The organism is Micromonospora sp. NPDC005806 (genome assembly GCF_042871425.1).
GTDB lineage: Bacteria > Actinomycetota > Actinomycetes > Mycobacteriales > Micromonosporaceae > Micromonospora.
The window spans coordinates 1-55,014 of sequence record NZ_JBIAIL010000004.1 but is presented as its reverse complement, the minus strand read 5'-3'; the positions used below and the strand labels follow the sequence as shown (position 1 = coordinate 55,014).

The window sequence follows — 55,014 nt, the reverse complement described above, 5'->3', positions numbered from 1 at the left end:
GAGCCCACCCCGCCGCCTCGACCTGATCCTCGACACCACCGCCCTGGCCGGGGTGGTCGAGCACGCCGCCGGGGACCTGATCACCGTGGTCCGGGCCGGCACCCGACTGGACCACCTCGCCGCCGCCCTGGCCGGCGCCGGCCAGCAGCTCGCCCTGGACGCGCCGGTGCCTGGCGGCACCGTCGGCGGGGCCGTCGCCACCAACACCGCCGGGCCCCGTCGCCTGCTCTACGGCACCCCGCGTGACCTGCTCATCGGGGTCACCCTGGTGCGCGCCGACGGGGTGGTGGCGCACGCCGGCGGCAAGGTGGTCAAGAACGTCGCCGGCTACGACCTGGCCAAGCTCGTCGCCGGGGCGTACGGCACGCTGGGGCTGGTCACCGAGGCCGCGTTCCGGCTGCACCCGCTCCCGGCGGCGGTCGGGTACGTCTCCCGGTCGGTCGACGACGTCGCCGGGGCCGCCCGGCTCGCCGCCGCGGTCCGCGCGGCGCAGCTCGTGCCGACCGCGTTGGAGGTGGCCGCCCCGCCCGGCGGGCCGGCCACGGTCACCGTGCTGGTGGAGGGCACCCCGGCCGGGGTGGCCGCCCGGGCCGACGCCGCCCGCCGGCTGCTCGGTGGTGACGCCACCGCCACCGACCACCCGCCCGACGGCTGGGGACGGCTGCCGTGGGAGGCCGGCGACACCGGGCTGAAGCTGACCGGCGCGCTGTCCGGCGTACCCCAAATGCTGGCCGGCGTTCGCGCGGTGGCCGACCATTACGGGCTGCCGCTGGCGCTGCGCGGCTCGGCCGGCGTCGGCGTCCTGTACGCCGGGCTGCCCGGCCCGGCCGACCCGGAGCGGGTCGCCGGCCTGGTCGACGCGGTACGGGCAGCGACCACCGCCGTCGCCGGACACACCGTGGTCCTCACCGCGCCCCCCGCGGTACGCGACCGGGTCGACGTGTGGGGACCGGTCGACGGCCTGGCGCTGATGCGCCGGGTCAAGCAGCGCTTCGATCCGGACGCCCGGCTGGCGCCCGGCCGGTTCGTGGGAGGCATCTGATGTCCGTCCCCCAGCAGCCCGGGCGCAGCCCGATCACCTCGCCCGGCGGCACCCGTCCGGCCAGCGGACCCGTCGACGCGCTCGCCGCGGCCGCCCGCACCCCCGGCGAGGCCGCCTTCGACGCACACCACCCGCCCGCGGCCGAACTGATCGCCGACTGCGTGCACTGCGGCTTCTGCCTGCCCACCTGTCCGACGTACGTGCTGTGGGGCGAGGAGATGGACTCGCCGCGCGGGCGGATCTACCTGATGAAGGAGGGCCTGGAGGGCGAGCCGCTGACCGACTCGATGGCCACCCACTTCGACCGCTGCCTCGGCTGCATGTCCTGCGTGACCGCCTGCCCCTCCGGGGTGCGCTACGACCGGCTCATCGGGGACACCCGGCAGCAGGTGGAACGCCGGCACACCCGGGGCCGGCGGGACCGGGCGCTGCGCGCGGCGATCTTCGCCCTCTTCCCGTACCGGAAGCGGCTGCGGTTGCTACGCGGGCCGCTGCGCGCGTACCAGGCGAGCGGGCTGGGTCGGCTGGTCCGCCGCACCGGGCTGCTGGCCCGGCTGGCGCCCACCCTGGCGGCGCTGGAGTCGCTCGCCCCGCCGCTGCGCCGGCCGCCCCGCCTGCCGACCCGGCTGCCCGCCGTCGGCACCCGCCGGGCCGTGGTCGGCATGCTGACCGGCTGCGTGCAGGGCGCGTTCTTCCCCGAGGTCAACGCCGCCACCGCCCGGGTGCTCGCCGCCGAGGGCTGCGACGTGCTGATCCTGCCCGACCGGCAGGGCTGCTGCGGCGCGTTGAGCGTGCACAACGGACGCGACGAGGAGGCCCGCCGGTTCGCCCGGCGGTTGCTCGACACGTTCGCCGCCGCCGGTGTCGACTTCTTCGTGGTCAACGCGGCCGGCTGCGGTTCCACCCTCAAGGAGTACGGCGACCTGCTCGGCGACGACCCCCGCTACGCCACCCTCGCCGCCGACTTCGCCGCCCGGGTGCGCGACCTGTCCGAGATCCTCGACGAGTTGGGCCCGGTCGCGCCCCGCCACCCGCTGCCGGTGACGGTCGCCTACCACGATGCCTGCCACCTCGGCCACGCCCAGGGCGTCCGCACCCAGCCCCGCCGGCTGCTGCGCGACATCCCCGGACTGGAGCTGCGGGAGATCGCCGACCCGGAGCTGTGCTGCGGCTCGGCGGGCATCTGGAACGTGCTCCACCCCGGGCCGGCCGCCGAACTCGGCGACCGCAAGGCCCGCACCGTACTGGCCACCGGGGCGCGGCTGCTCGTCACCGCCAACCCCGGTTGCCTCATGCAGGTCGCCGCCTCGGTGACCCGCGCCGGCGGCCACATCGCGCTGGCTCACACCGCCCAGGTCCTCGACGCCTCGATCCACCGCCGAGACGTCGAGGAGTTGCTGCAAGGAAGGGCCCCTTCTTAACGCATTCCGTAGAGGAGGGGTCCCCTCTTAACGCCTTCCACCCGTCCCAGAAGCGTTGAGGTGATCCATGTTCGACCAGTTCAAGGTGATCACCGACCCCGTCGGTGACTCCGTCGCGCTCTCGGCCATCTTCGCCGTCCTACCCCTGCTCGCCCTGTTCCTGCTGCTCGGCGTCCTGAAGATGAAGGCCTGGCTGGCCGGGCTGATCTCCCTCGCCGTCGCCCTCGTGGTGGCGGTCGCCGTCTACGCCATGCCGGTCGGGCAGGCGGTCCTGTCCGCCACCGAGGGCGCCGCGTTCGGCTTCTTCCCGATCCTGTGGATCGTCATCAACGCGATCTGGGTCTACAACCTGACCGTCGAGAGCGGACACTTCGACGTGCTGCGCCGCTCCTTCGAGCGGGTCAGCCCGGACATGCGGATCCAGGCCATCATCATCGCGTTCTGCTTCGGCGCGCTGCTGGAGGCCCTGGCCGGGTTCGGCACCCCGGTGGCGATCACCGTGGTGATGCTGATGGCGCTGGGCTTCCGGCCGATCCACGCGGCCTCGGTGGCGCTGCTGGCCAACACCGCTCCGGTGGCCTTCGGCGCCCTCGCGACCCCGATCGTCACCCTGGCCAGCGTCACCAGCGGCGCCAACGACGACGCCCGGCTCACCGTGGACACCCTCGGCGCGATGGTCGGCCGGCAGACCCCGATCCTCGCGGTGGTCGTACCGCTGATGCTGGTGGCCCTGGTCGACGGGCGGCGCGGCATCCGGCAGACCTGGCCGGCCGCGTTGGTCGCCGGGGTGAGCTTCGGCCTCGCGCAGTTCGTCGCGGCGAACTACATCTCGGTGCCGCTGACCGACATCGTGGCCGCGCTGGTCTCGGCCGCCGCCGTGGTGCTGCTGGTCCGGGTCTGGCGCCCGCAGACCCCGGCCGACCTGGGTCGCGAGCCGGCCACCGTACCGGCCGCGCGGGGGCCCGCCGAGGCCGAGCTGGCCGATCCGGGCACGGTCCGCGCCGCCGCTGGCTCCCGCTCCGGTACGACCACCGCCGCGCCCGGCCTGGGCGGCACCGGTGGCGAGACTCCGGCGGGCGACCCCCGGATCGACGAGACGGCTCCGGCCGGCCGGCACCGCTCCGACGGCGTCGAGCCCGGCCCTGCCGACCAGCCACCGCGCACCGCCGGACGGCGACTCGCCGACACCCCCGCCGAAGTGGCCCGGGCGTACGCCCCGTACCTGATCATCATCGCGATCTTCTCGATCGCCAACCTGGGCCCGGTCAAGACGGCCCTGGCGAAGGAGCCGTGGACGGTCAAGTTCGCTTGGCCGGGGCTGGACATCCTCGGCGGCAACGGCAAGCCGCTCTCCTCGACGACGTTCACCCTGAACTGGCTGCCCGCCGCCGGCACGCTGATGATCCTCGCCGGCATCCTCACCGCCCTGGTCCTGCGGCTCTCCGCCGGCCGGGCGCTGCGCGCGTACGGGCGCACCTACGTCGAGCTGCGCTACGCCATCGTCACCGTGATGGCGGTGCTCGCCCTGGCGTACGTGATGAACCAGTCCGGGCAGACCAACACCCTCGGCGCGTTCCTCGCCGCGGCCGGCGGGGCGTTCGTCTTCCTCTCCGCGATCCTCGGCTGGATCGGCGTGGCGGTGACCGGCTCGGACACCTCGGCGAACGCGCTCTTCGGCGCGCTGCAGGTGCAGACCGCGGCCCGGGCCGGCCTCGACCCGGTGCTGCTGGCCGCCGCCAACTCCTCCGGCGGCGTGCTCGGCAAGATGATCAGCCCGCAGAACCTGGCGATCGCCGCTGCCGCGGTCGGCATGGCCGGCCGGGAGGGCGAGATCTTCCGCAAGGTCTTCGGTTGGAGCCTGGTGCTGCTGCTGTTCATGTGCGTGCTGGTCGCGTTGCAGGGCTCGCCGGTGCTCGACTGGATGGTGCCCTGACCGGTACGGGCCCGGGCGCCGGCGACGCCGGCACCCGGGCCCGTCTGCCCGACGTCCCGCCCGACGGTTGGCCGGTTCGGCCGCATGGCCCGGCCGCCCCTCGATAGCGTCAGCTCACGGGGCGGGGCGGTGCCCGCCAGGGCGGTCCGGAGGGGCGGGTGGAGTCGGGTATCGGCCCGCGGGAGCGGACCGGGGCGTTCTGGGCCGGGCCGCTGCCCGAGGCGCTGCGGGCGGTCGGGGCCGCCGAACGGGGACGCACGGACGCCGAGGCCGCCCAGCTGCTGCGCGAGCACGGCCCCAACCAGGTCGAGGTGGGCCGCCGGCGGGGCTGGCGGCTGCTGCTGGCCCAGTTCACCAGCCCGATCATCCTGATCCTGGTCGCCGCGACGGTGCTCTCGATGGCCGTCGGCGACCTCACCGACGGGGCGATCATCCTGGCCATCATCGTGGCCAGCGGCGGGCTGGGCTTCTGGCAGGAACGCGCCGCCGGCCGCGCCGTCGACGCTCTCCAGGCCCGGGTCCGGGTGTGCGCGGAGGTGATCCGGGACGGCCGTGAGCTGTCCGTGCCGGTACCCGAGGTCGTCGTCGGTGACCTGGCGGTGCTGCGCCCCGGGGACGTCGTGCCGGCGGACTGCCGGCTGCTCGACGCGCAGCGGCTACAGGTGGACCAGTCGGCGCTCACCGGGGAGGCGTTCCCGGTGGAGAAGGGACCGGGCGAGACACCCGCGGAAGCGGACCTGGCCGGGCGGACCAATGCCCTCTGGATGGGCACCCACGTGGTCAGCGGGTCGGGCCGGGCCGTGGTGATGCGGACCGGAAGGCACACCTCCTTCGCCCGCGTTGCCGCCCAGGTGGCCGCCCGCCCGGCCGCCACCGGCTTCCAGCGTGGCCTGACCCGATTCGGGCTGCTCCTGGTGCGGATCATGGTGGTCCTGCTCGCCGCGATCTTCGCGGCGAACCTGCTGCTGGGTCGCCCGATCATCGATTCCCTGCTGTTCTCCCTGGCGCTGGCCGTCGGCCTGACCCCACAGATGCTTCCGGCGATCGTCGCGGTGAGCCTGTCCGCCGGGGCACGGATGATGGCCGCCGAGCGGGTCATCGTCAAACGACTCGAGGCCATCGAGGACTTCGGGGCGATGACGGTGCTGCTGACCGACAAGACCGGCACCCTGACCACCGGCACGGTGACCCTGACGGACAGCCTCGACGTCTCCGGGAGGCCGGACGACGAGGTGGGCCGTCTCGCCCGGCTCAACGCCGGCCTCCAACGCGGATTCCACAATCCCATGGACTCCGCGATCATGGCCGGGCAGCCGGCCGCCGACGAGCGGGCCCGGATTGCCGAGGTCCCCTACGACTTCACCCGCAAACGGCTGTCCCTGCTGGTCCAGGACGGGGGCACCCGCACGTTGATCACCAAGGGGGCGCTGTCCGCCGTGCTCGAGGTGTGCGCCACGGCCCGAACGGGCCGCGGGGTGGTGCCGCTGGACGAGGTCCGCGACGCGGTGGAGCGGCGCTTCGCCGACCTCAGCGCCCAGGGGCACCGGGTGCTCGGCGTCGCAGTTCGGGCCCTGCCCGACGCGACCACCGCCACCACGGCGGACGAGACGCGGATGACCCTCGTCGGGCTGCTCACCTTCCAGGACCCGCCGAAGCCGGACGCGGCGCAGGCCATCGGCCGGCTGGCCCGGATGGGCATCTCCGTCCGGTTGATCACGGGCGACAACCGGCACGCCGCCAGCCACGTCGCCGGCGAGGTCGGCCTCATGGGCGAGCCCATGCTCGGCGTCGACATCGCCGCCTGTTCGGACGCCGACCTGGCCGCCCGGGTCGCCGACACCGCCGTCTTCGCCGAGGTCGATCCCACCCAGAAGGAACGCGTCCTGGCGGCGCTGCGGGCCCGCGGCGCCGTCGTCGGGTTCGTCGGCGACGGCATCAACGACTCGCCCGCCCTGCACGCCGCCGACGTCGGCATCTCCGTCGACACCGCCGTCGACGTCGCCAAGCAGGCCGCCGCGATCGTGCTGCTCGAGAAGAGCCTGGACGTCGTGGCCGACGGCGTACGGCTGGGCCGGCGCACGTTCACCAACACCCTGAAGTACATCCGGGTCAACACGAGCGCTTCGTTCGGCAATGTGGTCAGCATGAGCGTCGCGACGCTGCTCCTGCCGTTCCTGCCGCTGCTCCCGCGTCAGGTCCTGCTGCTGAACTTCCTCTCCGACATCCCCTACACCACGATCTCCACCGACCAGGCCGATCCCGAGCAGTTGCAACACCCGCGGACCGTCGACGTCCGCGCGATCCGTCGCTTCATGCTGGTCTACGGCACCATCAGCATCGCCTTCGACCTCGCCGCCCTCGCTCTGCTGCGCTGGTGGTGGCGCGCACCCACCGACGTTTTCCGGGCCGCCTGGTTCATCCAGTTCACCGTCACCGAGATCATCGTGCTGATGGTGCTGCGCACCAACCGGACGTTTCTGCGCAGCCGCCCGTCCGCCACCCTGCTCGGCACCGGCGCGCTGCTCGCCGCGGTCACCGTGGCCCTGCCGTACAGTCCGCTCGCCAGGCCTCTCGGGCTCGCGTCCCCGCCGGGCCGGATGCTTGCCACCCTCGCCGTGCTCGCCGCCGGGTACGTCGTCGTCAACGAACTCACCAAACGACGGGTCCCGCCGGACCACCTGGGCGCGACCGTGCCGGCCCGGCGCCGGGCGAGCCGGTGACCAATGGCCCTACCCGGGCCGGGCGGCGCGGTGGACCGTGGTGGACGTGAGCACCGGTGTCCGCGCGGCCCGACCGGCCGCGGCCTGCCCGATCCGCCCCGGCGAGCCGTGCACCCTCTGCCAGGTGGGCGCGTTCGGCACGCGGCCGCGTCCGGCCCGGGAACCGGCCGGCGACTGAGGTCCGCTTCCGTCCGCGCGGCGGCCGTGCCCCACCCCCGGCGCCGGGTCCGGTCGGCGCCGGCAGTGGGTCGTACCCGGTTGATGCTTACCCGATGGCTCCAGCTGGTGTGGTTGCACCGGCCTGAGCGTGTCCAGGCATCGGGTGCAGCAGCCAACCGCCGCCGCTGCCGATGATCGTGTGGTTAGGTCGTGCGAAAAGCCGAGCCTTGACGGCGGAGGTCCTGTCAGGATGCTCGGCATGTCTGGTCGCGCACTGAGCTTCGGAGTGGTGGCGGAAGCATACGAACGGTTCCGGCCGGGGTATCCCGTGGAGCTTTTCGACCTGGTGATGACGTACGCGGGTCAGCCGGTTCGGACTGCCCTTGAGATTGGCGCTGGGACAGGCAAAGCGACCCGTCTGTTCGCGCAACGGGGGGTCACGGTCACCGCGACCGAGCCTGACGGGGCCATGCTCGCCGAGCTGCGTAAGCACGTGCCTTCAAACGTCAGGACCGTGCAAGCCGCGTTCGAGGACTTGCGACCAGGCGAGAGCTACGGGCTGGTCTATGCGGCAGCGGCGTTGCATTGGACGAACCCGGAGGGGCGGTGGTCGCGCATGGCCGCGCTGCTGGAGCCGGGTGGCGTGTTCGCCTCGTTCGGTGGACCGGTACGGCTGGCTGACCCGGCTGTGGAGGAAGCTGTGCGCGCGGCCCGGGCACCGTTCTTGGAGAGCGACGAGGTTCCGTCTCCAGACGGGACGCCCCAAGGACATGACATGCAGTGGCCGGGTACGGAGCTCCAACGGTCCGAGTGGTTCGCCGATGTTCAGCAGTCCGTGATCGAGCGGCGCTTGACGATGGGGGCTCGCGACTACGTCGGCCAGCTCTCGACCGTCTCGGCTTATCTCGAACTGCCGACCTCAGAGCGAGAGCAGGCATTTGGCCGGATCATGCAGGTCCTGCCGGAGACGGTCGAGATTGCCGCCGACATCATCGTCCATCTCGCGCGTCGACGCCGCGGGCGGTAGTGCCTCGATAATCCGACGTCAGCGCGGGCCGTGCGAGGTGATGGCGGCGACCCACAGCGCCCGCATCCCGTCCCGCCGTCGTCGGGTCAGCAGGGCGAAGCACACGGTGAGCACCACCAGGTCGGGCTGGTGGCCGGTCACCTCGACCGTGACTGCCGCGCCGGGACGGGTCGAGGTCCGCGCCGCGACGCGCCCGCCGGCGTGGGTCAGCAGACCTTCGTACCGCCGGAAGCCACGCGGCGTCTCCCATCGGGCCGGGGCGTCCCGTCGGGCCGACCGGGCCAGCGGCGGTTCCAGCTCCAGCGCCACGGCCCCGGGCGGCCCCGCGGTGACCCGCCGCCGACGCGGCCCGTGCGCCCGAACCGACCAGCTGCCGTCGGCCGCCTTCGCCTCGGCGCAGACCAGCCCAGGGCCGGTCCGCAGGGTTCCGTGAAGGACACCGGTGTCGCTGGTCAGCGTCCACGACCGGCGGCCGGTGCGACGCAGCGTCAATGTCGTCATCTCGCCCCCGTTTCTGCTCGGTGATCAGGTGCGGCGCCGGTGACGGTTCACCGGGCAGGCGGCTCGGGCCGGACCAGACCCACGTCGTACGCGAAGACCACCGCCTGGATCCGGTCGCGCAGGCCGAGCTTGGTGAGGATGGCCGAGACGTGGGTCTTCACCGTGGCGGTGCTCAGAAACAGCCGCTCCGCGATCTCGGCGTTGGACAGCGCCCGGGCGGTGAGCGTCAGCACCTCCACCTCCCGTGCGGTGAGGGCGGCCAGCCGCCCGGACGTGGTCGCCGGGGAGGGGAGCTGGTCGGCGAACCGGTCGAGCAACCGCCGGGTCACGGTGGGCGCCAGCAGCGCCTCGCCGCGGGCCACCACCCGTACCGCGTCGGCGAGGTCCGCCGGACGGGTGTCCTTGAGCAGGAAGGCGCTGGCCCCGGCGCGCAGCGCCGCGTACACGTGCTCATCCAGGTCGAAGGTGGTGAGCATGACGACCCGGGCGGGGTTGCCGGCGGCCACCAGTTCCCGGGTGGCGGCGATGCCGTCCTGCCGGGGCATCCGCACGTCCATCAGCACCACGTCCGGCCGGGTCCGGTTCACCACCGCGACCGCCTCGACCCCGTCGGCCGCCTCCCCGACGACGGTCAGGTCGGGCCGGGCGTCGATGATCATCGTGAGGCCGGCGCGGATCAGGCCCTGGTCGTCGGCGATCACCACGCGGACCGTCACCGTGCCACCTCTGTTCGCGACTGCGGGGCTCGCAAGACCGGCTCACTCCTCGCGCTCACGGTGCCACCTCTGTTCGCGACTGCGGGGCTCGCAAGACCGGCTCACTCCTCGCGCTCACGGCGCCACCCCCACGGGCAGCTGGGCCTGGACCTGGAAACCACCGGCGGGCAGCGGACCGGCGTCCAGGGTGCCGCCGAGCAGCCGGGCCCGTTCCCGCATGCCGACGATGCCGCGACCCTCACCCGCGCCGGCGCGGCGTGGGCGCGCCGTGCCGTCGTTGACCACCGCCAGGCGGAGCACGCCGTCGTCGTACCGGACGCTGACGTCGGCCCGGGTGGCGTGGCTGTGCCGCAGCGCGTTGGTCAGCGACTCCTGGACGATCCGGTACGCCGACAGCTGTACCCCGCCGGGCAGGTCGTCGTTGACGCCGCCCCGGCTCATCGTCACCTGGAGGCCGACTGCCCGGACGGCGTCGGCGAGCGCGTCGAGCTGCGCCAGGCCGGGCTGCGGCCCGTCCGGATCCGACCCGTCGTCGCTGGCCAGCGCGTGCAGCATCGACCGCAGCTCGGTGAGCGCGGACCGGGCGGCCGCGTTGATCGACCCGAGCGCGGCGCGGGCCTGCTCCGGGCGCTGGTCGAAGACGTCCTCGGCGGCGGCGGCCTGCACCGCGATGACGGCGACGTGGTGGGCCACCACGTCGTGCAGCTCCCGGGAGATCCGCTCCCGCTCCCGGGAGAGCAGCTGCCGCTGCCGGTCGCGCCGCCGCTGGGCGTGACCGCGTTGCAGTTCGCCGACCGCCCAACCGAGGCCCAACGCGGTCACCGCGAGCAGCAGGTCCCGCCAGCCGCCGGTGACCAGCTTCCAGGGCGTGGGGGCGAGCAGCAGCCCCAGCGCGACCAGGGAGACCCGGGGCGGCCGGAGCCGCGCCACGTACGCCAGGGGAGCGGTGACGAAACCGAGCCAGCCCAGCTGAGGGCAGAGTGCCTCCAGCCCGATGCCGGCGAGCGCTGCCACCGCCAGGGCGTACTCCGGTCGCCGGCGGATCCACAGCAGGCAGCTGGCCTGCACGGCGGCGAGGCCGATCACCACGGCGGTCCCGACCGTCGTGCCGGGGCCGGTGCCTGGGGCCAGGGCCACGGTCAGGGCGACGCCGAAGATCGCGGCGGCGATACCGCTGTCGATCAGCAGCAGGATGCGGGATCGGGACGGGCATTTCACATCCCGGATGCTAGGCCGCGGGTCCGCCCGACCTCATCGGTCGCGAGACGGAGATCGCGTGCCGCATCCGGTTCTCGGGACGGAGCGGGGAACCCGTTCGTGGCCCGATCCGGGGTGAGCGCGACCGCGCCTAGCGTGCCTCTGGAAGTCGTCCCCGGACCCGGCAGCGGGTCCGCGCATCAGTGGAGGTACAGGCCGATGAACACCATGACCACCGCAGCGGGTTCCCCCGTCGCCGCCGCGCGGCCGGCGCGCCGGCGCGGTCGGGCGCTGGCGGTGCTCGCCACCACCGCCGCCACCCTGCTCGTCTGGGTCGCCGCCGTCCCGCTCGCCGGGGTCGACCTGGTGGCCAACACGGGTGGCACGGAGCAGACCGTGACCCCGGTCGCGGTCGCGGTGTCCACCCTGCTGGCGGCGTTGGCGGGCTGGGGCCTGCTGGCGCTGCTGGAGCGGTTCACCGCCCGGGCCCGGGGCATCTGGACCGGCGTCGCCGTGGTGGTGTTGCCGGTGTCCCTGCTCGGACCGCTGGGCGGGGGAGTGGGTACGGCGGCGACGGTGACGCTGGTCGCGATGCACCTGGTCGCCGCCGCCGTACTCGTCCAAACGCTGTTCCGCACCGCCGGCCGCTGACCTGCCGGCGCCGGTCGCGGTCGGGGATGCCGCTACGGGGGTGGGCATCCCCGAGCCGGCCGGGCGTTCGCCTGATCAGCCGGCCGGGACCGGCGCCGGCAGTGGCTCGCCCGTCTCCAGCAGGCTCTTCAGGCTGGCCAGCAGCTTCGGCCAGCCGCCGCTGCCGTCGAGCTGGCCGCTGATCGCCCGGTGCATCTCGCTGTCGGGGGAGAAGTCGTCATGGGTCACGGTCAGCCGGACCGCGTCCCCGTGCGGTACGAGGTCGAAGGTGACCTTCGAGCGGCGCTCGCCGAGCCGGGCGTCCAGTTCCTCCGCGGACCAGCCGAAGTGCGCGGCGTGCTCCGGCTGGAACCCGTGCCACGTGTACGAGAGCCGCCGGTACCGCTCGGCCTCCAGCACCCGCTGACCGAGGTCCTTCGGCGCCGCGTCGGCCGAGTCCTGCCAGAGCAGGGGCGAACCGGGCCGCCAGTCGGAGACCAGGGTTACCCCACCCCAGTAGCGGCGGGTGAACTCCGGTTCGATCAGCGCCCGCCAGAGCTTCTCCGGGTTGGTCCGGATGTAGGTGGTGTAGACGAACGTGGGGTTCTCCATGGGGTCCCGCTCCAATGCTGTCTGCAGGTCGGCGAGGGCACGCGCCCGTTCCCGGTGGTAGCGGCCGATCCAGCGGTCGGCGACGGCGTTGATCGGGGCCGCGTTGAGGTGGTGCAGCTTCTCGCGGCCCCGGCGCGTCGTGGTCACCAGCCCGGCCGCCTCCAGCACGGCGAGGTGCTTGCTCACGGACTGCCGGGTCATCTCGAGCCCGGCGCAGAGTTCGCGCAGGCTCTGTCCGTTGCGGATGTTCAGGCTGTCGAGCAGCCGGCGGCGGCTGGCGTCGGCCAGCGCCCGGAACACCTCGTCCACCCGTCATCCTCTCAGAACACGCAACCGGATGGCTGCCTGTTCTGACAATAGGCAGCCGAACGGTTGCCTGTCCAGTCCGGCACTCCGTAGAACGTCCCAGCTAGCCTCCTAGGACGCTCTACGGATGGTGACGGGGTTGACGCGATCGCGACCGCGGCGCATCCGGTTCCAGCTGGACCGACCGCTCGCCGACCGGCAGGTGGTGGACGGTCGGCTCTAGGGGAGCAGTCCGGCCCGGCGGGCCGCGACCACGACCTCCAGCCGGGTGTGCGCGCCGAGTTTGCGCATCGCCGACCGCAGGTAGCTCTTCACCGTCTCCGGGCGCAGCCCGAGTTGCTCGGCCACGTCGGCGTTGGTGCAGCCCAGCGCCACGCAGGCGAGCACGTCGGTCTCCCGGGGCGACAGGGTCGGGGCCGAGGGTGGGCGCTCGGGTCGGGCGACGGCGCCGGCGAGCCGGTCGGCGACCGCGTCGAGGCGGTCGCGCAGCTCCGGGTCGTCGATCCGGCGCAGCAGCCCGCGCAGCTCGGCGTGCGCCTGCCGGACCTGCTCCCACTCCGGCCCGGCGGGCTGCCCCTCAGCGTGGGCCGGTACGGCGCGCAGGGTGGTCAGGGCCGCCCGGACGGCGTCCCGGTCGACGAGGCGGCGTTCCAGGTCCCGGGCCACGTCCACCGCGGCGGCGACCAGCCGGTCGCCGAGGGGAAGCCGCTGGCGTACCGCGCCGTAGAGGACCGCGCGGACCTCCCGGTGCACCACCACCGGCACGGCGACCACCGAGCGCAGCCCCTCGGCGGAGACCGGTGCGTCGTACTCGTGGCTGATCGAGCGGGCCACCGCGTAGTCGTCGACGCGCAGCGGCAGGCCGAGGGCGAGGGCCTTGCCGCCGAGCCCAGCGCCGGCCTGGATGGCCAACCCACGCAGCGCGGCGGTGCTGGTGCCGGCCAGCTCGGTGATCGTCATCCGGGCCGGCCCGCCGGCCTGGACCAGGCCGCCGAAGGCGACCGGCAGGCCGGTGCCCCGGCGCAGGGTGAGCAGCGCGCCGCTGAGCTGGTCGGCGTCGTCGCGCGGATAGAGCGTCACCGTCCTCACCCCTCCGGCCGGCCACCCCCGTCCGGGGGTGGTGAGACCTGCGTCACCCGATCGAGGATCAGCGTACTGCGCGCGGCGCCGTCCCCTCCCGGCCGCGCGACCCGGTGACAGGAAGGACACCCCATGGCCACCGCCGGCACCCTGGCCTTCCGCGAGGCGCGCGACTTCCTGCTCGCGCACCGCGCGGACCACGAGACCGCGTACGAGAAGTTCCGCTGGCCGCGACCGGACGAGTTCAACTGGGCGCTGGACTGGTTCGACGTGCTCGCCGAGGGCAACGACGACACCGCGCTCTGGATCGTCGAGGCGGACGGGGGCGAGGCGCGCTGGTCGTACCTGGAGCTGTCCCGCCGCTCGAACCGGGTGGCCAACTGGCTGTGCGCCCGGGGCGTACGCGCCGGGGACCGGCTCATCCTCATGCTCGGCAACCAGCTCGAACTGTGGGAGACGATCCTCGCCGCGATCAAGCTGCGCGCGGTGATCATCCCGGCGACGCCGTTGCTCGGCCCGGCGGACCTGGCCGACCGCCTGGAGCGGGGCGCGGCGCGGCACGTGGTCGTCGGGGCGGAGCACACCGGCAAGTTCGCCGAGGTGCCGGGCGACTACACCCGGATCGCCGTCGGCGACCCGGTTGACGGCTGGCACCCCTACGCCGACGCGGACGGCGAGGACGGCTCGTTCACCCCCGGCGGGCCGACCCGGGCCGACGACCCGCTGCTGCTCTACTTCACCTCCGGCACCACCGCCCGGCCGAAGCTGGTCGAGCACACTCACACGTCATACCCGGTGGGGCACCTGTCCACCATGTACTGGATCGGGCTGCGCCCCGGCGACGTGCACCTGAACATCTCCTCGCCGGGCTGGGCCAAGCACGCCTGGAGCAACGTCTTCGCGCCGTGGAACGCGGGCGCCACGGTCTTCGTCTACAACTACTCCCGCTTCGACCCGGCCGGGCTGATGGCCGCGATGGACCGGTGCGGGGTGACCAGCTTCTGCGCGCCGCCGACGGTCTGGCGGATGCTGATCCAGGCCGACCTGACCCAGCTGAAGCGCCCGCCGCGCACCGTGGTGGGCGCGGGCGAGCCGCTGAACCCGGAGGTGATCGAGCAGGTCGAGGCCGCCTGGGGGGTGACCGTCCGGGACGGGTACGGGCAGACCGAGACCACCGCGCAGATCGGCAACCCGCCCGGGGCGCCGGTGAAGCCCGGCTCGATGGGCCGCCCGCTGCCCGGCTACGTGGTGAGCCTGGTCGACCCGGTGACCGGCGAGCCCGGAGACGACGGGGAGGTCTGCCTCGACCTGGCGCACCGGCCCGCCGCGCTGATGGTCGGCTACCACGGCGACGACGAGTTGACCGCCACCGCGATGCGCCACGGCTACTACCACACCGGCGACATCGCCTCCCGGGACGCGGACGGCTACCTCACGTACGTGGGGCGCACCGACGACGTGTTCAAGGCGTCGGACTACCGGATCTCGCCGTTCGAGCTGGAGAGCGTGCTGCTGGAGCACGAGGCGGTGGCCGAGGCGGCGGTGGTGCCGTCGCCGGACCCGGTGCGGTTGGCCGTGCCGAAGGCGTACGTGGTCCTCGCGCCGGGGTGGTCCGCCGACCACACAACGGCAGCCGCGATCTTCGCGCACTCGCGGGAGCGGCTGGCTCCGTACCTGCGGGTGCGGCGGCTGGAGTTCGGCGAACTGCCGAAGACCATCTCCGGCAAGATCCGCCGGACCGAGCTGCGCGCGGCCGAGCGGGACAAGCACGCCGCCGGGCGGCCGGCCGGCGAGTACCGCGAGGAGGACGTCCGATGAGCCTCCCCTCGTACGCCAGCGGCGTCTCCGACGCCCCGCTGCTCGGCGACACCATCGGCGCGAACCTGGCCCGCGCGGTCGAGGCGTACCCCGAGCGGGAGGCCCTGGTGGACTGCCCGAGCGGCCGGCGGTGGACGTACGCCGAATTCGGCCGCGCGGTGGCCGACCTGGCCTGCGGCCTGCTGGCGGCGGGCGTCGCCAAGGGTGACCGGGTCGGCATCTGGGCGCCCAACTGTCCGGAGTGGGTGCTGGTGCAGTACGCCACCGCGAGCATCGGCGCGATCATGGTGAACATCAATCCGGCCTACCGCCGGCACGAACTGGAGTACGTCCTCAACCAGTCCGAGGTGAGCCTGCTGGTGTCCTCGCCCGGCTACAAGACCAGCGACTACCGGGGCATGGTGGCGCAGGTCCGGGGCGACTGCCCCGCGCTGCGGCGGGTGGTCTGGATCGGCGAGTCGAGCTGGGACGACCTGGTGGCCGGCGGGGCGTCGGTGCCGGTCGACCGGCTGGCGGCGCGGGCGGCGGAGCTGAGCTGCGACGACCCGATCAACATCCAGTACACCTCGGGCACCACGGGCTTCCCGAAGGGTGCGACGCTGTCGCACCACAACATCCTCAACAACGGCTACTTCGTCGGTGAGCTGGTCCGCTACACCGAGCAGGACCGGATCTGCCTGCCGGTGCCGTTCTACCACTGCTTCGGCATGGTGATGGGCAACCTCGCGGCGACCAGCCACGGCGCCTGCGTGATCATCCCGGCGCCCACGTTCGACCCGGCCGCGACGCTGCGCGCGGTCGCCGCCGAGCGGGCCACCTCGCTGTACGGGGTGCCGACGATGTTCATCGCCGAGCTGGGCCTGCCGGACTTCGCCGCCCACGACCTGTCCTCGCTGCGCACCGGGATCATGGCCGGGTCGCCGTGCCCGGTGGAGGTGATGAAGCGGGTCATCGCCGAGATGCACATGGCCGAGGTGGCCATCTGCTACGGCATGACCGAGACGTCACCGGTGTCCACCCAGACCCGGCATGACGACGACCTGGACCGGCGTACCGCCACTGTGGGGCGGGTGATGCCGCACGTCGAGGTGAAGGTGGTGGACCCGGTGACCGGGGTGACGGTGCCGCGGGGCGAGCCGGGGGAGCTGTGCACCCGGGGCTACTCGGTGATGCTCGGCTACTGGGCCGAGCCGGAGAAGACCGCCGAGGCGATCGATGCGGCGCGCTGGATGCACACCGGGGACCTGGCGGTGATGCACGACGACGGCTACCTGACCATCGTGGGCCGGATCAAGGACATGATCATCCGGGGTGGGGAGAACGTCTACCCGCGGGAGATCGAGGAGTTCCTGTACCGGCATCCGAAGATCTCGGACGTGCAGGTGGTGGGCGTCCCCGACGAGCGGTACGGCGAGGAGATCCTGGCCTGCGTGATCCTGCGCGACGGGCACGACAGCTTGACAGTCGAGGAGGTCGCCGAGTTCTGCCGGGACCGGTTGGCCCACTACAAGGTCCCCCGGTACGTGCGGGTGATGGACGCCTTCCCCATGACGGTCAGCGGCAAGGTGCGCAAGGTCGAGCTGCGCCGCGGCGGCGTGGCCGGCTGACCGGTCATCCGGCCGGGCGCACCGTGCACTCGGTGCCGGCTGCCTCGATGTCCCACCGCCGGCCGCCGGCGGCGACCCTGCTGAGGCGGATCCGGCCCAGTTCGGCGGGCACCTGGGCGTCGGCGTGCAGCTCGCCGTCGCGGGGTTGCAGGCCGAGCAGGGTGCGCAGGAACAGCAGCGGCGCCCCGCTGGCCCACGCCTGCGGGTTGCAGGCGGTCGGGTATGGCACGGGCTCCCGGCCGAAGGAGCGGTCGTAGCCGGAGAACGCCTCCGGCAGCCGGTGCTGCGAGTAGCTGCTGGCTTGGAGCATGGCCAGGGCGATGCGGTTGGCCTCCTCCCGGTAGCCGTACCGGGCCAGCCCGGCGGCGATGATCGAGTTGTCGTGCGGCCAGACAGTGCCGACGTGGTAGCCGATGGGGTTGTATCCGGCGTCCGCTGTGGACAGCGTTCGTACGCCCCACCCGGAGAACATCTCGTCGGACATCAGCTGCGCCGCGACCTGGCCCGCCCGGTCCTCGGGCACGATGCCGCTCCACAGCAGATGACCCATGTTCGACGTCATCGAGTCGATGCGGCGCTTGTCGCCGTCGAGGCCGACGGCGTAGTAGCCGCCCCGCTCGGGGATCCAGAAGTCCCGGTTGAACCGCTCGCGGAGGTGGTCCGCCTCGGCGCGCAGCCGCTGGGCCAGGGCCGGGTCCTGCCATGGCCCGTCGGCGAGTTCCGCCGCGCGCAGCTTCGCGTCGTAGGTGTAGCCCTGCGTCTCGCAGGTCGCGATGGGCAGCACCGGGATGGTGCCGTCGGCGAACTGCACCCCGTCGGGGGAGTCCCGCCAGCACTGGTTCCCGAGGCCCTGGGGTGACCGGGTGGCGTACTCGACGTAGCCGTCCCCGTCGCGGTCGCCGTACCGGTCGATCCACCGCAGGGCGGCGTCGGCGTTGCCGCGTAGCCGGCGGGGGAGCTCGGCGTCGCCGGTCCACCGCCAGTATTCCGAGAGCAGGATCAGCCACAGCGCGGTGGTGTCCGCGCCGCCAAAGTACGGGCAGTAGGGCTTGACGCCGAGCTGGGTCAGCTCGCCGGTGCGGTACTCATGGAAGATCTTGCCTGGTTCCCGGTCGGTGAAGTCGTCGAACGTCGTCGACTGATGGTCGGCGAGCATGAGCAGGGCGCCGCTGGCCACCTCGCGACCGCAGGTCATGGTCTGGTAGCTGGTGATCAGCGTGTCCCGGCCGAACGCCGTCATGAACCAGGGCAGCCCGGCGGCGATCACCACCACCGGCTGCCCGGCGATCGTCTTCTCGATGCGCATGGACACCAGGTCCAGAGCCGACCGGTGGTAGACGTCGTACAGCAGGTCCGCGTCGGCCTCCAGGTGCGGCTTCTCCTCCGCCCAGCGGGTCGACGGATCGTCGGGCCCGTGCTCGAACACGTGCCCGAACTCCCGGACAGTGGGGCGATAGACGTCCTTGCCACAGCGCAACGGGACCCACAGCTGGCACCCCCACCGCTCGCCGCGCTCGAGGTGCAGGTCCCAGACCAGGGCGTCCCCGTCGATCCGGTGCGCCGCCGGCTTGGCCTCCACCCGCACCATCGCCTCGTAGTCGCCGTTGCGGTAGAGGAATCCCAGGGCCGAGCCGTCCGGCTCGTGTCGCCGGACGATGTCCGTGGTGCGGTTCCGGCCCGATTCCTTGATCTCGAACAGGTCGGCGAAGTCGGTGCCGACCGCCAGCCGGAGCCGGCACGACACCGGCTCGATGCCGAAGTACCGCACCTCGATGCGTTCGTAGAGTCCGTCACCGACGAACCGCTGCCGGCGGATCCCGATCCGGTTCGCGGGCAGCCCGGGCAGCTCCGGGTTGGCCAGGAAGAACGCCGCGGAGTGGAAGTCCACGGGTCCGGCGGACAGCACCAGCGGAAGCGCGTCGTCGACGGTCAGCTCCCACTGGTCGAGGAACCGGGTGTCGTCGTGGACCAACCCGCCGATCGAGTTCCTGGGCACATTCCCGGCCGCGTCGGAGAACATGAACGTGCGGCCCTGGAGCACGCCGACGGCGTCCGGTCCCAACTCCGGGGGCAGGTCCCGGCAGGCTCCGCTGGACACCCGGTGCCCTGCCGCCTCAGGCATGGGTTCCGCAGGCGTCGGTCGTCGTATCGCCGTCACGCACACCTCCCCGGCTTCGTGGCCGACAGCACCCGGACCCGGCGCCCCGCGACTACCCACACCGCCCGCCGGTATGCCCCTCGTCGACGAGAAACGCGGCCGGCCGCCGCCGATTTGCTCGACGTGCCGGAGTCGGGTAGCCGAGCGTGGTACGACCTCGGCGGCCCCACCGTGTTCATCGCCGGACGAGCCTGGCTCGAGCACGGCATTTTCGGCCGGGTGTCCCGGGCTCGCCTCGTCGGGCTGATCGTGCTGATCGTGCTGCCCGTCCTGGCGCCGGTGCTGGCCTTCGCGCCGCCCCTGGCGGCCACGGCGGCGGCCGCCCTCGTCCTGGTCGGCGTGGCGCTCATCGACGCGGCGCAGGGGCGCCGGGGGCCACCGGAACGCCCGATGCCGCAAGGGTGAGACGGCCGAGATACTGGCCCGCCTGATCCTGGGTGCCGAGCCGCACCACGGCGTCGGTGGCGGAGCGGGGCCGGGCCCCGCCGGTCACTCCCCGGTGCGTCCGTCGGCGAGCTCGCGGACGATGTCCAGGTGACCGGCGTGCCGGGCGTACTCCTGCAGCACGTGGAAGAGGATCGCGGCGAGGGTGGGGCGGCGTGCCGGGTCGGTGAACCGGCCGCCCAACGCGGCCGGCGTGGCCAGCGGCGTCGCCTCGACGATCTCCCGGGTCCGTGCCCCACCCCGGCGCAGCGCGGCCAACAGGTCGGCCACGGTCTCGTCCGGGCCGACGTGCCAGCGGTCGTCGGCGCGGTCGCCCCACGGGTCCGGCACCGGCTCGCCGAGGAAGCCCCAGACGAACCAGCGGCGCTCCATGAAGGTCAGGTGCCTGACCAGCTCGACCGGCGTCCAGCCCGACGGCACCCGGGTGGTGCGGGCGTGCTCGCCGGTCAGCCCGGCGAGCCGGTCGGCGACCGTGTCCCGGTAGTAGTCGAGGTAGGTGAGGAAGAGCGCGGGTACGTCCGACGACGGCCCGGGCTCCGGGAACGGCACGCGCATGCCCGGCAGTATGCCGGACGGCGCCGCCGCTCGGCCTATCGACCGGTGCGAATGCGAACGTCTATAGTCATCTTGCTCAATGCTGTGACCTCGTGACACGGGGTGAACTGACGGGTCGGAAGCAGCGAGGAGACAGAGCATGACAAGCAGGGTTCGCACCGTGCGCGCCGCGGCGTGCGCGACCGTCGTCGCCGTCCTGGCGGCCGGGTCCCCGCTCGCGGTCGCGCCGCCGGCCGCGCACGCGGCGGGGGCGGCCGCGTCCGCGGAGTCCGTCCTCACCTGGGACCTGCTCGCCGAGACGGCGATCTGGGACGTCGCGCGCCAGGCGCCGCAGGTCCAGTCGCGCGGCGCTGCGATGGTGCACAGCGCCGTCTACGACGCGGTGAACGCCATCGCCGGCCGGCCTTACCAGCCGTACCTGGTCGCTCCGGCCGCCGACGGGTCCGAGTCCGTCGACGCCGCCGTCGCCGCCGCGGCCTACCGGGTGCTCGACGCGATCTTCCCGAACCAGCACGACGCCCTCCAGGCCCAGTACGAGCAGGCGCTGGCCGCGGTTCCGGACGGTCGTGCCAAGCAGCGGGGGATCGACGTCGGCGCGCAGGCCGCCACCGCGATGATCGTCGCCCGGCAGCACGACGGGGCGTTCGGACCGCAGACCTTCATTGCGGGGACCGAGCCCGGCCAGCGGCGGCCGACGCCGCCGTCGTACGCCAACGACGGCGGCTGGGTCGGCCACATGACGCCGTTCGTGCTGCCCAGCGCTTCGGTATTCCGCACGTCCGGTCCGCCCGCGCTCGCCAGCGCCCAGTACGCCAGGGACTACAACGAGATCAAGGAGGTCGGCTCGGCCACCAGCACCGTGCGCACCGCCGACCAGACCGAAGCGGCGATCTGGTGGCACGACCGGCGGCTCGGCGAGTGGGAGATCAAGCGCCAGCTCGTCACCACCCAGCGGCTGAACGCCCTCCAGGCCGCCCGCATGTTCGCGATGGTGGACCTCGCCGAGGCGGACGCGGTCATCGCCTGCTTCAACGAGAAGGAGGCGTGGAACCGGTGGCGGCCGGTCACCGCGATCCGGCTGGGCGACACCGACGGCAACCCCGCCACCGTCGCCGACCCCGCCTGGACACCGCTGCTCGTCACGCCGCCCCACCCCGACTACACGTCCGGCCACACCTGCAACACCGGCGCCACCATGTCGGCGCTGGCGTACTTCTTCGGCCGGGACGACATCTCGTTCAGCGCGTACAGCGCCGACTCCGGCACACGGCGGTACTTCCGCAGCTTCTCGCAGGCGCTCACCGAGGTCGTCAACGCCCGGGTGTGGGGCGGCATCCACACCCGGACCGCCGACGTGCAGGGGGCGCGGATCGGCGTGGCGACCACGGCGTACCTGGTCCGGCATCACTTCCGCCCCCGGACCTGAACGGGGCGGCGTACCCTGAGCCGTCCGCTCGGGGAGGTCGGCATGGGACACGTGTTCGTCAGGCTGGCCGGGCACGGCGCCCGGCTGGTGCCGTACTGGCCGTACCGGTTCGCCGGGTCGGCAGGGGCGTCCACCGTGGAGGTCACGGTCTTCCCGGACAGGGGTGAACGTCGCGCGGTGGTCGGGCGCGGCGCCGGGTCGGTGCCGGACGTGGTGGACGTCGCCCCGGGCCCGGAGGGGGAGTGGCGGCTCGAGGTGGGGCCGTTCAGCCTCTGCTGGCCGGCGGGCTTCGCCGTGGAGTCGCCTTCCGATCCGGGGGACGGCACTGCGTTCTACCTGCTCGGCCCGGACGGCGCGATGGTCTTCCCGCAGGGGCCGGTGCCGCTCGCCCGGCTGGCCGGGCCGGACGCGCTGATCGCACCCGGGCAGCGCATCGTCGAACGGCGCGTGCTGGACGACGACATCGACGTGGTGGAACTGGCCTACCGGCACGACGGCGCGGGCTGGCGGCAGGCCCACTGGGTGATCCCGGTCGGCCGGGAAGTGGCCCTGGTCCTCACCGGGCAGGCCCCGGAGACGGGCAGCGCGGTGGTCCGAGCCGCCGGTGACCGGATGGCCGTCACGCTCACCGGTGTCGCCGACCGCCGTTGAGCCTGCCGCGGGCCAGGCTCGACTGCTCGACCAGCGGGGCGAACGTGATCCTCGCATCCGGCCGACGGAAATCGGGCTGCGCCTCCGGCGCGTACCGGCCATCCTGGCCCGATGGATCTCGGCCGACCCGCTCCGCCCCGGCCCGCGCTGGACCCGGTCACCCGTGCGCAGGTGCAGGATGTGCTGCTGCTGGTGACCACCGTGCTCGGCGGCGACGTGCTGGGCGTGTACCTGCACGGGTCCGGGGTGCTTGGCGGACTGCGGCCGGCCAGTGACGTCGACGTGTTCGTGGTGTCGCGGAGCCGCACCACCGGGGCGCAGCGCCGGGCTCTCGTCGAGGGACTGTTCGAGATCTCCGGCCGCCGGGCCTTCCGCGGGCCGGCCCGGCCGGTCGAGCTGACCGTGGTAGCGCAATCCGCGGTACGCCCCTGGCGCTACCCGCCGCGCGGCGAGTTCCTCTACGGCGAGTGGCTGCGCGACGAGTACACCGCCGGCGGGGCGCCCGAGCCCGAGCCGACGCCCGACCTCGCGCCGCTGATCACCATGGTGCTGCGCGGGGACACGCCGCTGGCCGGGCCGCCGCCGGCCGAGTTGCTCGACCCGGTCCCCGCCGCCGACCTGGCCCGGGCGATCGTCGCCGGGATCCCCGGGCTGCTCGCCGGCCTCGACGACGACACCCGCAACGTGCTGCTCACCTTCGCCCGGATCTGGGCCACCCTGGCGAGCGGCGACGTCCTGCCGAAGGACGCCGCCGCCGACTGGGCCCTGGCGCAGCTTCCGACCGAACACCGGCCGGTGCTGGCCCACGCTCGCGCCAGCTATCTCGGCGAGGCGCAGGAGCGGTGGAGCGACGACCTGACCGCCCAGGTCCGCCCGCACGTCGACCACGTCCGCGCCGAGATCCGCCGGCTGGCCCCGACCGTTTCCTGATCCGCCAGGCGGGCTGCGGTGGCCGGCCCGGTAACCCGGTCGGAGCGACAACCGATCTTTGGTAGGTTCGCTCGCCGTGACGGGGGAACGGCTCGACGGGCGCTTCGCCCGGCTCTGGACGGCCAGCACGATGTCGGCGTTGGGCAGCGGAATGGCGACCGTCGCCGCGCCGCTGTACGTCGCCTCGCGGACCGACGATCCGCTGACCGTGTCGGCGGGCGCCGCGGTGGCGTGGCTGCCGTGGCTGCTGTTCTCGCTGCCCGGCGGGGTCCTGGTGGACCGGGTCGACCGGCGCCGACTGATGGTGGTCATCGACTGGGTACGGGTGGTCGTGCTGGCGGTGCTGGCCGCCGCGATGGTCACCGACCGCGCCGGGGTGGCGCTGCTGTACGCGGTGCTGTTCGTGGTCAACACCGGTGAGGTGGTGTTCCGCACGGCCGCCCAGGCGGTCGTGCCGGCGGTGGTGCCCCGGTCCCGCCTCGAGCGGGCCAACGGCTGGCTGGGCGGCGGCACCCAGGTCATGCAGAACATGGTCGCCGGCCCGCTCGGCGGGTTCCTCTTCGTGGTGGCCGCCGCCATTCCGTTCGCCGTCAACGCCGGCACGTACGCGCTCAGCGCCGTGCTGGTCGGCCTGCTCGCCGGGACGTACCGGGGCGCGCCGGAGGTGGGCGGACGCCGTTCGGTCCGCGCGGAGGTCGCCGAGGGGTTCCGCTGGCTGCTGTCCCAGCGGCTGCTGCGCACCATGACCCTGCTGATCGGGCTGCTCAACGTCACCCTCACCGCTGCCCTCGCGGTGCTGGTGCTGCTCGCCACCGACCGGCTCGGCCTCGGCTCGGTCGGCTACGGCGCGCTGTTCACCTGCATGGCCGTCGGCGGGCTGCTCGGCTCGGCCGTCGGCGATCGGCTCGTCGCCACGATCACCGCCACCTGGACCGTCCGGATCGGCCTGCTCATCGAGGCCGGCCTGCACCTGGCTCTGGCCGCCTCGCGCAGCGCCGTGGTCGTCGGGGTGGCGCTGTTCGCCTTCGGGGTGCACGGCGCGCTGTGGAATATGGTGGCGAACTCGCTGCGCCAGCGGCTCACCCCACCCACGCTGATGGGCCGGGTGGGGAGCACGACGCTGTTCATCGCCGCCGGTGGCAACTGCGTCGGCGCGCTGCTGGGCGGGGTGGTCGCCGACCGGTTCGGGATCACCGCGCCGTACTGGGTGGGCTTCGTGGTCGCCGTCGCGGTGATCGCGGCGACCTGGCGGGTCTTCGACCGGGCCACGGTCGCCGCCGCGTACGCCGATCCCGCCCCGACGACCCCGGACGCCCCCGCGACCGTCGCCTGAGGAGCCTCGGTGCCGTCGCTGTCCGTACCGCCGCTGTTCGCCGCGGCTACCTGGACCTTTGGGCGGCGGAGCACGTCATCTCCGGGCATTGCCGGCCCGGACGACCAACTCCCGGCCGCGGGTGCCCCGGGTCTTCCCGCCCTGACCGCCGGCTCAGACCGACGGCGGCACCGGCAGCGTCACGCCCTGCGCGGCCGCCTGGTGCGCCAGCTCGATCAGCTCCACCACGGTGACCGCCTCAGCCGGGTCCACGGGCATCGGTGCCCCGTCCCGCAGCGCCGCCTCGACCTGCACGTAGAAGTCCTGGTAGCGGCCTGCCTCGGTGGGCACCGCCCGCAACTCGCCGTCGGCACCCAGCCGCCCGTACCGGTCGGGGTCGACCTCGCCCCAGCCCGGCGTGCCCGGCAAGCCGCCCTCGCGCAGCGCCGCCTCCTGCGGATCCAACCCGTACGTGGTGTACGCGGCCCGGTCGCCGAGCACCCGAATCCGTGGCCCCAGCTGCGCCGCCACCGCGGTCATCCACAGGTGCGACCGGGCCCCGCCGCTGTGGGTGAGCGCGACGAACGCGTCGTCGTCCACCTCGGCGCCCGGCCGGCGCCGGTCCACCTCGGCGTAGACCCGTGCCACCGGCCCGAACAGCTGGACCGCCTGGTCGATCAGGTGCGCGCCCAGGTCGAACAGCGCCCCGCCGGCCTCGCCAGGCGCGGCGCTCTCCCGCCAGCCCGGCTTGATCGCCGGCCGCCACCGCTCGAACCGCGACTCGAACCGGGCCACCCGGCCCAGTTCACCCGCCTCGACGAGCCGGCGGACGGTCAGGAAGTCGCCGTCCCAGCGGCGGTTCTGGAACGCCGTCAGCGGCACCCCCGCGGCCTTGGCCTCCTCGACCAGCGCCCGGCCCTCCGCCGCGGTGGGCGCGAGCGGCTTGTCCACCACCACCGGCAGTCCGGCCGCCACCGCGGCCCGGGCCATCGGCACGTGCTGCCGGTTCGGCGTGGCCACCACGATCAGGTCCAGGCTGTCGGCGGCCCGCCAGAGCTGATCGGCGTCGTCGACCAGGCGGGCGTCCGGGTGCTCGGCGCGCACCTGCTCGCGGCGCTGCGGATCGCGGGTCACCACGGCGTCCAGCCGCAGCCCAGGCGTCGCGGCGATCAGCGGGGCGTGGAACACCCGCCCGGCGATCCCGTACCCCAGCAGCCCCACCCGCAGCGGCGCCTGCGCCATGCCGTCCCCCCGTCGTCGGTGATCCCCCGAATCTACTCGGCCCGCCGCGACGGGCGGCGGGGTCCCGGGCGGCGGCCGCTGGGCGTGTGACAGCGTGGTCGGGTGGACGCATCGCCGGTCGACGTCGACCTCGCGCTGGTGGGCGGCGGAGGCGCCGCCTCCCTGGTCCTGGCCGCCCTCGACCGGCACGACCTGACCGGTCTGCGGGTCGCCGTGGTCGACCCGGTGCACAAGCGCGGCCAGGACCGCACGTGGGCGTTCTGGGGCGCCCCCGGCACGGACCTCGACCCGCTGCTGAGCGCCGCCTGGTCGCGGGTCGACGTGGTCACGCCCGCCGGCCGCCGCGACCTGTCCCTCGCCCCGCTGCGGTACGCGATGCTCCGCTCCGCCCCGGTCTACGACCGGGCTGCCGCGGCCGAGCGCCGGCTGGGCGCCGTGCGGATCGCCGCGCCGGCCGGGGAGTTGCGCGACGACGGCCACCGGGTGACCGTCCACGACTTCGACGGGCGGCCCGTGGCGCGGGCCGGCTGGGTGCTCGACTCCCGGCCCCGGCCGCCGCGACGGCCCGGGCGGACCAGCTGGTTGCAGCACTTCCGCGGCTGGTGGCTGGCGGCCGACCGGCCCACCTTCGACCCGGACCGGGCGGTGCTGATGGACTTCCGCACCCCGCAGCCCGCCCGGGGCGTCTCTTTCGGCTACCTGCTGCCGGTCAGCGACCGGTACGCCCTGGTCGAGTACACCGAGTTCTCCCCGGCCGTGCGCACCGACGCGGCGTACGACGCGGCGTTGCGCGGCTACGCCGGACTGCTCGGCCTGGACCTGGCCGCGCTGCGGGTGCGCGAGGTGGAGAACGGGGTCATCCCGATGACCGACGGTCCGTTCGTCCCCCGCCCGTCGGCCCGGGTGGTCCGGCTCGGCACCGCCGGCGGCGCCACCCGCCCCTCCACCGGGTTCACCTTCTCCGCCATGCTCCGGCAGGCCGAGCAGGTCGCCCGCGAGCTGGCCGCCGGCCGGCCGCCGGTGCCGGCGCCCGCCTACCCCCGGCGTCACCTGTGGATGGACGCGGTGGCGCTGCGCGCGCTGGACCGGGGGCACGTCGCCGGGGTGGAGTTCTTCGACCGGCTCTTCGAGCGCAACCCGGCCGAGCGGGTGCTGCGCTTCCTCGACGGGGTCACCTCCCCGGCCGAGGAGCTGGCGGTGATGCGGTCCAGCCCGCTGTTGCCGATGACCGGCGCGGTGCTCGGTGACGCTGTCGACCGGTTGCGCACCCGGCTGCGCCGCGATCCGGCCGTCACCCCCGTGGTGGAGGCGGGGTCGCGGACCGCGGGTCAGACCGGCTCGTAGGTGGCCACGAACGACCGGTTCCGTCGGCCGTCAGCAGCCGGGCGCGGAGCGCCGCGACGAGGTCCGGTGGGCGTACCGGGTAGGTTGCCGGCATGGCGGAGGCGGTGACCGGCAGGGTCGTGGAGATCTGGACCGACGGGGCGTGCAGCGGCAACCCCGGTCCCGGCGGCTGGGGTGTGGTGCTGCGCTGGGGCGAGCACGAACGCGAGCTGTGCGGCGGCGAGGCGACCCCGACCACCAACAACCGGATGGAGCTGACCGCCGCGATCCGGGCGCTGGAGAGCCTGACCCGGCCGGTCACCGTGCGCCTGCACACCGACAGCACGTACGTGCGCAACGGCATCACCGGCTGGCTGGCGTCCTGGAAGCGCAACGGCTGGGTGACGGCGGCCAAGCAGCCGGTCAAGAACGCCGACCTGTGGCAGCGGCTGGAGGTCGCCTGCGCCCGGCACGACGTGACCTGGCTGTGGGTGAAGGGCCACAACGGACACCCGGAGAACGAGCGGGCCGACGCGCTGGCCAACCGGGGCATGGCGGAGGCCCGGGCCGGGGCGGGCGTGCCCCGCTGACCGGGCGATTGCCGACCCGGACACGGGTCGGGGTCACTCCTCGACCGGCAGCTCTCCGGTGCCGGAGACGGCGTCCACGTCGTAGCCGGCCCGGCTCGTCTCCCGGGCGGAGCGACGCTCCTCGGCCGGCAGGTCGGCGAAGTCGTCGCCGGTGTCGTCGGTCGTGCGCAGGGACTCGCCCGGCGGGCGCAACGACGCCTCGTACGCGGTGGCGCCGTCGGGCTCGTCGGTGGCCGCGCGGCCGAAGGACGCGCGGCCGAAGGACTTGTCACTCGTCATGTCGCACTCCTGCCCAGCTCGCCCGGGGCAAACGCTCAGCGCGCCGCATCCGGGTGCGTCGGCATCGACGAGCCGCCGGAGCTGCTGCCGGACGCGCCGCCGGCCACCCCGGAGCCGTCGTCCTCGGTGACCTCGTCAGGCTTCGGCGCGCCGCGCTTTGGCGCCGGCACGTCCGTGTCCGCGTCGACCTGGACCAGCCGGGCCTGACCGGCCTCGTCCTCGGCGTGCGCCGGGTCCATCGGCTGCTCGCTCTGCCGTACCCGATATCTCACCCGTCCGCCCCCCCCATCCGTGCCGCGGTCCCAACCGGCTACCCGACACCGCCCCGGTGAAACGCCCCCGGCGCCGCGTCCGTCAGCGCCGGCGGCGGCCGGTGGCCCGACCACCCGACGACCGGGCACCGGACTGCCGGACCGGGGTGACGGTCAGCGACCAGTGGGCGGGGCGGCGCAGGCGGGGCGGCAGCGCGGTCCGGTGGTCGCCGCGCGCCGCGTCGAGCTGGGACTGGTGCAGGAAGAGGCAGCGGCCGAGGTCGGCGCCGCGTAGGTCGGCGCCGCGTAGGTCTGCCCCGGTCAGGTCGGCCGCGCCGAGGTCCACCCCGCGCAGGTCCGCGCCGATCAGGCAGGCGCCCCGCAGGTTCGCCCCGGACAGCCCGGCCCTTCGCAGGTCCGCCCCGATCAGCACCGCCCCGCGCCGGTCCACCCCCTGCCGTCCGGCCCGGGCCGCCTCGCCGGCCCCGGAGAGCAGTCGGTTGACCCGGTCCCGGTGGGCGTCGACGTCCAGGCCGAGCAGCTCCTCCGGGGTGCCGTCGGTGAGCCGCCCGGTCTCCGCCAGGGCGGCGGCCAGGTCGTCCCGGAGCGGGCCGGCCGCGGTCACCGCGAGCGCCTCGGTCAGGTACCAGAGCAGCTCGTGCAGCGGCCGCATCACCGCGAAGGTGTCGAACATCCGCCGCGCGGTGGCCGGATCGTCCCGCCAGTCCCGCCCGCCGAAGGTCTGCTGCGCGACGTGCTGGCCGGCCCCGAAGCAGTCGAACACCGTGCACCCGGGGAAGCCTCGCTGGCGCAGGTCGCGGTGGATGCCGCAGCGGGAGTCCGAGCCCAGGTTCGGGCAGGGCTGCCCGGCGGGCTTGTCGATGGCGAAGTCGGCGGAGGCGGCGAACGCCGGCGCGACGCAGCAGATCCCGGAGCAGCGGGAGCAGTCGGCGCGCAGCTCGCGGCCCCCGCCGTCCGCCGTCCACTGCTCCGCCGTCTCCGACACCCCTGCCCCCGTCCGTACCCGCTGGTCGCGCACTTGTCAGGGCCATTCTCCGCCGCCACCGTCCGGGCCCGGCCGGCGGGTCGGCCGGTGTGACTCCGCCGGGCATCCCATTTCGGCCCGCACCGCCGGTCCGGCTCCGTATCGTGACGGTGACCGGAGGGGGCCGCGGGATGGACGAGGACGCACGGGAGCAGGCCCTGCTCACCGCCCTCACCACCGAACACTTCGTGCTCCAGACCTCGCGCAGCGCGACCATCACCGAGTCGGTGGGACGGACGACGATTTTCCTGTCGATGCTCTCGGCCTCGCTGATCGGTCTGGGTTTCGTCTCCGGCACCGGGCACCTGCTGCGGCCGTACCTCGGCGCGGTGCTGCCGACCCTGGTGATCACCGGGCTGCTGACCTTTGGCCGGTTGGTGCAGAACATGGTGGAGCACTCGCTGGACCTCCAGCGGATCCAGCGCATCCGCGCCTGGTACCATCGGCGGTTCGCCGCCGATCAGGACTTCTTCGCCGACGCTGTGGCCGGCGGGGGCGGCAGGGCGGCGATCTGGGCGGCGGTGGGGGAGCGACCGCGCCGCCGGCACCTGCTGTTCACCACGGCCGCGCTCGTCGGCGCGGTCAACGGGCTGCTGATCGGGCTCGGCGTCACCCTGCTGGCCGGGCTGTTCGGCGCTCCACCCGGCCCGGCGATCGCGGTCGGCGTGGTGGCGGCGCTGGCCGCCTTCGCCATCCAGGTCAGGCACATCCGCCGGGCCTCGATCTCGATGACCGCGTGACCCGGGGCGCGGGGGCTGGGGCATGTCGGCGCGGTACCCGGATCGGGCGAGTTGAACCAGACCGGGTGTAATCGCCCCGGACCCGGGTAACCCGGGCGGCATGGACCTGGTCGAGGAGTCGCCGTACCGGTTCCGCATCGACCGGCACGACCCGATGCGGGTGCCGGGCGTGGTCTTCGCGTCCCGATCGCTGTTGCCCGACGCCGGGGCGGACCGGTCGCTGGAGCAGGTGGCGCACGTGGCCACCCTGCCCGGCATCGTCGGCGCCTCGTACGCCATGCCGGACGTGCACTGGGGCTACGGCTTCCCGATCGGTGGGGTGGCCGCCATGGACGTCGAGGAGGGGGGCGTGGTCTCGCCCGGCGGCGTCGGCTTCGACATCTCGTGCGGTGTGCGGCTGCTCGCCGCCGACCTGGACCGGGATCACCTGCGCCCCCGGCTGGACGCGGTGATGGACGGCCTGAGCGAGTGCACCCCGCGCGGTATGGGCAAGGGCGCGGTGTGGCACCTGACCGACCGCGCCGAACTCGACGGGGTGCTGCGCGGCGGTTCCCGGTACGCGGTCGAGCGGGGGTTCGGGGTCCAGCGGGACCTGGACCGCTGCGAGGACTACGGCGCGGTCGGCGACGCGAACCCGGCCCAGGTGAGCGAGCGAGCCGTGGAGCGCGGCGCGCGTCAGGTCGGCAGCCTCGGTTCCGGGAACCACTTCCTGGAGGTGCAGGCGGTCGAGGAGGTCTACGACGACGCGACGGCGGCCGCGTTCGGGCTGCAGGCCGGCCAGGTCTGCGTCATGATCCACTGTGGTTCGCGCGGGCTGGGCCACCAGATCTGCACGGACTACGTGCGGGAGATGGAGAAGGTGATGCCGGGCTACGGCATCCACGTGCCCGACCGACAGCTCGCCTGCGCGCCGGTGTCGTCCCACGAGGGGCGGGCGTACCTGGGGGCGATGGCGGCCGCGGCCAACTACGCCCGGGCCAACCGGCAACTGCTCACCCACGCGGCCCGGCAGGTGTTCAGCCGGGTGATCGGGCGCGACCTGGACCTGGTGTACGACATCTCGCACAATCTCGCCAAGATCGAGACGCACGACGTGGACGGGGCGCCGCGAAAGCTCTGCGTGCACCGCAAGGGCGCCACCCGCGCCCTGCCGTCGGGGCACCCGGACCTGCCGGAGGACCTGCGCCCGGCCGGGCAGCCGGTGCTGATCCCCGGCTCGATGGGCACCGGCTCGTACGTCCTCACCGGCGTGCCCGGCGCACCGGCATGGGGCTCCACCTGCCACGGTGCGGGCCGGGTGCAGAGCCGCAAGCAGGCCACCAAGGCGGAGCGCGGACACGACCCACGCCGCGAGCTGGAGGCGCAGGACATCGCGGTGCGGGGCGCGTCCCGGCGCGGGCTGGCCGAGGAGATGCCGGCCGCGTACAAGGACATCACCGCGGTCATCGAGGCGGCCGAGGGGGCGGGCCTGTGCCGGCGGGTGGCCCGACTGGTCCCGCTCGGCGTAGTGAAGGGCTGAGCCTGCTCACACGTCCAGGGTCACCGCGCAGCCCCAGCCGGCGCCGTCCCGGCTGAAGCGCAGGTCGTGCAGCGACACCGCCTTCGGGACCGCCCCGACCAGCTCCACCGCGTCGGTGCCGGTCGTGCGCCATCGCACCAGCAGGCCGCCGTCCTCGGCCGCGCGCACGTCGCTGGCCAGCGGCAGCTCGCCCTCCGTCTCCATCCGGAAGATCACCTCGTCGAGCACGCCGACCAGCATGTCGGCTTCGTCGCCCGGCGGCACCCGGAACTCGGCCTCGCGGTCCGCGACGGCGCCGACGGTGTCCACGAAGGTGTCGACCAGCGCGTCCACCGCCTCGGCCACGCAGCCCTCCCGGTCCGGCGCCCACGCCTCGATGCGGACGTCGGCGGTGTGCGGGATGTTCCGGTGCCCCCGGGGCGGTCGTCGCTCCATGCCCCGATCATGCCGCCGCGGGTCGGGTGTCCAACACGTTTTGTCGCAGTGGGCGGCTAGCGTGCCAGACATGATCGCCGATGACTTCGACGCCGTGACCGTCACCTTCCTCAGCATGATGCGCGCCGTGCTGCGTGCCGAGAAGGTCGGCCAGGACACCCTCGGCCGCACGGTCGAGCTGGCCCGGCGGTGGTGGGGCACCGGCGACGCGGCGGACGGGCAGCTCGCGGCCGCGCTGCGCGAGCTGCACGGCGAGCCGGTCGACACCGACGACACCCGCCAGGTCGCCGACGAGGTGACCGCGCTGGCCGCCGAGGGTGGCCTGCTGTCCCCGCCCGACCCGCGGGGAGCGGCGATCGGCCGGTTCGCCGCCAACGCCCGCCGACTGCGCACCGGCGAGCTCACCCCGGCCGAGTTCGACGAGCTCATGCGCGCCGACGACGACGATCAGCCGGGCGCCTGACCCGCTCCCGCCGCACCACCCGCGCCGGCACGTCGCCTGCCCGGGGTCCGCCGACGCGGAATGTCACCGCACCGCCCGCTCGCCGGTCGTACCGCGTGTAACGACCGACGCGGGAGGGGAAGATGTGGACCCACTGGAACAGATCAAACAGGTGTACGCCGCCTCCGCGGCCCGCCTGGTGGCCCAGCTGTACGCGATGACCGGCGACTACGCGGAGGCGCAGGACGTCGTGCAGGAGGCGTTCGTCCGGGCGCTGGCGCGGCCGGGGCGGTTCCGGCAGTTGGCGAATCCGGAGGCGTGGCTGCGGACGGTGGCCTTGAACGTCGCCCGGCCCCGGTACCGCCGCCGGGTGCTCCTGCACGGGCTCGTCCGCTCGGCGCGGCTGGATCCGGCGCAGCAGCACGCGCCGGACCTGTCACCGGACCACGTCGCGTTGGTGGGGGCGCTGCAGCGGCTGCCCTGGCAGGCCCGGGAGACCGTCGTCCTGCACCATCTCGCCGACCTGCCGGTGGCCGAGGTGGCCGCTGCGATGGGTTGCCCGGTGGAGGCGGTGAAGACCCGAGTGGTGCGGGCCCGCCGCGCCCTCGCCGACCACCTCGGCGATGCCGCCCCGGTGCGGCTCACCCGCACCGCCCCCTCCTCGACCAGTCAGGAACGGGAGGCCCGCCATGCCTGAGCTGGACTTCGCCGGCCTGAACGCCGCCGCCCAGGCCGGCTTCAAGCTGCATTTCGACCAGGTGGCCGCGCGAGCCCGGTGGCGGCGCCGCCGGCATCGGATCCTGACGGTCGCCACGGTGGCCCTGCTGGTGACCGGTTCGGGGTCGCCGTCGCGGCTCGGCCGGACAACGGGGCCGCGCCCGCACCCGGGTTCGGCGTGGACCGCACTCCCGACCTCATCCCCACCCCGGGCGGCACGCCCGCCCCGGGCACGGGCCGCCAGGTCCTCACCGGCCGCCCGTCCGCCGGCGACCTGGACCATGTCTACCTGCGCTGGACCGAGTGCCGGGACGGGTGCCCGCCGCGCTGGGCGGGCACCGACGACGGGGGCCGGCACTGGCGTACCGGGGCGTTGCCGGTTCCGGACGACGCGATGGTGGACCTGCATGCGGTCGGGCCGCGCACCCTGGTGGCCTGGTACGTCAGCCGCTCCGCCCCCGATAGCCGGTCCGCCGGGTGGGTCGCGAGCAGCGACGGCGGGGCCACCTGGCGGCAGGTCACGGTGCAGCAGGTGGACGCGCTGCCGGCCGGCTGGCCGGTGCTTGGGCGCGAGCCCGGCACGAGCGACGACACGATCGTCGCCGCCGACCCGGCCAGCGGGGACGTCGTGCGGCTCGTGAAGCGGTCCACGCTGCGCGCCGTGCTGATGGTCGACAGCGTGCCGGCCACGGCCGGCCTCTGGGTCAGCGGCCGCACCGGTCCGGTCGTCGGCGACGGCGGCCGGATCATCTGGACCGGCAGCGCCGTGGAGGTCAGCCGCGACGGCGGTCGGACCTGGCGGCGGCACCAGTTCCCGGACGGCCTGGCGGCCCTCGACGACCTGGGCGGTCCCGCGGTGGCCACGCAGGACGGTCGCACCGTGTTCGCGGTCGGGCGGGTGCGCGGCGCCGTGGTGGTCTGGCGCAGCACGGACGGCGGCGAGAAGTGGACGCGTACCGCCGGGACGGCCGACGTCGGGGAGCGCAGCATCCGCGCGGCGGTGCGTCCCGACGGGGTGCTGATCATCCAGGCCGGCTTCTCGGCCGCGGAGGCCCCGCTGATGTTCGCCAGCTCCGACGACGGCGCCACGCTCCGCCCCACCACCCTCGGACCGGCCGCCGACCCGCGGCCGGTGTCCGGCGGGTACGTGCAGACCGGCTGGCCGGACAGCAAGGGCGCGTGGCTCTCCGCCGACGGCGTCACCTGGCGCTGGCTGGATCCGCCCGCGCTGCCGTGACCGGCGCTCTCGGCGGCGACCCCGAGCGCCGCCGGGAGCACCCCGCAGCCGTCGCCGACGACGAGGACCGTCGGCGACGGCGGCCGCTGCGGGGCACCCGGGTCGCCGATGCCGGAGTGGCACCGGGTGCTCACCGCGCCGGCGTCCCGGTTAGGTTGACCCGGTGAAGCTCACAAAATGGACCCACGCCTGCATCCGGCTCGAACACGAGGGTCGCGCCCTGGTCGTCGACCCCGGAGTCTGGAGCGAGCCGGCGGCCCTGGTCGGGGCGGACGCGGTCCTACTCACGCATGAGCACACCGACCACGTCGACGTGCTGCGGCTGGCCGGCCTCGGCGTGCCGGTCTTCGCGCCGGACGGGGCCCGGCTGCCCGACCTGGCGCCGCTCGCGGTGACCCGGGTGGCGGCCGGCGACAGGTTCACCGCCGCCGGCTTCGCCGTCACCGCGGTGGGCGGTCGGCATGCCGTCATCCACGACGGACAGCCGGACTGCGCCAACCTCGGCTACCTCGTCGACGACGCGGTCTACCACCCGGGGGATTCACTCGCCCCGCCCGGCGCCCCGGTGGAGACCCTGCTGGTACCGGCCCAGGCGTCCTGGCTGAAGCTGACCGAGGCGATCACGTTCGCCGCGACGGTCGGTGCCCGACGGGTCTTCCCGATCCACGACGCCCAGCTCAACGACCGGGGCCTGGCCAGCGTGAACGGCTGGTTCGCCGAGACCGTCCCGGGCTACCGGCGCCTGGCGCCGGGCGAGACGGCCTGACCAGCCGGGCCGTCACCCGGCCCGCGCCGCCGGCACCGGGAACTCCGGCGCGTCGGCGGTGAGCACCGCCGTCCGCGCCGACGCCAGCACGGCGGTCAACTCCGCGAGCATCCGCCGCACGGCCGATCTGGGCAACGCGGCCCTGCCGCAGCTCGTGCTGGCCGAGCTGATGGACTCCGGCGCGCTGGAACGCCACCTGCGGCTGCTGCGCCGCCGGCACGTCGCCGCCGGGACGCGATGATCCGGGCGGTCCGCGACCACCTGCCCGGGGCGGTCGTGCACGGCGCCGCCGCCGGCCTGCACCTGCTGGTCACCCTTCCCGGCGACGTCGACGACACTGCGCAGGCCGCGGCGGCGCTGCGCCGGGGCGTCAAGGTGCAGCCGCTATCCTGGCACGGCCAGCGACCGCAGCCCCCCGGCCTAGTGCTCGGCTACGCCGCCAACCTACCCGGCGACATCGAACGCGGCATCACCGCCGTCGCCGCTGCCCGGCACGACCTCCGCTGACGGGGGCGGACCTCACGACGTTGAGGGCGGCGGGTGGTAGAGGGCGGCCAGGGCGGCGGCGGTGCCGGCGAGGCGATCGCGCAGCGCGGCGGGGGAGAGGACCTCCACCTCGGCGCCGAGCCGGAGCAGGTCACCGTGCGCGTGGGTGAGCGACTCGATGGGTACGACCGCCCGCACCCAGCCGCCGTCGTCGGGCGGCCCGGCGGTGGCGTCCACGGCGGCCACCACCGCGTCGCTGGCGACCTCGCGCAACCGCTGCCGGCCTCGCGGCGAGAGGCGGATGGTCGCCTCGTCCCGGTGCAGCCGGGTCCGGAAGTCCACCACGTGTGCCCGCCACCAGCCGGGCAGGTCGAACTCGGGCCGGTCGAACGGCGCGTCGAGCGGAGTGAGGTCGAGGATCTGATTGACCCGGTAGGTGGCCGGCTCGGGCCGGTCCGGCCGGGCGGCGACCACATACCAACGGCCGCCCTTGAGCACCAGCCCGTACGGCTCGAGCACCCGGGTCACCTCGCCGCTCCAGCTCCGGTAGCGCACCCGGACCCGATGCTGCCGCCACACCGCCTCCGCGGTCGGCGCCAGGTACGGCGACGGATCGCCGTCGGAGTACCAGCCGGGGGTGTCCAGGTGGAACCGTTCCTGGAGCCGGGCGGCCCGGTCGGCGAGCGGGGGCGGCAGCGCGGCCCGCAGCTTGAGTTGCAGGGTGGCGACGACCGACTGGTAGCCCAGCTCGGCGGCCGGCCCGGGCAGCCCGGCGAAGAGCAGCCGGTCGGCCTCCTCAGCGGTGAGGCCGGTCAGCCGGGTCTGCCAGCCGTCGACGAGTTGGTAGCCCCCGGCGTGGCCGGCTTCTCCGTACAGCGGGATGCCGGCGGCGTGCAGCGATTCGACGTCCCGGTAGACGGTGCGCACCGAGACCTCCAGCCGGCACGCCAGCTCGGCGGCGGTGAGCCGGCCGTGGGCCTGGAGCAGCAGCAGGATTGACAGGAGACGACTGGCCCGCATTCCACTGACAGTAGCTGTCAGGGGAGTGGGCCTACCGTCCCGGCATGGCCTTCCACGACAAGGAACTGACCGTGCCGGAGACCCTTGAGGTCGCCGGCCGGCACGTCAAGCGCTATCACATCGACCAGCCGGACCGCCGCCTCGAACCCGCCGTGGTCGAGGCCGCGTACGCGTACCTGCCGAAGCTGCTGCCCGAGCCGGACGGCGGCACCCCGCCGGCAAGCTGGGTGGTGCTGCACCGCGGCGCGGACACCGGGGCGTACCTGCTGGCCTACAGCTGGTTCTTCGACAACGTGCTGGAGTGCCGGATCGCGATCGCCGGCCAGCCCGCGCTGGACTGCCCGGATGACGACCCGGCGCACTTCGTCCCACTGGACCGCCCCGGGGTGGGCTGCGTCTGGGAGTTGGGCGTGCTGGAGCACGAGCGCAGTGCCTGGGTCCGCCACGTCCTCGCCCCCGACCGTCCTGACCTGCCCGGCTACCTGGCCGACACCCGGGCCGAGGGGCCGGTGGGCTACTGATGGGCGACTTCGACTTCCTCGTCGGCACCTGGGACGTGACCAACCGGCGGCTGACCAAGCGGCACGTCGGCAGCGACGACTGGGACGAGTTTCCCGGCACCACGGTCGCGCACTCGTTCTTTGACGGTGCCGGCAGCTTCGACGAGATCCGCTTCCCGACCCCCGGCTTCTCCGGCTCGACCGTACGCATCCGGGACGCGTCGACCGGGCTCTGGTCGATCTACTGGATGAACAGCACGCGCGGCGTCCTGGAACTGCCGCCGGTGGTGGGCCGGTTCGTCGACGGGGTCGGCACCTTCTACGCCGACGACAGCGACGAGGGGCGTCCGGTCCGGTGCCGGTTCATCTGGTCGGGGATCACGCCCACCTCCTGCCGCTGGGAGCAGGCCTTCTCCACCGACGGCGAGCGCACCTGGGAGACGAACTGGATCATGGAGTTTGCCCGCACCCGCTAGCGTGACGGCCGTGCGGCGATGGCGGCGGGTCGATCCGTGGGGGCTGCGGCAGGCGTTCACCGGCTTCATGGTTCTGGCCGGGGGTGGCATGATCGTCGTCGTGTCGATCGCGGTGGGGGCCGGGGTCGTCGGCGGAGGGCTGCCGGTCCGCCAGGTCGCCCAGATGGCGGGGGCCGTCGCCGCTGTCGGCGCGTGGGAGTTCGCGGCGCTGCGCCTGTACCTGGTGGGCGTCTACCGCGACGAGCGTGGCCTGCTGCTCCGGCACGTTCACCGCTCGCGCCTGCTGCCGTGGTCGGAGGTGACCGGGTTCGACGTGCGGCGGGCGAGGTTCCTCGGCTCGGCGACCGTGCGGGACGCGGCCTGGGTGCTGACCCGCGACGGCGCGGTGGAGGCGCCGGTGCAGCGGCGCTCGACGCTGGCGGGTCTGCGCAAGAACGTCGGCCCGGTGCTGTCGGCCGCCGATTTCGACCTGATGATGGCGCGGCTGCGCGAGGCGCACGCCGCCGCTCAGGCCGGCGGCGTGGTCGTCCGGTAGATCGCGGTCAGCCAGACGTCGAGCAGCACGTCGACCACGTCCCGCTCGGCCACCGCGGGCCCGTCGCAGGCGAAGGTGGCGTACCAGACCCGTTCGTTCATCGAGTTCAGCGCGATGGCGAGGTCCCGGGCGGGCAGTCCGTCCGGGGCCGCGCCGCGCCGGCGCTCGCCCTCGATGGCCGCCTCGACCGCGCGTACCCAGCGCTCGAGCACCTCGGCCCAGAGCCGCCGCACCTCGGCATTGGTGCCGCGCACCTGGGCGCAGGCCAGCACCAGCGCGCGGTGACCACCGAAGGCGGCGTGGAACCGCGAGATCAGCTCCCGCCACCGGGCGCGCGGGTCCTCGGCGAGCCGGTCCAGCACGTCGCCCGCTGCGGCGTTCGCCTCCTCGGTGACCCGGTCGAGCAGGGTGAGCAGCACCGCGTCCTTCGAGGGGAAGTAGAAGTAGAACGTCGGCCGGGAGATGCCGGCGCCCTTCGCCAGGTCGTCGATGGAGATGTCGCCGAAGGCCCGCTGCTCCAGCAGCCGTTCGGCGGTGGTGAGGATGGCCAGCTCCCGGTCGTCGCCGGTGGAGCGGCCCGGTCGCCGTCCGCGCGTCGGTGCGGCCCCGGTCGGCGTACGGGCGGTGGTCATGTCGGCTGATGCTACACCCGCTCGACACTGTGTCGATTGGATTCGACACGGTGTTGACTGGTGTCGACGGCGGTGGATAGGGTCCGGTCGACCGCCGCCCGAACGGGAGATCCCATGGCCTCCGACCACGTCGACGTCCTCATTGTCGGTGCCGGGCTGTCCGGCATCGGCGCCGCCGTCCACCTGCAACGCAACTGCCCGGGCAAGACGTACACGGTGCTCGAGGCGCGGGACGCGATCGGCGGCACCTGGGACCTGTTCCGCTACCCCGGCATCCGCTCCGACTCCGACATGTACACGCTCGGCTACTCCTTCAAGCCGTGGACCAACCCGAAGGCGATCGCCGACGGCGACGCCATCCGGGAGTACGTGCGGGAGACCGCCCGGGAGCACGGCGTGCCGGCGCACATCCGCTTCCACCACCGGGTGGTGCGCGCCGAGTGGGACAGCGCCACCGCCCGCTGGACCGTGCACGCCCACCGCGACGACACCGGCGAGGACGTGGTCCTCACCTGCGCGTTCCTGTTCACCTGCTCCGGCTACTACCGCTACGACGAGGGCTACACCCCGGAGTTCCCCGGCGTCGAGCGGTACGCCGGCCAGCTCGTGCACCCGCAGCACTGGCCCGAGGACCTGGACTACGCCGGCAAGCGGGTGGTGGTGATCGGCAGCGGCGCCACGGCGGTCACCCTGGTCCCGGCGATGGCCGAGCAGGCCGGGCACGTCACCATGCTCCAGCGCTCGCCCACGTACGTCATCTCGCTGCCCTCCCGCGACGCCCTCGCCGACGCGGCCCGGCGCTGGCTGCCGGCGAAGGCCGCGTACGACCTGGTGCGGTGGAAGAACGTCGTGCTGGGGGTGGCCAACTTCCAGCTCAGCCGGCGCGCCCCGGGGCTGGTGAAGAAGCTCCTGCGCCGGGCCGCCAGGGGCAAGCTGCCCGTCGGGTACGACATCGACCGGCACTTCTCACCCCGCTACAACCCCTGGGACCAGCGGCTCTGCGTGGTGCCCGACGGGGATCTCTTCCGCGCGGTCAGCGCCGGGCGGGCCTCGGTGGTCACCGACACCATCGAGACGTTCACCGAGCCGGGCATCCGGCTCCGCTCCGGCGCGGAACTACCGGCCGACATCGTGGTCACGGCCACCGGTCTCAACCTGCTCGCCCTCGGCGGAATGACGATCGTGGTGGACGGTGCTGAGGTCGACCTGGCGCAGACCGTCGCCTACAAGGGCATGATGCTCTCCGGCGTGCCGAACTTCGCCATGACCATCGGTTACACCAACGCCTCCTGGACGCTGAAGGCCGACCTGGTCGCCACCTACGTCTGCCGGCTGCTGCGCCACCTCGACGGCACCGGCCAGCAGGTGGTCACCCCGCTCGCCCCCATCGCCGGCGACCTGGCGCCGATCATCGACCTGAAGTCCGGGTACGTGCTGCGTGCCGTCGACCAACTGCCCAAGCAGGGCCCGAGCGCCCCGTGGCGGCTGCACCAGAACTACCCCCGGGACGTGCTGCTGATGCGGCACGGCCGGCTCACCGACGAGGGTGTCCGGTTCTCCCGCGCCGGCACGCCCGCCACCGACGGCGCCGCCGAGCGGCCCGCGCCCGTCGCCTGACCTCTTGGAGCGCCCGCATGCGTGACTTCGTCTTCCCCGGTGGCACCGCGGTGCTCACCGGCGCGGCCAGCGGCATCGGCGAGGCCCTGGCGCACGGGCTGGCCCGGCGCGGTGCCGACCTGGTCCTGCTCGACCGGGACGCCGAGCGGCTCGACGCCGTGGTCGCGGCGATCCGCGCGGCCCACCCCGACCGGCGGATCGAGACCCACCTGGTCGATCTCGCCGACCCCGACGCCACCGACCGGGTGGCCGCCGAGATCCATCGCGCGCACCCCCGGATCCGGCTGCTGGTCAACAACGCCGGGGTGGCCCTGGGCGGTCGATTCGACCAGGTCACCCTGGAGGAGTTCCTCTGGGTCATCGAGATCAACTTCCGGGCCGTGGTCCGGCTGACCCACGCCCTGCTGCCCGCGCTCAAGGCCGAGCCTGGCGCCCACCTGGTCAACGTCTCCAGCCTCTTCGGGCTGATCGCGCCCGCCGGCCAGGCCGCGTACTCGGCCAGCAAGTTCGCCGTGCGCGGCTTCAGCGAGGCGCTGCGGCACGAGCTGATCGACGACGGGGTCGGGGTCACCTCCGTGCACCCGGGCGGCATCCGCACCCGGATCGCGCAGAGCGCCCGGGTGGGCAGCGGCGTCGCCCGCGAGGAGTACGAGGCCGGCCGGCAGCAGTTCGAGAAGCTGCTCTCCATCGACCCGGCGAAGGCCGCGGAGGTGATCCTGCGCGGCGTCGAACGCCGGCGCGGCCGGGTGCTGATCGGCTGGTCGGCGAAGCTGCCCGACCTGCTCGCCCGGATCGCCCCCGCCTCGTACGGGAGGGTTCTGGCGCTGGGGATGCGACCGAAGCCGGCCCGGGTGCCGGCCGCGCGACCCGCCGCGGAACCCGTCGATTCCGAGCCCGGGAGGACCGCGTGACCCTCGCCCTGCCCCCGGCCGACGAGCTGGTCGTGGCCGGCCGCCGGGTCCGCTGCCGGGTCGCCGGCGACGGCCCGCCGGTCGTGCTGCTGCACGGCATCGGCCGCACCCTCGACGACTTCACCGACCAGCACGCGGCACTGGCCCGGGACCACCGGGTGGTCAGCGTCGACCTGCCCGGCCACGGCGGCTCCGCCCCGCTGGACGCGCCGCACACCCTGCCCGCCCTGGCCGCCGCGGTCGGCGAGGTGCTCGATGCCACCGGGGTCACCGGCCCGGCTCACCTGGTGGGCAACTCCCTCGGCGGGGCGGTGGCCATGCGGCTCGCCGTCGACCGGCCGGCCCGCGCGGCCAGCCTGGTGCTGGTCAACAGTGCCGGCTTCGGACGCGAGGTCACGTTCGCCCTGCGGGTGCTCGCCGTGCGTCCGCTCGCTCGGCTGTTGCTGCGGCCGCATCCGGGGATCGCCCGCCGTACCGAGCGGGCCATCTTCCACGACCCGGCGTACGTCACCGAGGCGCGCGTCGCCGCCGCCCTGGCCGTGGCGCGCGAGCCGCACGCCGCCCGGGTGATGCTGGAACTGGTGGGCAGCCTCGGCACCTGGCGGGGCGTACGGCCGCAGTGGCGCGAGGAACTGCTCGAGGCGGTCGCGGCGCTCGGTCTGCCCACTCTGGTCGTCTGGGGCGACCGGGACCGTATCCTGCCGGTCCGCCACCTGACCAACGCCCGCACCCGGTTCCCGCAGGCCCGGACCCACCTCTTCCCCGACACCGGGCACATGCCGCAGATCGAACGGGCCGCGGAGTTCGAGACCCTGGTCAGGCGGTTCTGGTCGGAGTCCGGTGCCGCCGGACCAGCGTGACGGCCACCAGGACGAGCAGCACACCCGCGACCACGTCGACCGGCGCGGCGAGCCACGGCGCCACGAGTACCAGCAGCGCCGCGCCGGGAAACAGCCCCCGGTCGAGGCCGCGCTTGCTCGGCAGATGCAGCGCCCAGAGGGTGAGCAGGTAGACCGCGACCGGCACGGCCGTGGCGTAGCCGGCGACCAGGCCGGACACGTGCGCGGCGTGCAGGTCGTGGTCCACCGCCACGGCCAGCCCGCCGCCTACCGCGGCGATCGCCGCGAAGATCAGGTAGTGGCCGTAGCCCCAGAACAGTGCGCCGCGCAGCGACTGGGGCGGCAGCGGGCTGGGTCGGTCGAAGTAGAGCCACCAGAGCGCGAAGACGATCACGGCGCCGGCCGCGGCCAGGGACCACAGCTCCGGGTTGCCGGCGTCCACCCCGCCCTGGATCGCCAGTGACGTGGAGAGCACCACCTCGCCGAGCACGATCAGGGTGAACAGCTGGTACCGCTCGGCGATGTGGTGCGGGTGCCAGGTGGTCCTCCCGCGCCGTTCGGCCACCACCGGCACCAGCAGGTCGGCCACCGCCAGCACCAGGAACACCAGCAGGCCTCCCTCGTCCGGCAGCACGAGTCGCAGCAGCCAGCCGAGCTGCACCACGGCGACCCCGGCCGCGAACGTCACCGCGGTGGCACGGCGCTCCGGGTCGCCGGCCGCGGCCCGCAGCCAGTTCAGGACGGTGGCCAGCCGCATCACCACGTACCCGTAGGTGATCGTGGCGAAGTCGGCGTCGGTGAACGCGCGCGGCACCCCGGCGGCGAGGATCAACGCCCCGGTGATCTGCACCAGCGTGGTCAACCGGAAGACGTCGTCGTCCGTGTCGTAGGCGGAGGCGAACCAGGTGAAGTTCATCCAGGCCCACCAGATCGCGAAGAACACGGTCAGGTAGCTGAGCAGGGCATGCTCGAGGTGCCCCGCCGCGACGTCGTGGTGCAGGCCGGCGGCCGCCTGCGCCACCGCCACCACGAAGCAGAGATCGAAGAAGAGCTCCAGCGGGGTTGCCGCCCGGTGCTCCTCGTCGGGCCGGCGGGCCCGCATCGGCCGGTGCCAGGCGCGGACGGGCGCGGTGGTGGTCAATCCGGGCTCCTCGCCGACGACCGGTCAGCTGCGGGCCCACGATAACCAGCTCGGCCGGCCATCGAGGCGAGGGCGCGCCGTCGGGGACGCTCGTCGTGGCGTCGACCGGCGCTCCCGCGATCCACGCCGTCGGATTTCCGCCGTCGGGCAGGTGCGGCGTCGCCCTGGGCGGGGAAAGTCCCCGGTATGGCCGAGGTGACCCTCTTCCTGGCCGGTGACGTGATGACCGGCCGGGGTGTGGACCAGATCCTGCCCCATCCGGGGCCGCCCGCCCTGTGGGAGGAGGCCGTCACCGACGCCCGCCGCTATGTCGAGCTGGCCGAGTCGGTCGGCGGGCCGGTGCCGCGCCCGGCCCCACCGGAGTGGCCGTGGGGCGACGCGCTGCGGTTGCTCGACGGGGAGCGCCCGGACGTGCGGATCGTCAACCTGGAGACGGCGGTGACCGCCGGGGGCGAGCACGTCCCCGGCAAGGGCATCCACTACCGGATGCACCCGGCGAACCTGCCCTGCCTGACCGCCGGCCGGCTCGACGTCTGCGCGTTGGCCAACAACCACGTTCTCGACTTCGGTCCGACCGGGCTCGCCGACACGCTGGACGCCCTGCGCGGGGTGGGCATCCGGACTGCCGGCGCGGGCCGGAACGCCGAGGAGGCGTGGCGGCCTGCCACGGTGCCGCTGGGCGACGGCCGCCGGCTGCTGGTCTGGTCGGTGGGCGCCCCGTCCAGCGGGGTGTTCCCACAGTGGGCCGCCGCCGAAGGGCGGCCGGGCGTGGCGTACCTGCCGGAGGTGTCGGCGGGGGCGGCGGAGGCGCTCGCCGACCGGATCGCCGACGCGGCCGGCGCGACGGACCTGGTGGTGGTCTCCGTGCACTGGGGCTCCAACTGGGGCCATGAGGTGCCGGACGAGCACGTCGAGTTCGCGCACGCGCTGGTCGATGCCGGGGTGCACGTGGTGCACGGCCACTCGTCGCACCATCCCCGCCCGGTGGAGCGGTACCGGGGGCGGCTGGTCCTGTACGGCTGCGGCGACCTGATCGACGACTACGAGGGGATCGGCGGGCAGGAGGAGTACCGGCCGGAGCTGCGGCTGCTGCACCTGCCCACGCTCGACGTGGAGACCGGCGAGCTGTGCCGGCTGCGTCTCCTGCCGGTCCGGATGCGCCGGATGCGCCTGCAGCCGGCCGCCCCGCCGGAGGCCCGCTGGCTGGCCGACCTGCTCGACACCCTCGGCACCCCCTACCGAACCCGCTTCACCCTCACCGACGCCGCCATCACCCTCACCCCGTGAGAAACTGCGGCACTTCATCCCCTTTGTCCCCATCGCCTGTGTGTGGTCGCTCGGGGAGGGCGTGGGGTGGGTCACGGGGCGGCAGTCAGGGGAGGGGTGCGGCGAGACTGAGGCGCATCATAGATACATGACGCATGCCAGCGCCGCGCCGAGGGCACGGGCCGCCGCGCCGTCCGCTGCCGAGCGGGCGTACCAGCACCTCAAGCGGGCCATCCTGGAGCAGGTCTACCCGGGCGGGCTGCTGGTCAGCGAGGGCGAGATCGCCGAGGCGGCGGGCGTCTCCCGCACTCCGGTCCGCGAGGCGCTGCTGCGCCTGGAGACCGAGGGCCTGGTCAAGCTCTACCCGAAGCGCGGGGCACTGATCCGGCCCGTCTCGGCACGTGAGATCGCCGACGTCATCGAGGCCCGCCGCCTGGTGGAGCTGCACGCCGCCGAGCGGGTCTGGCCCCGCCGCGCCGAACTCCGCCCCGAGCTGACCCGCAGGCTCGACGAGATGCGGCGGGCACACGCCGCCAGCGACGTCACCGCCCTGATGGCCGCCGACCGGGCGTTCCACGCCACCGTGGTGGAGGCGGCCGGTAACGAGATCCTCGCCGAGCTCTACCACCGGCTACGCGACCGGCAGATCCGGATGGGGGAGGCCGGCTTCCGCCTCTCGCCCGGCTGGGCCGAGGTGGTCCTCGCCGAGCACGCCGGCCAGCTCGCCGCCCTCGACGGCGACGACCCGCAGGCCTGGCTGGACGCGGTCGCCGCGCACATCGACAACGCCGCGACCGTGCTGCGGACGCTGCGGTGAGCGTCGTCGCCCGTACGGTCGCCCCGCGCCGCCCCGCCGCCCTGGTCTTCGCCGTCGCGGTCACCGCGTACGTGGCCGCCGTCTTCCACCGCAGCTCACTCGGCGTCACCGGCGTGGACGCGGCGGACCGCTTCCACATCAACGCCGCCACCCTGGCCACCTTCACCGTCGCCCAGCTCGCCGTGTACGCGGCCATGCAGGTGCCGGTCGGCGTGCTGCTGGACCGGTTCGGCTCGCGCCGGATGCTGCTGGCCGGCGGCGCGCTCATGGTCGCCGGCCAGCTCTGTTTCGCCGTCGTCACCGACGTCCGGCTCGCCGTCGGCGCCCGGGTGCTGGTCGGCCTCGGCGACGCGACGACCTTCATCAGCGTGCTGCGGATCGTGGCGTTCTGGTTCCCCGGCCGGCGCAACCCGCTGCTGGTGCAGCTCACCGGCACCATCGGGCAGCTCGGCGCGGTGCTCGGCGCCGTACCCCTGGTGGCGCTGCTGCACCACGCCGGCTGGACGCCCGCGTTCCTCACCGCCGCGGCGCTCGGCGCGAGCGTGCTGCTGCTGGTCCTCGTCGCGGTCCGCGACACCCCGCACGCCGAGCACACCGCCGGCGTCGCCGCCGACCCGGCCACCGTACGCCGGCAGCTCGCGGACGCCTGGGCCCAGCCGGGCACCCGCCTCGGGCTGTGGACCCACTTCGTCACCCAGTTCTCCGGCTCGGTCTTCGCGCTGCTCTGGGGCTACCCGTTCCTGGTGCAGGGGCAGGGCTTCTCGCCGACCGCAGCGGCGGCGCTGCTCACCCTGATGACCGTGGTGACCCTGGTCTGCGGCCCGGTGGTCGCGCACCTGTGCGCCCGGCACCCGTTCCACCGCTCGGTGGTGGTCTTCGCGATCACCGCGGGCACGGCCGCCGTCTGGGCGGTCGTGCTGGCCTGGCCGGGCCGCGCGCCGCACTGGCTGCTGGTGGCCCTCGTCGTCGTCCTCGCGGTCAACGGCCCCGGCTCGGTGATCGGCTTCGACTACGCCCGCACCTCGAACCCGGTACACCGGATCGGCAGCGCCACCGGGATCGTCAACGTCGGCGGGTTCGTCGCCTCGATCCTGCTGGTGCTGGCCGTCGGCGTGGTGCTCGACCTGGCCACCCCGGCCGGCCGCAGCACCCCGCCGCTGGACGCGTTCCGCTGGGCGTTCGCCGTGCAGTACCTGCTCTGGGGCCTCGGCGCGGTGCAGGTGCTGCGCTACCGCAACGCCACCCGCCGCCGGTACGCCGCCGAGCGCACCGCCGTCCCGGTCCCCGCTCCGGTCGGCGCCTGATCGCCCGTACCCCCGTGCCTGGTCAGCGGCGCGGTCAGTCGCAGCGACGCCGGTGGGTCAGCGAGTCCAGCATCAGGGTCAACCCGGCGCCGACCAGCCACACGTCCTTGGCGAGCCCGATGCCGGCCTGGCTGGGCTTCAGGCTGTTCCCCTCCCGCATGCCCGGCGTCTTGAGGTAGAGCTGCACCAGGCCGGCGCTGAACGCGGTCAGCGCCGCCCCGGCCAGCAGCGACGGCACGAACGGGACGAGCAGCGCCGCGCCCAGCGCAATCTCGGCCCGGGACAGCAGCTTGGCGAACCGGTCCGGCTCGAACTGTTTCAGCTGGGGGAGCGCCCCGACCGCCATGCCGTGCATTCCCGCGGCGGCCTCACCCTCCAGGGTCCGCTTGCTGAGCCCGGAATTCAGGATGAACGCGCCGATGCTGACCCGGAGCGGCGCATGCGTCAGTTTCATGATCACTCCCGTCGGGTGCCGGAGAACCGGGCCCCCGCGTACCCCGAGACGGGCGGGATAACCCGCCGCGTCGAGGTGGGCCGTCCACGGTGATCGGCGGTAGGTTCGCGGTGGATGGGACACCGACACAGGCGGGAGGCACTGTGAGTCAGGAAGTCCGGGGAGTCGTGTCGCGGCGCAAGGGCGCGCCGGTCGAGGTCACCACGATCGTGGTGCCCGACCCAGGGCCCGGCGAGGCGGTGGTCCGCGTCCAGTCCTGCGGGGTGTGCCACACCGACCTGCACTACCGCGAGGGCGGTATCACCGACGAGTACCCGTTCCTCCTCGGCCACGAGGCGGCCGGCGTGGTCGAGCAGGTGGGGGCCGGGGTCACCGACGTCGCCCCGGGCGACTTCGTGGTGCTCAACTGGCGGGCGGTCTGCGGGCAGTGCCGCGCCTGCCGCCGGGGCCGCCCCTGGTACTGCTTCAACACCCACAACGCCACCCAGAAGATGACCCTCACCGACGGCACCGAGCTCTCGCCGGCCCTGGGCATCGGCGCGTTCGCCGACAAGACCCTGGTCCACGCTGGGCAGTGCACCAAGGTCGACCCCTCCGTCCGGCCCGCGGCCGTCGGCCTGCTCGGCTGCGGCGTGATGGCCGGCCTCGGCGCGGCGATGAACACCGGCCAGGTGACCCGGGGCGACTCCGTCGCGGTGATCGGCTGCGGCGGCGTCGGCGACGCGGCGGTGGCCGGCGCGGCGCTGGCCGGGGCGACGACGATCATCGCGGTGGACACCGACTCCCGCAAGCTCGACTGGGCCCGCAAGTTCGGCGCCACGCACACCGTCAACGCCTCCGAGGACGACCCGATCGAGGCGATCCGCGCCGCCACCGGCGGCTTCGGCGCCGACGTGGTGATCGACGCGGTGGGCCGCCCGGAGACCTGGAAGCAGGCCTTCTACGCCCGGGACCTGGCGGGCACGGTCGTGCTGGTCGGAGTACCCACCCCGGAGATGACGGTCGAGCTGCCGCTGCTGGACGTCTTCGGCCGGGGCGGCGCCCTCAAGTCCAGCTGGTACGGCGACTGCCTGCCCAGCCGGGACTTCCCGATGCTCACCGAGCTCTACCAGCAGGGCCGCCTCGACCTCGACGCGTTCGTCACCGAGGAGATCGCCCTCGACCAGGTCGAGGAGGCGTTCACCCGGATGCACCACGGCGACGTGCTCCGCTCGGTGGTGGTGTTCCCGTGACCGCCCGGGTCGACCACACCGTCACCTCCGGCACGTTCTCGCTGGACGGGCAGACCTTCGACGTCGACAACAACGTCTGGATGATCGGCGACGACGCCGAGTGCGTCGTCGTCGACGCGCCGCACGACGTGGCGGCCATCCGCAAGCTCGTCGGCGGCCGCCGGCTGGTCGCCATCCTGGCCACTCACGCCCACGACGACCACGTACGGGTGGCGCCCGAGCTGTCCCGCGCCACCGGCGCCCCGGTGCTGCTGCACCCCGCCGACCGGGTGCTCTGGGACCTGGTCCACCCGTACACCCCGCCGGACGGGGAGCTGATCGAGGGCCAGACCGTCCCGGTCGGCGGCGCCAGCCTGCGGGTGCTGCACACCCCCGGCCACAGTCCGGGCGCGTGCAGCCTCTACGTCCCCGAACTCGGCGCGGTGTTCACCGGCGACACCCTCTTCGCCGGCGGACCCGGCGCCACCGGCCGCTCCTACAGCGACTTCGGCACCATCATCGAGTCGATCCGGACCCGGCTGCTCACCCTGCCGCCGGAGACCGTCGTCCACACCGGACACGGCGACGACACCACCATCGGCGCCGAGGCACCCCACCTCGACGAATGGATGTCGCGCGGTCACTGAGCCGACCGCCCCGGCCGGGTGGCCGACCCGGCCGGGTGCCGCGGGTCTCAGCGCTCGCCGTCGAGCACCGGCTTGAGGTCGAGTACGGGGGTGCCGTCCACCGCCTCCAGACCGGCCACCCGCACCCGTACGCCGTCGACCTGGCGGACCTGGACCCGGTGCAGGCCGATCGGGTTCGGCCGGTGTGGCGAGCGGGCGGCGAAGACGCCGGTCTCCGGGCGGGACCGGTCACCGCGCGGGTGCACCACCAGCACGTCCCGCTCGGCCCGGTCCAGCCAGGTCAGCACCAGCACGTCCGCGCCGGCGCGCAGGCCGTCCAGCGCCGGCGCGTACGCCTCGTCGAAGACCAGCCACGCCTCCGGCGCCCCCTCGTCGCCCTGCTTCGGGGCGGTCGCTGGATCGGTCAGCGGGGACTCCACCCGACCGACCGGACGCAGTGGGTATGCGGCGTCGTTCATCCGGCCTCCCGCAGCATGTGCAGCCGGACGGTGGTGCCGGCCGCCCCAGGTGCGGTCATGCCAGGGACCCCGTCGGTGTCCAGTTGTCCAGGAGGCCGAGCAGCCGGCTCAGTGCCGGCCGGCAGCCCACCAGCCGGATGCCGGCGGCGCTGGACCGGTCGGCCCGGACCAGCGCGCTCGCAGCGCCCACGTCGGCGAAGCTCAGCTCGGAGACGTCCAGCACCGGCGGGCGGTTCGCGGCCGCCCGGTCCTTGCCCGTCACGTCGTCCAGCACCGCCGTGAACGCCTCCCGGTTGCTCCGATCCACCTGCCCGACCAGCCGCAACCCCGGCGGGTCGGTCATCCGGTACGCCCGCAGCAGCGGCGACCAGGTCCCGCCGGTGTGCCTTCCGACCGTCCCCGCGTGGGCGGCGGCGAGGGCACGCAACCGGTCGGCGGGGAAGAGCCACCGGTCGTACAGGCACAGGCCGGCGACCCGCGCGTCCAGGAACAGTGGGTTGAGTGCCGTCTCGTACCGGTGCAGATCGTCCAGCGTGATGCGGCTGCGCAACACCCATGCCATGTCGCCGCAGAGCCGTACTCCCGGGTAGCCTTCCTGCTGCGCGCGGGTGACCTCGTCGACCACGGCGGTGACCATCGCCTCCGGCGCCAGCCGGTCGCCCGACAGGTTCGTCTCCGCCGCCGGCACGATACGCAGGTGACCGGCCGCCACGCCGGCCTCGGTCGGCGCACCGACAGCCTTGACGCGGGCCCGCACCGCCTGCGGCGTCGACGAGTCGGTCAAGCAGATGACCTTCTGACCGAGGCGGAGGCCGGCGGCGGCGAAGCGGCCGACGGCGTCGAGAGCGCGGCCCTCGTCGTCGTAGGTCCAGCAGACGTGGTCTCCCAGCTGGATCTGGTCGACCACGGAGGTACCAGTCACGGTGCTCGCCTCTCCGGTCCGCGCGTCCCTCACTGTAACGCCGATGGGAACGTCGACCTAGCCGGCAGATCACGGCTGACCTGCTTGCCCGCCCTGGTCATCGAGGGTTACCCTGCCGGTGGACCCGGATGCCGGCGCTCTGCGCCACCCGGAGTCCAAATCTCGCCGCCGCTGGCTTGCTTCCTCCCACCGACTGTTGTGCTGGTCCCTCCGCCGGTGCCACGGCTGACGGCTTCCGGTCGAGCGGCTCTCGGGTAGCCGTCTGCCCTGGCGCGGGCACCGGCCGAGAACCGGCACGGGTCCGTCAGCACCGCGTCCGCGCGACCTCAGACCGCGGCGACCCGCTCGCCCACGGGGTGGGCGGCGTCGGCGACGTGTCGGGCCGCCCGTCGGGCCCGCCGGCGTGCCGCGTAGCGATGCCGCCCCTCCGGTCTGGCCAGGCGTTCCGGCGACACCGCCCGCCTCGGCGGGGCGAACCCGCTCGCGTGACCCCCCGGCCCTCTATCGTCTCCCGCCCGCCGCACCCGCGGCCTCCACCACAGGAAAGGCACCTCGATGAACAACGACACCACCGCGCCGGCCCCGGTCGCCGGCATTCTGGACACCGTGGACGACCACGCACTGCTCCGGGTCGACGGCTATCTGCCCTCGCCCGCGGACGTCCACGTCACCGCCGCACAGCTGCGCCGGTACGGCCTGCGCCCCGGTGACCTGGTCACCGGCGCCGCCACCGCTCCCCGTCGGGGCAGGCACGCCCCGCTCGTCCGGGTCGACACCGTCAACGGGATGGAGCCTGAGGAGGCGAAGCGCCGGCCGGAGTTCTACAAGCTCACTCCGCTGTACCCGCAGGAGCGGCTGCGGCTGGAGACCGAGCCGCACATCCTGACCACCCGGGTCATCGACCTGGTCATGCCGATCGGCAAGGGCCAGCGGGCGCTGATCGTGTCGCCGCCGAAGGCCGGTAAGACGATGGTGCTGCAGGCGATCGCGAACGCGATCACCCGCAACAACCCGGAGTGCCACCTGATGGTGGTGCTGGTCGACGAGCGGCCGGAAGAGGTCACCGACATTTCTCGGTCGGTGAAGGGCGAGGTCATCGCGGCCACGTTCGACCGTCCGCCGCAGGACCACACGACGGTGGCGGAGCTGGCGATCGAGCGGGCGAAGCGTCTGGTCGAGCTGGGGCACGACGTGGTCGTGCTGCTCGACTCGCTGACCCGGCTCGGCCGCGCCTACAACCTCTCCGTCCGCTCGGCCGGCCGTACGCTCTCCGGCGGGGTGGACGTCGCGGCGCTCAACCCGCCGAAGCGGCTGCTCGCCGCGGCCCGCGCGGCCGAGGAGGGCGGCTCCCTCACCATCCTCGCCACGGCGCTGGTGGAGACCGGATCCGCCGCCGACATGCTCATCTACGAGGAATTCAAGAGCACCGGCAACGCCGAGCTGAAGCTGGACCGGGCGCTGGCCGACCGGCGTACCTATCCGGCCGTCGACGTCCGCGCCTCCGGCACTCGGCGGGAGGAACTGCTGCTGACCGACGTGGAACGGCGGCGACTGCGCGGGCTGCGTTCCGCGCTGTCCCAAGTGGACCGTCAGCCAGCCATGGAGCAGCTGCTGCGCCAGCTCGCCGCCGCCCCGGGAAACTCGCACTTCCTGGCCCGGCTCGGCACCGCCGTGCACGGCTAGGATCGGCGGTCATGACCGACCCTCGGCACGACCCGCCGCCGACCGTACGCCAGCTGCGCCTCGTCGTCGAAGCCGACGACTACGACGCGGCGGTCGCCTTCTTCCGCGACGCCCTCGGCCTGCCCGAAGAGGCGGCCTACTCGGGTGGCGACGGCGCCCGGGTGGTGATCCTGGATGCGGGCCGGGCCACGCTGGAGCTGGCCAACCCGGCGCAGAAGCGAATGATCGACGAGGTGGAGGTCGGCCGGCAGGTGGCGCCCCGGCTGCGGTTGGCGTTCGAGGTGGACGACGGCCGCGCGGTGACCGAGCGGCTCGTCGCCGCCGGCGCCACCGAGGTCGCCCCGCCGACCGTCACCCCGTGGCAGTCGCTCAACGCCCGCCTCGACGCCCCGGCAGGCCTGCACCTCACCGTCTTCCAGGAGCTGCGTACGCCGGAGGAACGCGCCGCCCTGGACGGCTTCGGCACCGACGCCTGACCGGGCAGAAAATCGGCTGCGTACCGGCACCCGGCCCCCGATACTCGGGCCCGTGCCCGACCCGACGCTGACCCCCGCTCAGGCCGCCGCCCTGCGGCACGTCCGGGACGTCGCGCTGCGCGACCGGACGGCCGCGCTGGCCGTCATCGCCCACCACCTCGCCGGCTCAGGCACCACGTACCGGTCGGAGGAGGTCGTCGCGGCGGTGGCCGCGCACGGCCAGCTCACCCTCAACTTCCACCCGGACCGGCTGCTGCGCGACGGCCGTTCGGTGGCCGAGGCGCTCGACCGGGAGGCCGTCTACCGCAGCCAGTTCGAGACGGGCATCTCCAACGGGGGCCTGACCGCCTTTCCGGGCGGTGACCGGGACCGCTGGGAGCAGACGATGTTCGGTGGGGCGTACCAGCGACCGGGTGTGCTCCCCGCCGAGCGCCCGAAGTACGGCGGCCTCAACCTGCTCGGCCATCCGGACGGCGCGTCCCCCCGATTCGGCTCCTGCCACCTGCGGCTGCGGCCCGAGGTCCTGGCCCGGTCCACCTTCAGCTTCGGCGACAGCTACGCGGAGCCGACCGAGTTCGGCACCGTCGACGTCTTCGAGCCGGTGCTCGCCGCGCTGCTGACCGCCACCGCCGGTACCGGCGTCAGCCTCGGCGTGGCCGGCATGGACACCGGCACCCTGCTGCGAACGCTGCTGTGCCGCCGGGAGCGGGAGTCCGACGCCGCCGGACGGGCCCTGGACGACTACATCGAGGCCCAGGTGCATGGCGAGCTGAGCCTCGCCCGGGACGTCGAGGCCCTCGTGGTCGATCCGTCGTTCCAGGGCACCGACACGGGACGGATCCTCGCCGGGGTCGCCCGCCGGCACGGCGTCCCGCTGCGTTGGCACGGCGGATTCGAGCTGCCGGTCGACGGCATCGACGCCGAGTTCCGCGGGCCGGCGATCCCGCCGCTGGCCGCCCGGGTGCACGTCGAGTTCGCCCGCCCCGGGGAGCCGGTCCACGCCGCGCTGATCGGCCGGGCCGCCGCCTCGGTGGTCAGAGAGCCGCACCGGTGGGCGGATCGAGGGTCGACCGAGGTCACCCTTCAGCACCTCAAGCAGCTCTGGCACGTTCTCGTCCGGTTCGGCACGCCGGCCGCCGGCTGACCCGCGCCGCGCCCTCCGGGTGGTTTCCACCCCTCCGGTACGCCCCGTTCCAGCGTGTCCGGCGTCCCGGGTGACCTGGACCGCAGCCACCGGCCGGTCCGGCATTTCCGGAATGACCGACACGTGGAGCTGGTTGTGTCCCCCGTACCGCCGGAACGCAAACCCGTACCGGCCAGTAATTCCCCCGAGGGGCGCTCACCCCGGAGCGCGTCGTGACGATCGAAAGGGCCACCTGTCGTGAAGCACCACTTCACTCGATGGCTCCCCGCCATCGCGAAGACCTCCGCCGCGAAGAACGCCATCGCGAAGATTCCGAACCGGAAGGCTGCGCTGACCCTCGCGGGCGTCGCCGCCCTGGGCGGACTGGCGTTCGGCCCCACAGCCATCGCCGCGCCGGTCACCAGTGGCCCGCACGCCGGCGCCGTCGCCGCCATTGACCTGGCCACCGGCAAGAAGCCCGGCACCGACGCGGTGACGCCCGCCCAGACCACCGGCAGTGACAAGGTCCCCACCAAGGCCAACCGGCCCAGCAAGGACAAGCTCATGCCGCACGGCGTCGAGGGCGCGCAGTCGCGCATCCCGCTCGACGACACGCAGGTCGCCAACGCCAAGGCCATCGTCAAGGCGGCGAAGGAGACCGGTGTGGGGGAGCGGGGCGCCGTCATCGGCGTCGCGACCTCGCTGCAGGAGTCGAAGCTGTACAACCTCGGCCACCTGGGCGAATACAACGACCACGACTCGGAGGGCCTGTTCCAGCAGCGCCCGTCGTCGGGTTGGGGCACGCCCGACCAGGTCACCGACCCGGACTACGCGTCGAAGGCGTTCTTCAACGCGCTGAAGAACGTGGGCGACTGGCATGACCTGCCGCTGACCGCCGCGGCGCAGACCGTGCAGGTGTCCGCCTTCCCGTATGCGTACGCGCAGTGGGAGGAGCAGGCGGCGGACATCGTTCAGCAGGTCTGGTAAGTCTGTCTCTTCGGTGTCGAGCCGGCCGGTCTCCCTGTTTGGGGGGCCGGCCGGTTTCCGTCTGTGGTTGGGGTTGGCGGGTGTGGCCTGTCGTGCCCGGCTCCGGGCGGTCGGGCTTGATCCCTGCGCCGGTCACGGCGGGCCACACCCGCGTCGTGGTCCGACGCCGCCCGGATGCGCCGCCTGTCCGGTTCACGGTCGGCGCAACTTCAGGGAAACTGTGGCCTCCACGGGTACGGAGGCGACAGTTTCCGAGAAGTTGTCCGCATCGTGTGCGGGCATGTTCGTCACGGCCGGTGCCGTGTGTAGCCGGGTGTCCGGTTTCGGGGTGTGACCGGCGGCATCCCCATGGCGGAATGGTCGACGGGTGGGGGTCGTTGAATCCCGGTGTACGGCCGAGGAAGAGCACCCTGCCTGGCGGGGTGCGGGCCCCGGAATGATGGTGGCCCGCCGGTCGTTACACATGGTCCCGGCGCCGCGAAGAGGCCCCCGCCCCGCACGCCGGACCCCCCCCCAAGACTTTCCCCCTTTGAGCGCCTGACGTGGTGCTTGCGTCTGTTGCCGACCCCCCTGTCGGCGTGGACGCCGACCCCCGAATGGAGCTTCCCGTGAACACGATGCTGCGTAAGAGCGTGCTTGGTGTTGCTGGTCTGGCGTTTGCCGGTGGTGTGTTCGCCG

56 protein-coding genes and 1 pseudogene (1 of these 57 only partly in view) are annotated in these 55,014 nt (G+C 73.9%); 39 read left to right on the top strand and 18 right to left on the bottom strand.

The genetic code is table 11. The annotated features are described in order from the left end of the window. The 6 genes from ACFYOS_RS06610 to ACFYOS_RS06585 all read left to right on the top strand — a co-directional run. On the top strand, window positions 1-1,042 hold the 3' portion of the coding sequence (locus ACFYOS_RS06610; protein ID WP_387136416.1) for an FAD-binding oxidoreductase. It extends 218 nt beyond the left edge of the window; 1,042 of the gene's 1,260 nt are visible here — the last part of the coding sequence; its start codon lies beyond the left edge, outside the window; the stop codon is at window positions 1,040-1,042. Continuing rightward, complete coding sequence (locus ACFYOS_RS06605; RefSeq protein WP_387136415.1) at window positions 1,042-2,463, top strand: (Fe-S)-binding protein; 1,422 nt, start codon at window positions 1,042-1,044, stop codon at window positions 2,461-2,463. Before ACFYOS_RS06610 ends, ACFYOS_RS06605 begins: the two co-directional genes overlap by 1 nt. A 67-nt stretch (window positions 2,464-2,530) precedes the next feature. Continuing rightward, on the top strand, window positions 2,531-4,396 hold the full coding sequence (locus tag ACFYOS_RS06600; RefSeq protein WP_387136414.1) for an L-lactate permease: 1,866 nt from the start codon (window positions 2,531-2,533) through the stop codon (window positions 4,394-4,396). Between the two features lie 158 nt (window positions 4,397-4,554). Then, the gene (gene mgtA, locus ACFYOS_RS06595; protein ID WP_387136413.1) at window positions 4,555-7,116 is read left to right on the top strand and encodes a magnesium-translocating P-type ATPase; all 2,562 of its coding nucleotides are present in this window, start codon (window positions 4,555-4,557) and stop codon (window positions 7,114-7,116) included. Window positions 7,117-7,162: 46 nt separating this feature from the next. Next, a complete protein-coding gene (locus tag ACFYOS_RS06590; protein ID WP_387136412.1) occupies window positions 7,163-7,294 on the top strand; it encodes a DUF6767 domain-containing protein in 132 nt (43 codons plus the stop codon). 240 nt (window positions 7,295-7,534) lie between these two features. Beyond that, a complete protein-coding gene (locus ACFYOS_RS06585) occupies window positions 7,535-8,302 on the top strand; it encodes a class I SAM-dependent methyltransferase (protein WP_387136411.1) in 768 nt (255 codons plus the stop codon). Window positions 8,303-8,320: 18 nt separating this feature from the next. Here the strand turns inward: ACFYOS_RS06585 and ACFYOS_RS06580 are convergent, their stop codons facing one another. The 3 genes from ACFYOS_RS06580 to ACFYOS_RS06570 all read right to left on the bottom strand — a co-directional run bounded on the left by ACFYOS_RS06580 (window position 8,321) and on the right by ACFYOS_RS06570 (window position 10,737). Beyond that, window positions 8,321-8,803 carry a hypothetical protein gene (locus tag ACFYOS_RS06580; protein WP_387136410.1) on the bottom strand — a complete coding sequence of 161 codons (483 nt, stop codon included), beginning with the start codon at window positions 8,801-8,803 and terminating at the stop codon, window positions 8,321-8,323. 47 nt (window positions 8,804-8,850) lie between these two features. Continuing rightward, window positions 8,851-9,519 carry a response regulator gene (locus tag ACFYOS_RS06575; protein WP_387136409.1) on the bottom strand — a complete coding sequence of 223 codons (669 nt, stop codon included), beginning with the start codon at window positions 9,517-9,519 and terminating at the stop codon, window positions 8,851-8,853. 114 nt (window positions 9,520-9,633) lie between these two features. Then, complete coding sequence (locus tag ACFYOS_RS06570; protein ID WP_387136408.1) at window positions 9,634-10,737, bottom strand: sensor histidine kinase; 1,104 nt, start codon at window positions 10,735-10,737, stop codon at window positions 9,634-9,636. 198 nt (window positions 10,738-10,935) lie between these two features. Here ACFYOS_RS06570 and ACFYOS_RS06565 point away from each other — a divergent pair, with 198 nt between their 5' ends. Then, window positions 10,936-11,367 carry a DUF6069 family protein gene (locus ACFYOS_RS06565; RefSeq protein ID WP_387136407.1) on the top strand — a complete coding sequence of 144 codons (432 nt, stop codon included), beginning with the start codon at window positions 10,936-10,938 and terminating at the stop codon, window positions 11,365-11,367. A gap of 75 nt (window positions 11,368-11,442) precedes the next feature. Here ACFYOS_RS06565 and ACFYOS_RS06560 read toward each other — a convergent pair whose 3' ends face one another. Both ACFYOS_RS06560 and ACFYOS_RS06555 read right to left on the bottom strand, forming a co-directional pair. Further along, on the bottom strand, window positions 11,443-12,267 hold the full coding sequence (locus ACFYOS_RS06560) for an ArsR/SmtB family transcription factor (protein ID WP_387136406.1): 825 nt from the start codon (window positions 12,265-12,267) through the stop codon (window positions 11,443-11,445). Window positions 12,268-12,483: 216 nt separating this feature from the next. Next, window positions 12,484-13,344, bottom strand: coding sequence for a response regulator transcription factor (locus tag ACFYOS_RS06555; RefSeq protein ID WP_387136405.1), 861 nt, complete (start codon window positions 13,342-13,344; stop codon window positions 12,484-12,486). Between the two features lie 132 nt (window positions 13,345-13,476). On the opposite strand from ACFYOS_RS06555, the gene ACFYOS_RS06550 reads away from it, so the two are divergent. Continuing rightward, complete coding sequence (locus tag ACFYOS_RS06550) at window positions 13,477-15,162, top strand: AMP-binding protein (protein WP_387136404.1); 1,686 nt, start codon at window positions 13,477-13,479, stop codon at window positions 15,160-15,162. Then, on the top strand, window positions 15,159-16,769 hold the full coding sequence (locus tag ACFYOS_RS06545; protein ID WP_387136403.1) for an AMP-binding protein: 1,611 nt from the start codon (window positions 15,159-15,161) through the stop codon (window positions 16,767-16,769). The genes ACFYOS_RS06550 and ACFYOS_RS06545 overlap by 4 nt, the downstream gene beginning before the upstream one ends. 4 nt (window positions 16,770-16,773) lie before the next feature. Here ACFYOS_RS06545 and ACFYOS_RS06540 read toward each other — a convergent pair whose 3' ends face one another. After that, window positions 16,774-18,891 carry a glycogen debranching N-terminal domain-containing protein gene (locus ACFYOS_RS06540; protein WP_387136402.1) on the bottom strand — a complete coding sequence of 706 codons (2,118 nt, stop codon included), beginning with the start codon at window positions 18,889-18,891 and terminating at the stop codon, window positions 16,774-16,776. Between the two features lie 159 nt (window positions 18,892-19,050). Between ACFYOS_RS06540 and ACFYOS_RS06535 the strand changes: the two genes are divergently transcribed. After that, a complete protein-coding gene (locus ACFYOS_RS06535; protein WP_387136401.1) occupies window positions 19,051-19,332 on the top strand; it encodes a hypothetical protein in 282 nt (93 codons plus the stop codon). Window positions 19,333-19,416: 84 nt separating this feature from the next. On the opposite strand, the gene ACFYOS_RS06530 is transcribed toward ACFYOS_RS06535, so the two are convergent. Next, window positions 19,417-19,926 carry a DinB family protein gene (locus ACFYOS_RS06530; protein WP_387136400.1) on the bottom strand — a complete coding sequence of 170 codons (510 nt, stop codon included), beginning with the start codon at window positions 19,924-19,926 and terminating at the stop codon, window positions 19,417-19,419. Window positions 19,927-20,065: 139 nt separating this feature from the next. Between ACFYOS_RS06530 and ACFYOS_RS06525 the strand changes: the two genes are divergently transcribed. From ACFYOS_RS06525 to ACFYOS_RS06510, 4 genes are all read left to right on the top strand, one after another. Further along, window positions 20,066-21,352, top strand: a complete 1,287-nt coding sequence (locus tag ACFYOS_RS06525) for a vanadium-dependent haloperoxidase (RefSeq protein ID WP_387136399.1) — start codon at window positions 20,066-20,068, stop codon at window positions 21,350-21,352. A gap of 42 nt (window positions 21,353-21,394) precedes the next feature. Next, window positions 21,395-22,003, top strand: coding sequence for a hypothetical protein (locus tag ACFYOS_RS06520; protein WP_387136398.1), 609 nt, complete (start codon window positions 21,395-21,397; stop codon window positions 22,001-22,003). 111 nt (window positions 22,004-22,114) lie between these two features. Beyond that, window positions 22,115-22,933, top strand: a complete 819-nt coding sequence (locus tag ACFYOS_RS06515; RefSeq protein WP_387136397.1) for an aminoglycoside adenylyltransferase family protein — start codon at window positions 22,115-22,117, stop codon at window positions 22,931-22,933. Between the two features lie 76 nt (window positions 22,934-23,009). Beyond that, window positions 23,010-24,266, top strand: a complete 1,257-nt coding sequence (locus ACFYOS_RS06510; RefSeq protein WP_387136396.1) for an MFS transporter — start codon at window positions 23,010-23,012, stop codon at window positions 24,264-24,266. A gap of 153 nt (window positions 24,267-24,419) precedes the next feature. On the opposite strand, the gene ACFYOS_RS06505 is transcribed toward ACFYOS_RS06510, so the two are convergent. Then, window positions 24,420-25,487, bottom strand: a complete 1,068-nt coding sequence (locus tag ACFYOS_RS06505) for a Gfo/Idh/MocA family oxidoreductase (RefSeq protein WP_387136395.1) — start codon at window positions 25,485-25,487, stop codon at window positions 24,420-24,422. Window positions 25,488-25,589: 102 nt separating this feature from the next. Between ACFYOS_RS06505 and ACFYOS_RS06500 the strand changes: the two genes are divergently transcribed. Further along, window positions 25,590-26,831 (top strand): lycopene cyclase family protein, encoded by a 1,242-nt coding sequence (locus ACFYOS_RS06500; protein WP_387136394.1) that lies wholly within the window; start codon window positions 25,590-25,592, stop codon window positions 26,829-26,831. A 92-nt stretch (window positions 26,832-26,923) separates the two neighbouring features. Then, complete coding sequence (rnhA, locus tag ACFYOS_RS06495; protein ID WP_387136393.1) at window positions 26,924-27,400, top strand: ribonuclease HI; 477 nt, start codon at window positions 26,924-26,926, stop codon at window positions 27,398-27,400. A gap of 33 nt (window positions 27,401-27,433) precedes the next feature. Here the strand turns inward: rnhA and ACFYOS_RS06490 are convergent, their stop codons facing one another. The 3 genes from ACFYOS_RS06490 to ACFYOS_RS06480 form a co-directional block, all read right to left on the bottom strand. After that, entirely contained in the window at window positions 27,434-27,679 is a 246-nt protein-coding gene (locus ACFYOS_RS06490) for a hypothetical protein (RefSeq protein ID WP_387136392.1), read from the bottom strand. A 35-nt stretch (window positions 27,680-27,714) separates the two neighbouring features. Beyond that, window positions 27,715-27,951, bottom strand: coding sequence for a preprotein translocase YidC (locus ACFYOS_RS06485; protein WP_387136391.1), 237 nt, complete (start codon window positions 27,949-27,951; stop codon window positions 27,715-27,717). 82 nt (window positions 27,952-28,033) lie between these two features. Next, window positions 28,034-28,936 (bottom strand): pentapeptide repeat-containing protein, encoded by a 903-nt coding sequence (locus ACFYOS_RS06480; RefSeq protein ID WP_387136390.1) that lies wholly within the window; start codon window positions 28,934-28,936, stop codon window positions 28,034-28,036. Between the two features lie 170 nt (window positions 28,937-29,106). Here ACFYOS_RS06480 and ACFYOS_RS06475 point away from each other — a divergent pair, with 170 nt between their 5' ends. Beyond that, a complete protein-coding gene (locus ACFYOS_RS06475; RefSeq protein ID WP_387136389.1) occupies window positions 29,107-29,715 on the top strand; it encodes a hypothetical protein in 609 nt (202 codons plus the stop codon). Between the two features lie 100 nt (window positions 29,716-29,815). Beyond that, on the top strand, window positions 29,816-31,234 hold the full coding sequence (locus ACFYOS_RS06470; RefSeq protein WP_387136388.1) for an RtcB family protein: 1,419 nt from the start codon (window positions 29,816-29,818) through the stop codon (window positions 31,232-31,234). A 6-nt stretch (window positions 31,235-31,240) separates the two neighbouring features. Here ACFYOS_RS06470 and ACFYOS_RS06465 read toward each other — a convergent pair whose 3' ends face one another. Further along, entirely contained in the window at window positions 31,241-31,669 is a 429-nt protein-coding gene (locus ACFYOS_RS06465; RefSeq protein ID WP_387136387.1) for an archease, read from the bottom strand. A gap of 70 nt (window positions 31,670-31,739) precedes the next feature. On the opposite strand from ACFYOS_RS06465, the gene ACFYOS_RS06460 reads away from it, so the two are divergent. The 6 genes from ACFYOS_RS06460 to ACFYOS_RS06435 all read left to right on the top strand — a co-directional run bounded on the left by ACFYOS_RS06460 (window position 31,740) and on the right by ACFYOS_RS06435 (window position 35,338). After that, complete coding sequence (locus ACFYOS_RS06460) at window positions 31,740-32,132, top strand: hypothetical protein (protein WP_387136386.1); 393 nt, start codon at window positions 31,740-31,742, stop codon at window positions 32,130-32,132. Between the two features lie 124 nt (window positions 32,133-32,256). Further along, on the top strand, window positions 32,257-32,808 hold the full coding sequence (locus tag ACFYOS_RS06455; protein ID WP_387136385.1) for an RNA polymerase sigma factor: 552 nt from the start codon (window positions 32,257-32,259) through the stop codon (window positions 32,806-32,808). A gap of 198 nt (window positions 32,809-33,006) precedes the next feature. Further along, a complete protein-coding gene (locus tag ACFYOS_RS06450; RefSeq protein ID WP_387136384.1) occupies window positions 33,007-34,065 on the top strand; it encodes an exo-alpha-sialidase in 1,059 nt (352 codons plus the stop codon). 163 nt (window positions 34,066-34,228) lie between these two features. Then, window positions 34,229-34,831, top strand: a complete 603-nt coding sequence (locus tag ACFYOS_RS06445) for an MBL fold metallo-hydrolase (protein ID WP_387136383.1) — start codon at window positions 34,229-34,231, stop codon at window positions 34,829-34,831. Window positions 34,832-34,889: 58 nt separating this feature from the next. Then, a complete protein-coding gene (locus ACFYOS_RS06440) occupies window positions 34,890-35,072 on the top strand; it encodes a hypothetical protein (RefSeq protein ID WP_387136382.1) in 183 nt (60 codons plus the stop codon). After that, the gene (locus ACFYOS_RS06435) at window positions 35,069-35,338 is read left to right on the top strand and encodes a hypothetical protein (RefSeq protein WP_387136381.1); all 270 of its coding nucleotides are present in this window, start codon (window positions 35,069-35,071) and stop codon (window positions 35,336-35,338) included. Before ACFYOS_RS06440 ends, ACFYOS_RS06435 begins: the two co-directional genes overlap by 4 nt. Window positions 35,339-35,350: 12 nt before the next feature. On the opposite strand, the gene ACFYOS_RS06430 is transcribed toward ACFYOS_RS06435, so the two are convergent. Beyond that, window positions 35,351-36,337, bottom strand: coding sequence for a helix-turn-helix transcriptional regulator (locus ACFYOS_RS06430; RefSeq protein WP_387136380.1), 987 nt, complete (start codon window positions 36,335-36,337; stop codon window positions 35,351-35,353). Between the two features lie 44 nt (window positions 36,338-36,381). Between ACFYOS_RS06430 and ACFYOS_RS06425 the strand changes: the two genes are divergently transcribed. The 3 genes from ACFYOS_RS06425 to ACFYOS_RS06415 are packed head-to-tail and all read left to right on the top strand — an operon-like array spanning window position 36,382 to window position 37,848. Continuing rightward, window positions 36,382-36,858 (top strand): hypothetical protein, encoded by a 477-nt coding sequence (locus tag ACFYOS_RS06425; protein WP_387136379.1) that lies wholly within the window; start codon window positions 36,382-36,384, stop codon window positions 36,856-36,858. Beyond that, complete coding sequence (locus ACFYOS_RS06420) at window positions 36,858-37,313, top strand: hypothetical protein (protein ID WP_387136378.1); 456 nt, start codon at window positions 36,858-36,860, stop codon at window positions 37,311-37,313. Before ACFYOS_RS06425 ends, ACFYOS_RS06420 begins: the two co-directional genes overlap by 1 nt. Window positions 37,314-37,323: 10 nt before the next feature. Further along, on the top strand, window positions 37,324-37,848 hold the full coding sequence (locus ACFYOS_RS06415; protein WP_387136377.1) for a hypothetical protein: 525 nt from the start codon (window positions 37,324-37,326) through the stop codon (window positions 37,846-37,848). On the opposite strand, the gene ACFYOS_RS06410 is transcribed toward ACFYOS_RS06415, so the two are convergent. Further along, on the bottom strand, window positions 37,821-38,480 hold the full coding sequence (locus ACFYOS_RS06410; RefSeq protein ID WP_387136376.1) for a TetR/AcrR family transcriptional regulator: 660 nt from the start codon (window positions 38,478-38,480) through the stop codon (window positions 37,821-37,823). The two genes, ACFYOS_RS06415 and ACFYOS_RS06410, sit on opposite strands and share 28 nt — an antisense overlap. A gap of 114 nt (window positions 38,481-38,594) precedes the next feature. Here ACFYOS_RS06410 and ACFYOS_RS06405 point away from each other — a divergent pair, with 114 nt between their 5' ends. Genes ACFYOS_RS06405 through ACFYOS_RS06395 form a run of 3 tightly spaced genes read left to right on the top strand, consistent with a single transcriptional unit; the run spans window position 38,595 to window position 41,868 of the window. Then, the gene (locus ACFYOS_RS06405; protein ID WP_387136375.1) at window positions 38,595-40,097 is read left to right on the top strand and encodes a flavin-containing monooxygenase; all 1,503 of its coding nucleotides are present in this window, start codon (window positions 38,595-38,597) and stop codon (window positions 40,095-40,097) included. Window positions 40,098-40,114: 17 nt separating this feature from the next. Next, window positions 40,115-41,008, top strand: coding sequence for an SDR family NAD(P)-dependent oxidoreductase (locus tag ACFYOS_RS06400; RefSeq protein WP_387136374.1), 894 nt, complete (start codon window positions 40,115-40,117; stop codon window positions 41,006-41,008). Further along, on the top strand, window positions 41,005-41,868 hold the full coding sequence (locus tag ACFYOS_RS06395) for an alpha/beta fold hydrolase (RefSeq protein ID WP_387136373.1): 864 nt from the start codon (window positions 41,005-41,007) through the stop codon (window positions 41,866-41,868). Before ACFYOS_RS06400 ends, ACFYOS_RS06395 begins: the two co-directional genes overlap by 4 nt. Here the strand turns inward: ACFYOS_RS06395 and ACFYOS_RS06390 are convergent. Then, the gene (locus ACFYOS_RS06390; RefSeq protein ID WP_387136372.1) at window positions 41,825-42,988 is read right to left on the bottom strand and encodes a low temperature requirement protein A; all 1,164 of its coding nucleotides are present in this window, start codon (window positions 42,986-42,988) and stop codon (window positions 41,825-41,827) included. The genes ACFYOS_RS06395 and ACFYOS_RS06390 overlap by 44 nt on opposite strands. A 186-nt stretch (window positions 42,989-43,174) precedes the next feature. Here ACFYOS_RS06390 and ACFYOS_RS06385 point away from each other — a divergent pair, with 186 nt between their 5' ends. The 3 genes from ACFYOS_RS06385 (at window position 43,175) to ACFYOS_RS06375 (ending at window position 46,375) form a co-directional block, all read left to right on the top strand. Next, window positions 43,175-44,275 (top strand): CapA family protein, encoded by a 1,101-nt coding sequence (locus tag ACFYOS_RS06385; RefSeq protein WP_387136371.1) that lies wholly within the window; start codon window positions 43,175-43,177, stop codon window positions 44,273-44,275. 127 nt (window positions 44,276-44,402) lie between these two features. Continuing rightward, entirely contained in the window at window positions 44,403-45,071 is a 669-nt protein-coding gene (locus ACFYOS_RS06380) for a GntR family transcriptional regulator (RefSeq protein WP_387136370.1), read from the top strand. Further along, on the top strand, window positions 45,068-46,375 hold the full coding sequence (locus ACFYOS_RS06375) for a nitrate/nitrite transporter (protein WP_387136369.1): 1,308 nt from the start codon (window positions 45,068-45,070) through the stop codon (window positions 46,373-46,375). Before ACFYOS_RS06380 ends, ACFYOS_RS06375 begins: the two co-directional genes overlap by 4 nt. Before the next feature lie 34 nt (window positions 46,376-46,409). Here ACFYOS_RS06375 and ACFYOS_RS06370 read toward each other — a convergent pair whose 3' ends face one another. After that, window positions 46,410-46,829, bottom strand: coding sequence for a hypothetical protein (locus ACFYOS_RS06370; protein ID WP_387136368.1), 420 nt, complete (start codon window positions 46,827-46,829; stop codon window positions 46,410-46,412). A gap of 143 nt (window positions 46,830-46,972) precedes the next feature. On the opposite strand from ACFYOS_RS06370, the gene ACFYOS_RS06365 reads away from it, so the two are divergent. Beyond that, window positions 46,973-48,061 (top strand): S-(hydroxymethyl)mycothiol dehydrogenase, encoded by a 1,089-nt coding sequence (locus ACFYOS_RS06365; RefSeq protein ID WP_387136367.1) that lies wholly within the window; start codon window positions 46,973-46,975, stop codon window positions 48,059-48,061. Continuing rightward, entirely contained in the window at window positions 48,058-48,687 is a 630-nt protein-coding gene (locus ACFYOS_RS06360) for an MBL fold metallo-hydrolase (protein ID WP_387136366.1), read from the top strand. Before ACFYOS_RS06365 ends, ACFYOS_RS06360 begins: the two co-directional genes overlap by 4 nt. 47 nt (window positions 48,688-48,734) lie before the next feature. Here ACFYOS_RS06360 and tsaA read toward each other — a convergent pair whose 3' ends face one another. Next, a complete protein-coding gene (tsaA, locus tag ACFYOS_RS06355) occupies window positions 48,735-49,145 on the bottom strand; it encodes a tRNA (N6-threonylcarbamoyladenosine(37)-N6)-methyltransferase TrmO (RefSeq protein WP_387136365.1) in 411 nt (136 codons plus the stop codon). A gap of 55 nt (window positions 49,146-49,200) precedes the next feature. Further along, window positions 49,201-50,067, bottom strand: coding sequence for an MEDS domain-containing protein (locus ACFYOS_RS06350; RefSeq protein WP_387136364.1), 867 nt, complete (start codon window positions 50,065-50,067; stop codon window positions 49,201-49,203). Between the two features lie 582 nt (window positions 50,068-50,649). Here ACFYOS_RS06350 and rho point away from each other — a divergent pair. From rho to ACFYOS_RS06330, 4 genes and pseudogenes are all read left to right on the top strand, one after another. Beyond that, window positions 50,650-51,750: pseudogene (rho, locus tag ACFYOS_RS06345) on the top strand (transcription termination factor Rho); the annotation flags it as partial. 11 nt (window positions 51,751-51,761) lie between these two features. Beyond that, window positions 51,762-52,226 carry a VOC family protein gene (locus tag ACFYOS_RS06340; RefSeq protein ID WP_387136363.1) on the top strand — a complete coding sequence of 155 codons (465 nt, stop codon included), beginning with the start codon at window positions 51,762-51,764 and terminating at the stop codon, window positions 52,224-52,226. A gap of 52 nt (window positions 52,227-52,278) precedes the next feature. After that, the gene (locus tag ACFYOS_RS06335; RefSeq protein WP_387136362.1) at window positions 52,279-53,370 is read left to right on the top strand and encodes a DUF3626 domain-containing protein; all 1,092 of its coding nucleotides are present in this window, start codon (window positions 52,279-52,281) and stop codon (window positions 53,368-53,370) included. Window positions 53,371-53,607: 237 nt separating this feature from the next. Further along, complete coding sequence (locus tag ACFYOS_RS06330) at window positions 53,608-54,336, top strand: hypothetical protein (RefSeq protein WP_387136361.1); 729 nt, start codon at window positions 53,608-53,610, stop codon at window positions 54,334-54,336. Window positions 54,337-55,014: the final 678 nt, after the last annotated feature.

What these genes read in the sequence shown, in the direction of transcription:
- rnhA (WP_387136393.1), top strand. Translation starts at nt 26,924, where the DNA reads ATGGCGGAGGCGGTGACCGGCAGGGTCGTGGAGATCTGGACCGACGGG.
- ACFYOS_RS06410 (WP_387136376.1), bottom strand. Translation starts at nt 38,480, where the DNA reads ATGACCACCGCCCGTACGCCGACCGGGGCCGCACCGACGCGCGGACGG.
- ACFYOS_RS06545 (WP_387136403.1), top strand. Translation starts at nt 15,159, where the DNA reads ATGAGCCTCCCCTCGTACGCCAGCGGCGTCTCCGACGCCCCGCTGCTC.
- ACFYOS_RS06505 (WP_387136395.1), bottom strand. Translation starts at nt 25,487, where the DNA reads ATGGCGCAGGCGCCGCTGCGGGTGGGGCTGCTGGGGTACGGGATCGCC.
- ACFYOS_RS06385 (WP_387136371.1), top strand. Translation starts at nt 43,175, where the DNA reads ATGGCCGAGGTGACCCTCTTCCTGGCCGGTGACGTGATGACCGGCCGG.
- ACFYOS_RS06525 (WP_387136399.1), top strand. Translation starts at nt 20,066, where the DNA reads ATGACAAGCAGGGTTCGCACCGTGCGCGCCGCGGCGTGCGCGACCGTC.
- ACFYOS_RS06490 (WP_387136392.1), bottom strand. Translation starts at nt 27,679, where the DNA reads ATGACGAGTGACAAGTCCTTCGGCCGCGCGTCCTTCGGCCGCGCGGCC.
- tsaA (WP_387136365.1), bottom strand. Translation starts at nt 49,145, where the DNA reads ATGAACGACGCCGCATACCCACTGCGTCCGGTCGGTCGGGTGGAGTCC.
- ACFYOS_RS06465 (WP_387136387.1), bottom strand. Translation starts at nt 31,669, where the DNA reads ATGGAGCGACGACCGCCCCGGGGGCACCGGAACATCCCGCACACCGCC.
- ACFYOS_RS06460 (WP_387136386.1), top strand. Translation starts at nt 31,740, where the DNA reads ATGATCGCCGATGACTTCGACGCCGTGACCGTCACCTTCCTCAGCATG.
- ACFYOS_RS06340 (WP_387136363.1), top strand. Translation starts at nt 51,762, where the DNA reads ATGACCGACCCTCGGCACGACCCGCCGCCGACCGTACGCCAGCTGCGC.
- ACFYOS_RS06550 (WP_387136404.1), top strand. Translation starts at nt 13,477, where the DNA reads ATGGCCACCGCCGGCACCCTGGCCTTCCGCGAGGCGCGCGACTTCCTG.
- ACFYOS_RS06425 (WP_387136379.1), top strand. Translation starts at nt 36,382, where the DNA reads ATGGCCTTCCACGACAAGGAACTGACCGTGCCGGAGACCCTTGAGGTC.
- ACFYOS_RS06380 (WP_387136370.1), top strand. Translation starts at nt 44,403, where the DNA reads ATGACGCATGCCAGCGCCGCGCCGAGGGCACGGGCCGCCGCGCCGTCC.
- ACFYOS_RS06430 (WP_387136380.1), bottom strand. Translation starts at nt 36,337, where the DNA reads ATGCGGGCCAGTCGTCTCCTGTCAATCCTGCTGCTGCTCCAGGCCCAC.
- ACFYOS_RS06530 (WP_387136400.1), bottom strand. Translation starts at nt 19,926, where the DNA reads ATGCGCGTGCCGTTCCCGGAGCCCGGGCCGTCGTCGGACGTACCCGCG.
- ACFYOS_RS06585 (WP_387136411.1), top strand. Translation starts at nt 7,535, where the DNA reads ATGTCTGGTCGCGCACTGAGCTTCGGAGTGGTGGCGGAAGCATACGAA.
- ACFYOS_RS06400 (WP_387136374.1), top strand. Translation starts at nt 40,115, where the DNA reads ATGCGTGACTTCGTCTTCCCCGGTGGCACCGCGGTGCTCACCGGCGCG.
- ACFYOS_RS06515 (WP_387136397.1), top strand. Translation starts at nt 22,115, where the DNA reads ATGGATCTCGGCCGACCCGCTCCGCCCCGGCCCGCGCTGGACCCGGTC.
- ACFYOS_RS06580 (WP_387136410.1), bottom strand. Translation starts at nt 8,803, where the DNA reads ATGACGACATTGACGCTGCGTCGCACCGGCCGCCGGTCGTGGACGCTG.
- ACFYOS_RS06565 (WP_387136407.1), top strand. Translation starts at nt 10,936, where the DNA reads ATGAACACCATGACCACCGCAGCGGGTTCCCCCGTCGCCGCCGCGCGG.
- ACFYOS_RS06520 (WP_387136398.1), top strand. Translation starts at nt 21,395, where the DNA reads ATGGGACACGTGTTCGTCAGGCTGGCCGGGCACGGCGCCCGGCTGGTG.
- ACFYOS_RS06420 (WP_387136378.1), top strand. Translation starts at nt 36,858, where the DNA reads ATGGGCGACTTCGACTTCCTCGTCGGCACCTGGGACGTGACCAACCGG.
- ACFYOS_RS06600 (WP_387136414.1), top strand. Translation starts at nt 2,531, where the DNA reads ATGTTCGACCAGTTCAAGGTGATCACCGACCCCGTCGGTGACTCCGTC.
- ACFYOS_RS06470 (WP_387136388.1), top strand. Translation starts at nt 29,816, where the DNA reads ATGGACCTGGTCGAGGAGTCGCCGTACCGGTTCCGCATCGACCGGCAC.
- ACFYOS_RS06475 (WP_387136389.1), top strand. Translation starts at nt 29,107, where the DNA reads ATGGACGAGGACGCACGGGAGCAGGCCCTGCTCACCGCCCTCACCACC.
- ACFYOS_RS06370 (WP_387136368.1), bottom strand. Translation starts at nt 46,829, where the DNA reads ATGAAACTGACGCATGCGCCGCTCCGGGTCAGCATCGGCGCGTTCATC.
- ACFYOS_RS06435 (WP_387136381.1), top strand. Translation starts at nt 35,069, where the DNA reads ATGATCCGGGCGGTCCGCGACCACCTGCCCGGGGCGGTCGTGCACGGC.
- ACFYOS_RS06540 (WP_387136402.1), bottom strand. Translation starts at nt 18,891, where the DNA reads ATGCCTGAGGCGGCAGGGCACCGGGTGTCCAGCGGAGCCTGCCGGGAC.
- ACFYOS_RS06605 (WP_387136415.1), top strand. Translation starts at nt 1,042, where the DNA reads ATGTCCGTCCCCCAGCAGCCCGGGCGCAGCCCGATCACCTCGCCCGGC.
- ACFYOS_RS06405 (WP_387136375.1), top strand. Translation starts at nt 38,595, where the DNA reads ATGGCCTCCGACCACGTCGACGTCCTCATTGTCGGTGCCGGGCTGTCC.